43 protein-coding genes, 2 tRNA genes and 1 pseudogene (1 of these 46 only partly in view) are annotated in these 55253 nt (G+C 42.8%); 17 read left to right on the top strand and 29 right to left on the bottom strand.

The annotated features are described in order from the left end of the window. Nucleotides 1-51: 51 nt before the first annotated feature. The gene (locus tag HUX74_RS12210) at nucleotides 52-348 is read right to left on the bottom strand and encodes a helix-turn-helix domain-containing protein (RefSeq protein ID WP_174646726.1); all 297 of its coding nucleotides are present in this window, start codon (nucleotides 346-348) and stop codon (nucleotides 52-54) included. 4 nt (nucleotides 349-352) lie between these two features. Next, nucleotides 353-640 (bottom strand): helix-turn-helix domain-containing protein, encoded by a 288-nt coding sequence (locus tag HUX74_RS12205; protein ID WP_025815054.1) that lies wholly within the window; start codon nucleotides 638-640, stop codon nucleotides 353-355. A 339-nt stretch (nucleotides 641-979) separates the two neighbouring features. Here HUX74_RS12205 and HUX74_RS12200 point away from each other — a divergent pair, with 339 nt between their 5' ends. The 6 genes from HUX74_RS12200 to HUX74_RS12175 all read left to right on the top strand — a co-directional run bounded on the left by HUX74_RS12200 (nucleotide 980) and on the right by HUX74_RS12175 (nucleotide 5971). Next, nucleotides 980-1288 (top strand): helix-turn-helix domain-containing protein, encoded by a 309-nt coding sequence (locus tag HUX74_RS12200; RefSeq protein ID WP_007653821.1) that lies wholly within the window; start codon nucleotides 980-982, stop codon nucleotides 1286-1288. After that, nucleotides 1269-2501 carry a VapE domain-containing protein gene (locus tag HUX74_RS12195; RefSeq protein WP_117952102.1) on the top strand — a complete coding sequence of 411 codons (1233 nt, stop codon included), beginning with the start codon at nucleotides 1269-1271 and terminating at the stop codon, nucleotides 2499-2501. Before HUX74_RS12200 ends, HUX74_RS12195 begins: the two co-directional genes overlap by 20 nt. Before the next feature lie 309 nt (nucleotides 2502-2810). Then, nucleotides 2811-3812, top strand: coding sequence for a toprim domain-containing protein (locus HUX74_RS12190; RefSeq protein ID WP_174646725.1), 1002 nt, complete (start codon nucleotides 2811-2813; stop codon nucleotides 3810-3812). Nucleotides 3813-3968: 156 nt separating this feature from the next. Further along, complete coding sequence (locus HUX74_RS12185) at nucleotides 3969-4352, top strand: MobC family plasmid mobilization relaxosome protein (RefSeq protein WP_174646724.1); 384 nt, start codon at nucleotides 3969-3971, stop codon at nucleotides 4350-4352. Continuing rightward, nucleotides 4318-5241, top strand: coding sequence for a relaxase/mobilization nuclease domain-containing protein (locus HUX74_RS12180; protein WP_174646723.1), 924 nt, complete (start codon nucleotides 4318-4320; stop codon nucleotides 5239-5241). Before HUX74_RS12185 ends, HUX74_RS12180 begins: the two co-directional genes overlap by 35 nt. A gap of 4 nt (nucleotides 5242-5245) precedes the next feature. Beyond that, nucleotides 5246-5971 (top strand): hypothetical protein, encoded by a 726-nt coding sequence (locus tag HUX74_RS12175; protein WP_174646722.1) that lies wholly within the window; start codon nucleotides 5246-5248, stop codon nucleotides 5969-5971. A 41-nt stretch (nucleotides 5972-6012) separates the two neighbouring features. Here HUX74_RS12175 and HUX74_RS12170 read toward each other — a convergent pair whose 3' ends face one another. The 5 genes from HUX74_RS12170 to HUX74_RS12150 form a co-directional block, all read right to left on the bottom strand. Beyond that, nucleotides 6013-6345, bottom strand: coding sequence for a helix-turn-helix domain-containing protein (locus HUX74_RS12170; RefSeq protein WP_005645903.1), 333 nt, complete (start codon nucleotides 6343-6345; stop codon nucleotides 6013-6015). Between the two features lie 130 nt (nucleotides 6346-6475). Then, nucleotides 6476-6895, bottom strand: a complete 420-nt coding sequence (locus tag HUX74_RS12165; protein ID WP_174646721.1) for an RteC domain-containing protein — start codon at nucleotides 6893-6895, stop codon at nucleotides 6476-6478. Next, nucleotides 6849-7088, bottom strand: a complete 240-nt coding sequence (locus tag HUX74_RS12160; protein WP_174646720.1) for a hypothetical protein — start codon at nucleotides 7086-7088, stop codon at nucleotides 6849-6851. Before HUX74_RS12160 ends, HUX74_RS12165 begins: the two co-directional genes overlap by 47 nt. A 30-nt stretch (nucleotides 7089-7118) precedes the next feature. Beyond that, a complete protein-coding gene (locus HUX74_RS12155; protein WP_174646719.1) occupies nucleotides 7119-8258 on the bottom strand; it encodes a GyrI-like domain-containing protein in 1140 nt (379 codons plus the stop codon). A gap of 7 nt (nucleotides 8259-8265) precedes the next feature. Beyond that, nucleotides 8266-8859, bottom strand: a complete 594-nt coding sequence (locus HUX74_RS12150) for a type 1 glutamine amidotransferase family protein (protein WP_174646718.1) — start codon at nucleotides 8857-8859, stop codon at nucleotides 8266-8268. A 459-nt stretch (nucleotides 8860-9318) separates the two neighbouring features. Between HUX74_RS12150 and HUX74_RS12145 the strand changes: the two genes are divergently transcribed. Continuing rightward, nucleotides 9319-9391 (top strand) — tRNA-Pro (locus HUX74_RS12145). Between the two features lie 72 nt (nucleotides 9392-9463). On the opposite strand, the gene HUX74_RS12140 is transcribed toward HUX74_RS12145, so the two are convergent. The 20 genes and pseudogenes from HUX74_RS12140 to HUX74_RS12045 all read right to left on the bottom strand — a co-directional run bounded on the left by HUX74_RS12140 (nucleotide 9464) and on the right by HUX74_RS12045 (nucleotide 44090). Further along, nucleotides 9464-11125, bottom strand: a complete 1662-nt coding sequence (locus HUX74_RS12140; protein WP_174646717.1) for an IS1182 family transposase — start codon at nucleotides 11123-11125, stop codon at nucleotides 9464-9466. A 185-nt stretch (nucleotides 11126-11310) separates the two neighbouring features. Beyond that, nucleotides 11311-12229 (bottom strand): annotated as a pseudogene (locus tag HUX74_RS12135) (transposase). Nucleotides 12230-12287: 58 nt separating this feature from the next. Further along, nucleotides 12288-12629: a hypothetical protein gene (locus tag HUX74_RS12130; protein WP_174646716.1), complete on the bottom strand. Its 342-nt coding sequence runs from the start codon at nucleotides 12627-12629 to the stop codon at nucleotides 12288-12290. A gap of 54 nt (nucleotides 12630-12683) precedes the next feature. After that, the gene (locus HUX74_RS12125) at nucleotides 12684-13595 is read right to left on the bottom strand and encodes an AraC family transcriptional regulator (RefSeq protein WP_174646715.1); all 912 of its coding nucleotides are present in this window, start codon (nucleotides 13593-13595) and stop codon (nucleotides 12684-12686) included. A gap of 122 nt (nucleotides 13596-13717) precedes the next feature. Beyond that, on the bottom strand, nucleotides 13718-14872 hold the full coding sequence (gene fucO, locus HUX74_RS12120) for a lactaldehyde reductase (RefSeq protein WP_174646714.1): 1155 nt from the start codon (nucleotides 14870-14872) through the stop codon (nucleotides 13718-13720). Between the two features lie 25 nt (nucleotides 14873-14897). Continuing rightward, nucleotides 14898-15707 carry a rhamnulose-1-phosphate aldolase gene (rhaD, locus tag HUX74_RS12115; protein ID WP_005825102.1) on the bottom strand — a complete coding sequence of 270 codons (810 nt, stop codon included), beginning with the start codon at nucleotides 15705-15707 and terminating at the stop codon, nucleotides 14898-14900. Between the two features lie 47 nt (nucleotides 15708-15754). Then, a complete protein-coding gene (rhaT, locus tag HUX74_RS12110; protein ID WP_087332225.1) occupies nucleotides 15755-16765 on the bottom strand; it encodes an L-rhamnose/proton symporter RhaT in 1011 nt (336 codons plus the stop codon). A 22-nt stretch (nucleotides 16766-16787) separates the two neighbouring features. After that, nucleotides 16788-18041, bottom strand: a complete 1254-nt coding sequence (locus tag HUX74_RS12105) for an L-rhamnose isomerase (protein ID WP_005834780.1) — start codon at nucleotides 18039-18041, stop codon at nucleotides 16788-16790. 41 nt (nucleotides 18042-18082) lie between these two features. Beyond that, nucleotides 18083-19555, bottom strand: coding sequence for a rhamnulokinase family protein (locus HUX74_RS12100; protein ID WP_174646713.1), 1473 nt, complete (start codon nucleotides 19553-19555; stop codon nucleotides 18083-18085). Nucleotides 19556-19672: 117 nt separating this feature from the next. Then, nucleotides 19673-22846 carry a glycosyl hydrolase gene (locus HUX74_RS12095; RefSeq protein ID WP_174646712.1) on the bottom strand — a complete coding sequence of 1058 codons (3174 nt, stop codon included), beginning with the start codon at nucleotides 22844-22846 and terminating at the stop codon, nucleotides 19673-19675. A gap of 119 nt (nucleotides 22847-22965) precedes the next feature. Then, nucleotides 22966-25308, bottom strand: a complete 2343-nt coding sequence (locus HUX74_RS12090; RefSeq protein ID WP_174646711.1) for a GH92 family glycosyl hydrolase — start codon at nucleotides 25306-25308, stop codon at nucleotides 22966-22968. Between the two features lie 35 nt (nucleotides 25309-25343). Beyond that, nucleotides 25344-28007, bottom strand: a complete 2664-nt coding sequence (locus tag HUX74_RS12085) for a family 78 glycoside hydrolase catalytic domain (protein WP_174646710.1) — start codon at nucleotides 28005-28007, stop codon at nucleotides 25344-25346. Nucleotides 28008-28057: 50 nt separating this feature from the next. Further along, entirely contained in the window at nucleotides 28058-30214 is a 2157-nt protein-coding gene (locus tag HUX74_RS12080) for a GH92 family glycosyl hydrolase (protein WP_174646709.1), read from the bottom strand. After that, entirely contained in the window at nucleotides 30204-32774 is a 2571-nt protein-coding gene (locus tag HUX74_RS12075) for a glycoside hydrolase family 38 C-terminal domain-containing protein (RefSeq protein WP_174646708.1), read from the bottom strand. Before HUX74_RS12075 ends, HUX74_RS12080 begins: the two co-directional genes overlap by 11 nt. A gap of 14 nt (nucleotides 32775-32788) precedes the next feature. Then, the gene (locus tag HUX74_RS12070) at nucleotides 32789-34165 is read right to left on the bottom strand and encodes an SGNH/GDSL hydrolase family protein (RefSeq protein WP_174646707.1); all 1377 of its coding nucleotides are present in this window, start codon (nucleotides 34163-34165) and stop codon (nucleotides 32789-32791) included. 144 nt (nucleotides 34166-34309) lie between these two features. Beyond that, a complete protein-coding gene (locus HUX74_RS12065) occupies nucleotides 34310-36943 on the bottom strand; it encodes a family 78 glycoside hydrolase catalytic domain (RefSeq protein WP_174646706.1) in 2634 nt (877 codons plus the stop codon). 121 nt (nucleotides 36944-37064) lie between these two features. Further along, entirely contained in the window at nucleotides 37065-38852 is a 1788-nt protein-coding gene (locus HUX74_RS12060) for a RagB/SusD family nutrient uptake outer membrane protein (RefSeq protein ID WP_174646705.1), read from the bottom strand. 20 nt (nucleotides 38853-38872) lie between these two features. Next, the gene (locus HUX74_RS12055; RefSeq protein ID WP_174646704.1) at nucleotides 38873-42181 is read right to left on the bottom strand and encodes a TonB-dependent receptor; all 3309 of its coding nucleotides are present in this window, start codon (nucleotides 42179-42181) and stop codon (nucleotides 38873-38875) included. 240 nt (nucleotides 42182-42421) lie between these two features. Further along, entirely contained in the window at nucleotides 42422-43429 is a 1008-nt protein-coding gene (locus HUX74_RS12050; RefSeq protein ID WP_174646703.1) for a FecR family protein, read from the bottom strand. A gap of 67 nt (nucleotides 43430-43496) precedes the next feature. Further along, a complete protein-coding gene (locus HUX74_RS12045; protein WP_016272534.1) occupies nucleotides 43497-44090 on the bottom strand; it encodes an RNA polymerase sigma-70 factor in 594 nt (197 codons plus the stop codon). Between the two features lie 523 nt (nucleotides 44091-44613). Here HUX74_RS12045 and argR point away from each other — a divergent pair. From argR to HUX74_RS11995, 10 genes are all read left to right on the top strand, one after another. Next, nucleotides 44614-45087 (top strand): arginine repressor, encoded by a 474-nt coding sequence (argR, locus tag HUX74_RS12040; protein ID WP_005825113.1) that lies wholly within the window; start codon nucleotides 44614-44616, stop codon nucleotides 45085-45087. Between the two features lie 35 nt (nucleotides 45088-45122). Beyond that, nucleotides 45123-45680: a GNAT family N-acetyltransferase gene (locus tag HUX74_RS12035; RefSeq protein ID WP_005825115.1), complete on the top strand. Its 558-nt coding sequence runs from the start codon at nucleotides 45123-45125 to the stop codon at nucleotides 45678-45680. 13 nt (nucleotides 45681-45693) lie between these two features. Next, a complete protein-coding gene (locus HUX74_RS12030; RefSeq protein WP_174646702.1) occupies nucleotides 45694-46896 on the top strand; it encodes an argininosuccinate synthase in 1203 nt (400 codons plus the stop codon). Beyond that, on the top strand, nucleotides 46897-47115 hold the full coding sequence (locus tag HUX74_RS12025) for a PspC domain-containing protein (protein WP_005825120.1): 219 nt from the start codon (nucleotides 46897-46899) through the stop codon (nucleotides 47113-47115). Continuing rightward, nucleotides 47108-48076: an N-acetyl-gamma-glutamyl-phosphate reductase gene (gene argC / locus HUX74_RS12020; RefSeq protein ID WP_005825122.1), complete on the top strand. Its 969-nt coding sequence runs from the start codon at nucleotides 47108-47110 to the stop codon at nucleotides 48074-48076. The genes HUX74_RS12025 and argC overlap by 8 nt, the downstream gene beginning before the upstream one ends. A gap of 5 nt (nucleotides 48077-48081) precedes the next feature. After that, complete coding sequence (locus HUX74_RS12015) at nucleotides 48082-49203, top strand: aspartate aminotransferase family protein (protein WP_174646701.1); 1122 nt, start codon at nucleotides 48082-48084, stop codon at nucleotides 49201-49203. Nucleotides 49204-49249: 46 nt separating this feature from the next. Continuing rightward, a complete protein-coding gene (gene proC / locus HUX74_RS12010) occupies nucleotides 49250-50023 on the top strand; it encodes a pyrroline-5-carboxylate reductase (RefSeq protein WP_131225535.1) in 774 nt (257 codons plus the stop codon). 72 nt (nucleotides 50024-50095) lie between these two features. Beyond that, the gene (locus tag HUX74_RS12005; protein WP_016272528.1) at nucleotides 50096-50650 is read left to right on the top strand and encodes a helix-turn-helix domain-containing protein; all 555 of its coding nucleotides are present in this window, start codon (nucleotides 50096-50098) and stop codon (nucleotides 50648-50650) included. Nucleotides 50651-50657: 7 nt separating this feature from the next. After that, entirely contained in the window at nucleotides 50658-52313 is a 1656-nt protein-coding gene (locus HUX74_RS12000; protein ID WP_131225536.1) for an AMP-binding protein, read from the top strand. 219 nt (nucleotides 52314-52532) lie between these two features. Beyond that, complete coding sequence (locus tag HUX74_RS11995; RefSeq protein ID WP_174646700.1) at nucleotides 52533-53783, top strand: acyloxyacyl hydrolase; 1251 nt, start codon at nucleotides 52533-52535, stop codon at nucleotides 53781-53783. A 349-nt stretch (nucleotides 53784-54132) separates the two neighbouring features. On the opposite strand, the gene HUX74_RS11990 is transcribed toward HUX74_RS11995, so the two are convergent. Both HUX74_RS11990 and HUX74_RS11985 read right to left on the bottom strand, forming a co-directional pair. Continuing rightward, a tRNA-OTHER gene (locus HUX74_RS11990) sits at nucleotides 54133-54212 on the bottom strand. Between the two features lie 717 nt (nucleotides 54213-54929). Next, nucleotides 54930-55253, bottom strand: partial view of a lipocalin family protein gene (locus HUX74_RS11985; RefSeq protein ID WP_117974339.1) — the 3' portion only. It continues 138 nt past the right edge of the window; only the last 324 of its 462 coding nucleotides appear in the window; its start codon lies beyond the right edge, outside the window; its stop codon occupies nucleotides 54930-54932.

Raw genomic sequence — 55253 nt, 5'->3', positions numbered from 1 at the left:
CTGTTAACTTTGTAAAACTTGCAAAAAAAAATAAGTAACAAATAAAGGCTACTATTTCAGTAGCCTTTTATTTATATAATAATCTTCCAATAAACTTTCAATCTCGCTTTCCCGATAGATGATTTTTCCCGGAAGCTGCACGTACCCCAGCAGCCCCGTATCCCTGTAATCCTGCAACGTCCGTTTGCTGATGCAAAGCCGCCTGCATACTTCCTCGCCCGTCAGGTAGTGTTCACCGTTCAATACCGGGCGATAGTTCATTACCACGTACTCCACGTTTTCCAGCATCCTGTCGAGGGAGGAAAACAGTACCAGCGTGGTTTCGGAATCTTTCGTTATCAAATCCATACGCCTACTTTTTAGAATTGTCCCTTACTTGGTCGAGCAGAAAGGCTTCCACGTCCGAAGCCTTGTAGTAAATCTTATTGTTAATCTGCGAGTAAGGCAGTTTTCCCGTATCACGGTAAGTCTGCATCGTCCGGGCTGAAACGTTCAGCAAACGGCAAGTCTCGCAGTTATCCAGCCACTTGTCACGCTTCCTGCGTAAAGGCACGCAGAGCGCATCCACACGACCCACAAAATTTTCAAACCTCTGTTTCCATAGTTCAAAGGTTTTCTTTTCAATCGTCACTATTTCCATAACCGATATATTTATTCTTGTCAATACTCCGTTTTTCTTCACTGGTGCAAATATATAAGGCTGAATGACAGGTTGTTTCTTCCTGTCCGCAAATGACCTTGCGTGTCCGAAAATGTCCACCGCCAACCCAACAACAACACGAAAGAAATGAACCGATAACAAAAAACCTGTTTTTTCTCCACTCCCTAAATAAGTAAGGTAATGAACACAAAGCCGTTTTCCATTTGCCGACATTAATTTGGTACAGAGCGAAGCAAAGCGATTCCAAATGGCTGACGCTTTGTTTTTTACCGATTTTTCTTATTTTATTTGTGGTGCTAATTCAAAAAACAAGCACCTATGAACAATCCTTTCGAAGAAATTTTCAAACGGCTGGAGAACATCGAAAAGATGATTGCCCCGGTCATGGGCGCACAGCCCGAAGAACGGCAGGACGGAAAAGAGCCTGTGTTAGTCAAAATATCCGTTGCCAGCGGCATAACCGGGTATTCGGTCAATTACCTGTATCATTTAGCCAGCAAGGGGATGATACCGTGTGTCAAGCGTGGGCGTACCCTGCGTTTCGACATGGAGGAACTCAAAAAGTGGATGCAGCAGCAGTATGTCCCGGCTTCTAACAGACTTCCCGATGAAAAAGAAAAGAAGTGATGAAACACGGCATATCGAGGGCTGGCAGTCAAAGAACGAGCGCATCGAAAGCCTGTTGAACGTCCTGTATGATTTCCGGTTCAACACCGTAAAGAGCCGGACGGAATACCGGGCTGCGGGTTCTTCGGACTTGTACCAGCCCGTTACAAAATTCGCCCTGAACACTTTCAGGCGCAGGCTGGACGCAACGGCTGACATTGCCACCTCGACCGACAACATACGCATGATACTGGAAAGCGACTTCGCAAGAAAGGCTCACCCCATACAGGAGTATTTCAACGCCCTGCCCTTACTGAATCCTGCCGAACACGGGCATATCGGCAGGCTTCTGAACACGGTACAGGTAGCCAACCCCGGCAAATGGGAGGAATATTTCACGAAATGGCTTATCGGTGTGGTAGCCAACGCGATGAACGACACAGGGTGTCAGAACCATACTTGTTTGGTGCTGACCGGGGACAGGCAGGGGCAGTTCAAATCGTGGTGGCTGGACAACCTTTGCCCGACACCACTTAAGAACTACCTGTTCACCGGGAAGATAGACCCGCAGGGCAAAGACATCCTGACACTGATAGCCGAATACCTGTTCATCAACATTGACGACCAGCTAAAGGAACTCAACAAGCAGAACGAGAACGCATTGAAGAACCTTATCACCACCCCGGCGGTGAAGTACCGCAGACCGTATGATATTTACATAGAGGAATACCCCCACCTCGCCAGCTTCATGGCTTCGGTGAACGGCAACGAGTTCCTGACCGACCCGACAGGCAGCAGGCGTTTTTTGCCGTTCGAGGTGCTGCACATAGACAAGCCCACGGCAGAAAGTATTCACATGGATAACGTCTATTCCGAAATTATGTACCTGTACCGTCAGGGCGTGCGCTACTGGTTCAATGATGCGGAGATTGAAGAACTGCACCTGACAAATGCGGAATTTGAGGTACAGACAATCGAGTTTGAGATGCTGACACAATACTTTGAGAAGCCGACAGAGGAGGAAGAAGCCCTGTTCTTCATGACAACGGCACAGGTACTCGCATACCTGCGTAATATATCCCCCGTCCAGCTATCCGAAAAAAGGCTGGGCGAATCATTGCGGAAAATCGGTTTCAAGCGGGTACAGAAGCGCATCAACAACAACCATTATCCGGTATATGGGTACAGGATAAAGCCCGTTCCGGCTTCCCGTACAGGGGATGATTACGGGTAGAACCGGAATGTAGTAGCTTCTACATATTGTTTGATACATACATAACAATTTAATAAACAATAGTTTACCAATTATGTAGTATGAAGTAAGATAGAATCCCAAACTTTTGGAAAATCCGGGAAAAAGAAAAAACGGCAATATAATATATAGAATATATTTATTCCTTTTTTAAAGGATAAATAATTACTATGTTACTACATGTACTACAATCCATTGAAAAAGAAAAAGATAGATGTAGTAGTGTCCCGTGCTTCTTCTTACTCGCTTCTTGCTTCATTATTACTATCGTTAACTAAAAAAATAAAGATTATGACCTACAAGGAAGCCAACAATATCAGTATCAAGGATTACCTGAACTCTTTGGGAATCCAGCCCGTCACGGAAAAAGGAAGTTACGGGATGTACCGCAGCCCCTTACGGGAGGACAACACACCGAGTTTCAAGGTGGATTATAACGCCAATCTATGGTGTGACTACGGAACTGGCGAGGGAGGGACGCTCATCGACCTTGTGATGAAGCAGAACGGGTGCAACGCCTACGGTGCTATCTGCCGACTGGAGCAGGGCGACACTACCTCTTTTTCCTTTCACGGGAAAGACCTGCCCGAAAGGGACACGAAAAGGCAGGCAGGCAGCCCGATAGAGATACGCAGAATACAGCCGTTACAGAATCCGGCACTCATGCGCTACTTGCAGGAAAGGGGGATTTCCCCCGGAACGGCAGCCCCATACGTGCAGGAAATGTATTACCGCATCGGTGGGAAGCCTTATTTTGCGCTGGCGTTCAAAAATGATTCAGGAGGTTACGAGCTTCGCAATCCCCGTTTCAAGGGCAGCACATCGAAAGACATCACCCACATAAGGCAAAAGGGAGAGCCGAGAGATACCTGTTTCGTGTTCGAGGGCTTTATGGATTTCCTCTCATTCCTCACTATCCGGCAACAGAAAAGTCCGGGTATGCCCTGTACCGACTGGCAGGACTACGTTATCCTGAACTCCACCGCCAACGTAGATAAAGCCTTATATCCGCTGGCTGATTACGGGCATATACACTGTATGCTTGACAATGACGAGGCAGGCAGGAAAGCGGTTGAAGCCATAAGGCAGGAATACAAATGGCGTGTACGTGACGCATCACACCTGTACAGCGGTCACAATGACCTGAACGACTATCTGCGTGGGATAAAGGCAAGCCAGCCGGAAAAGCGGGGCTTTGAAAGCAGGATGAAGCAGCCCGGCAACATATCCCAGCCGAAGCCGGGCAACAGACAAAATCCGGGTGAAAAAAGAAAGAGAGGGCTAAGGATGTGACCTGCACGGCTGGCGGCATGAACCGACGGCAGGCTGTGTGATTAGGGAGAGCAAGGTTATGTTTCGGTAAACCGAAACACCTTGCTTTGCTTGACAGCAAAGAAAATTTCTCCCGTTGGTCGCAATTTTTAAGATACCACCTAAAAGCAAAAACGTATGACAGGGATAAGAAACAAACCGGGAGGTCGCCCGGCAAAAAGCCGGATAGACAAGCAGAACCGGGTAGTCAGCACGAAGCTGACCGAGTTACAGTTCTACGCAATCAGGAAGCGAGCCACCGAAGCCGGGCTGCGTGTCAGCGAGTACGTCCGGCAGGCGGTCGTTTCGGCAGAGGTGATGCCCCGGCTGAACAGGCAGGATGCGGACACTATCCGCAAGCTGGCGGGCGAAGCCAACAACATCAACCAGCTGGCGCACCGGGCGAATGCCGGAGGGTTCGCACTGGTAGCGGTGGAACTGGTGAAACTCAAGAACAGGATTGTCGAAATCATAAACCAACTGTCGGATGATTGGAAAAATAAGAAAGGGAAACGGATTTAAAGGCTGCGTGAACTATGTACTCGGCAAGGAACAGGCTGTCTTGCTTTATGCGGAGGGAGTGTTAGCCGAAAGCAACCGGGACATCATACGCAGTTTCATACTGCAAGCCGGTATGAACCCCGACCTGAAAAAGCCTGTCGGACATATTGCGCTAAGCTATTCCCCGGTGGACGCACCCAAGCTGACAGACGGGAAAATGATACAGCTTGCGCAGGAGTACATGCGTGAAATGAAAATCACTGATACGCAGTACATCATCGTGCGCCACCAAGACCGGGAACATCCACACGTGCATATCGTGTTCAACCGCATAGACAACAACGGCAAGACCATTTCGGACAGGAACGATATGTACCGCAACGAGCAGGTATGCAAGAAGCTGAAAGCCAAACACGGGCTTTATTTCGCTAAAGGCAAGGAATATGTAAAGCAGCACCGTTTAAGAGAGCCGGACAAATCCAAATACGAGATTTACAACGCTATAAAGAATGAAATCGGGAAATCAAGGAACTGGCAGCAGTTACAAACCCGGCTGGCAGAAAAAGGTATCGGGATTCATTTCAAGTACAGGGGACAGACTGGCGAAGTGCAGGGCGTATCCTTTTCCAAAGGTGAATACACGTTCAAGGGTTCGGAGATAGACCGCAGTTTCAGTTTCTCCAAGCTGGATAAATGTTTCGGGGATGCGGAGCTGAACACTACCGAAAGCAACCGACAGACGGTTTCCGCACCTGTTCAGGAGCCAGCGCAGACACCGGGCAAAGCCGACAGTCCGCTACTGGCAGGCTTAGGCGGTCTGTTCTCCGCCCCGTCCTCTCCGGCTGATGAAACGTCCGACAATCCCGGTGAAAGAAAAAAGAAGAAAAAGAAACGACACTTAAAATTATAGGAACATGGAAAATAACTTAATTTTGGAGGGGCTTCTCTCCATGGTTACGGAACTGAAAGAACGGCAGGAGAAGCAGGTAACGCCAGCCAGCCGGGAGGAAACGATTAACCGACTGGACGTTATCGAACAGCGCATTTCGGAAATGCAAGGTAAATCCGGCATTACTGAAAACATGGTGCAGGAGATTCTAAACCAAATCGGCAGTATCGGAAAAGGGCAGTCCGAGAACCAAAAACAAGACCTTGAAGATATAAAGGGGCTTATCGTGACCTCGCACCGATATTTCAAGGAGCGGTTAAAAGTGTTGTTCCCGGCTGATGATACACCGACCGGAGAAACAACGCCCGTTTCATGGCATGACAAACTGATATACCGGGTAACTCCCTACCTGAAGCCCAAGTTCTTTCTTCTTTCAGCAGGTTTTATTATCTGTATCGCTTCGCTAATCTTGAATATTCGTTTCACGGAACGGATGCAGCGGTTACAGGACAATGATATAAAATACCGCTATATCCTGATGAAAGGAAAGGCAGACGGCAGCAGCCTTGATTTGCTGGAAACGAAGTTCAGCCGGGAACGGGACAACGCTTTCATCCGAAGCCTGACCGATTCGGTGAAAGGCTTTGAATACCGCAGCAGGAAGCAGGCGGAAGCGTTGGAACGGGCAAAGCTGTTGAACGAACAAGCCGAGCAGCTAAGGGAGGAAGCCGACAAGTTGGGCAAGCCATAAGCCAAAGCAAAGCCGGAGCAGAACCGCCCCGGCTTTCTAATTCACTTCTTTTTCTTCGTGCAGTGTTCTTTCTCGAACTGGCGCAGCGTGGTAACGCTGAACCGTTCCTTAATGAACTCCCGGACATCGGAAGCCTTGTAATATACTTTTCCGCTGATTGTGAAGTACGGCAGCGCACCGATAGCCCGGTAGCGTTGCAGGGTCTTGATACTTACTTTGAACAGCAGGCACAAATCCTGATTATCCAGCAGGTTGTCATCTTCGGGCAACACCCTGTCGGCATTGCGCAGTACCCGTACATCCTTGCAGAGTTCTTCCAGTTTGGCGTACAGCTTCTGCATCCATACGCTGAAATCGTCATTATCTATATACATGATTGCTTCATTTTTCTGATTATACATTATGGTCTGTCAATCGATTGATGAAGCAAAGTTCAGAAAACAGACGCAAAGAAATTACGGGGGAACTAATGGAATCCCCTATAAATAAATCATAAGTCACTGATTATCTATACCCTTTCTTGTCATGTTCCTTTTTGATAAGTTCTACCAATCCATTAAGAAACCCGGTCAGTTTGCCCGGCTTTCGTTTTATCACGTCCTCATGTTTTTGGTAACAGTCGCCTATCCTGATGTTGAACAGCCATTCAAAAGCTTTCGCCAAGTCCACCAAGTAGGCGGGCTTACCGTTCTGATACACGATGTCTTTGGAGAGGAACAGACCGCTTACCATTTCCATGATGTTGATAAGGGTTGTCTTGTCTGCGAGATAGAGAGGGGAAAGGGCTTGTTTGTTGGTACGTTGCTGTAGCTGTTCCGGGTATTTGATGCGCCATTCGATAAGGCGTATTTCGGTGTTTAAAATTCCTATCGCTTCATCAATTAAGTGCAAATAGGGCATTTTTTTCTTGCTCAAACCGCACACGGTACGATTTAAGACGATGCAAGCCAAAGGAGAAATAACGCAGTAATACGCTATAATCCTGCTCGTTGATGTTAAAATTGGCTACGTGGGTAGCCAATTCATTGATAGCTTCTGTTAAATCATCTACAGAAACTTCACGTTGTGAGTATTCCGACAATAAACGGAAAAATCTCTGTTGCAATAAGTTTTTCATTTTTAATAAATAAATTATCATCACATAATTTTATTCAATTGGTATATATATTTCTGTTATTAAATCATTTTCATTATACATATTGGGACTATTTAGATATTTCTCAAAACGTACAATATCTCGCAATTTATAATTAGAATTAGGTAACCAATAACGATAAATATTACAGTATATATAATTCAAATCTATATGTGAGCCTTTATGTGTAAACACTGCATATAAACCACCATCTATTGTTTTTCTTGTGAATATACCGTAAGATTTGAGTTGTTCTATATCATTATTATGAATACAGGCATAAATACGATATTTTTCAGGAAGTGTTAAAGGATATACATCAAAAAAAAGACTGATATATTCATTTTGGTTATCGGGAATACCATTCGCATGTGTAAATCCTACTATTTTATTCCAAGCATATCTAAATGCGTCTTTTCTCTCAAAAGGGTTTTCAACTTGTACACATAGAACATCTTTAGAAGGTATAGATACTATATGTGGAACTAAATTTAGATTTATTATGGGGCGTTTATCTCTGATTTTAAAAGAGATAGGGTGCTTTTTAAAGCATGTGGGAGAAACTCCGAATTTTTGTTTAAATATCTTTGATAAAGAATGCATACTTTGATATCCAACTTTTTCGGCAATTTCAGACAGTGTATAAGATGTCGCTTGTAATAAGAAACCAGCCTTTTCTATTCTTAGCCTTTGAATATATTCTAAAGGTGACTCATTCAAGATAGCTTTAAAAATTCTGTAAAAATGGAATTCGGAAATATGACACAACTTTGCCAACTCTTGAATATTTATTGGCTTTGATAGATGTTTGTCAATATATTCCAATGTTGTATAAATTGCTTTGTGATATTCTAAGTGAATTTTATCTGATTTCCATCTATCAAGTTGTTGTAATCTAACTGCTTCTGACAAAGCTATCTCATCCAATGAAAGTGTGTGAAAATCATTTATCTTTAAATGCTTTCCATGATTTGTTTTTGCCAAATATTCTGCGTACTCTATCAGAGTTATATCTTTTGTATATTTGCCTTTCTGATAACAAAAGCAACAATAATTTTGATTAATACTTAAATCAAAATTTGTTCCAAAATGTTGATGTGCAACCATTGGCATACCACAACTTTGGCATATCACAGATTTGCCTTTTTTCATACAGGATTTAAATTTTATATAATCCTAATTTATTGAAAAGATATTCATTCTCAATATCTTCTTTTGATTTAGCTCCTAATTTCATTTGTATTTCTTTACAAAATTCAAGATAAGCAGTTCCATTTGCCGTTATAATATTATTATCACAAACAGCTTGTTGGGCTACATAATTATTCTTATTTGTATAGTTATTTCCTGCTTTATCCTGCAAATATTCCAGCGTATTACTCGTATGTTTTACATTGTTTAAAAAACCATTTTGCCCCAAAAAGATAGTAGCATTACATATACCCGCAACAAGAATTTTATTATCCAAAGCCTTTTGTACTATTGGAACAAGTAATTTTGCTTGTTCTGAAAACCAACCCAATCCACCAACCAAAATAAGTGCCTCGTATTGATTGGGTATTTCTGTTATATCATAATCCGGCAAAGATTTGAAACCACCCATTGAGATAATAGGCGAATGTATAATTGAAGCTGTTTTTATAACATACTTCTTTTTACCGTTTTCTTCTAATTGATTAAGAGAGGAAGCTACGAAGGCGTATTCCCAATCTGCATATTGAGGCAATATAATGAAAATAATTTCTTTTTCCATGATTATTATTTTTTAATGCAAAATTAATGCTAATCAAAAAAAGACTTGTTGTCCATTCCTGCTATTTTCACTGTGCTGTATGAAAATAGGTCGCAGAAAAGTAAAGCAGATTAGAAAATTTTACTTGTATCTATTATCATTGCTATCATCACACAATATTCCAACAAGTGACTGTTATTCAATAAAATGTATCACTATTATCGTTTCGTATAAGATTAATGTAGCATTTGAAAATATATTAAATGCTAAAAAAATGTCTTGGAGATATTGATAATTACAAATAAATATCTACCTTTGCACGCAGAAATCGAACCTAAGACACGAAATTGTGTTGAAAGGTGCAAAGTTGTGAAAACCTTATTCAAGGGACTAACATCGTAATAAAGATATAACTTATTGAGGAATAGTGCTATACAAACCGATTTTCGGTTGCTGGTGGCACCACTTTTCAAAAACAATCGGAATGTAGCGCAGTTGGTAGCGCACTACGTTCGGGACGTAGGGGTCGGGCGTTCGAGTCGCCTCATTCCGACAGAAAAGAGGTTGTGTCAAAACGTTGGCACAACCTCTTTTATATTTTAAGTTCTGCTATATTTTCTTTTGGCTATGCTACTTTTTCCTCATGCATTTGGCAGCAAGTTGCTATATTCCAATTATATCGGGTTATAAATAGTCCCATAAACAAATATTTGGCAACTGTAATGAGCCCCTTTCCTTCTTTTATCAGTTTAGCACACATTTTTTTGATATTAAAGGCTATAGCAAAGAAAGCAAAGTCCATTGTAACCTTGTCTTCTCCCACATGCCGGAATCTTCTGTATGCCATGTTGTATTTCATTTGTCCAAACACAGCTTCTGGTTCTATACACCTCCTGCCTCTATGCTTGATACCTTCTTCTGAGAGCAACCTTTCCCGTGCCTGCCGTTTGTATTGATTTAATCGGTGGTTGACTTCTATAATACGGTTCCCCCGAGCTTTAAAACAACTGCCACGCAAAGGGCAACCTTCGCATCTTTTTGCTTTATACCGGGCACTTTCGGTGATGTATCCGCTCGCTGTCTTGTCACGTTTGGTTCCTATACGGTTCATGTGCTGTCCCATAGGACAAACGTAATAATCCTCTTGGGCATTGTAATGGAGACTTTCGGCATGGAACGGGTTGGGAGTATAACGGGGACGCTGTTCTTTATGGAAGTAATTGTACTTGATGAAGGCTTCTATCCCATTCTCCTGCATGAACCGGTAATTTTCTTCCGAACCGTAACCGGAGTCTGCCACGCAGATATTCGGTAAACGGTTATAGCGGTACTGGAAAGAGTGGAAAAAAGGTATGAGGGTCAGTGTATCGGTAGGGTTGGGAAACAGACGGAAGTCTGTGATAAATTGGTTTTCAGTACCTATTTGCAGATTATATCCGGGTTTGGTCTGCCCGTTCTTCATGGCATCTTCTTTCATGCGCATGAATGTGGCACCAGGATCGGTCTTGGAATAGGAGTTACGTTCTCCAAGGGTATCAAGGTGATTGTCATATTCTATCAGCTTGTCACGATACCCTTCAAGTTCCCTGACCTGCTTCTTCTTTTTGCGCAGGGCTTTCTTTTCTTCCTTATCCTTTGTTGCAGGCTGGCGTTCCAGGGCTTCTTTAAGTTCATCCACTATGTCAGAGAGCCTGCAGGAAGTAAACTCCACGGATGTGTCTTTTATAGAGTTCTCCTGTGCAATGGTTTCATCCACCTGCTCCAAGAGAATACGGATTTTATCCATTAGTCTCGTACGGTTCCGTTCGACTGTCTTGCGCCAGACAAAAGTATATTTGTTGGCTTTGGATTCAATCTTGGTGCCGTCAATATACTCCACATCAAGGCTGATGAAACCTTTATCGGCAAGGACAAAAATCAACTGGGTAAATACATTATTTATTTCCTCCTTTACACGGTTACGAAAACGGTTGATCGTGATAAAATCCGGATGCTCATTACCGGCAAGCCAAATATAATGAATGTCACGAAGGAGGTGCTTCTCTATTTTACGGCAAGAATAATAATTATTCATGTAGGCGTAGATTATCACCTTAAGCATCATTTTAGGATGATAAGGACAACGGCCCGTTTCCTTATAAAGCTTCTTGAAACTCTCAAGATTGAGGTTGTCAATAACAGCATTCACGATGCGGACCGGGTCGTTCGCAGCTATGTTTTCATCAATTCTTTGTGGAAAAAGAACGGTTTGGTTGGGAATGTAAGGACGAAAATGTAACTTTGCCATAACGAAAAACTTTATGCCTAAAGATACGAAAACTTTGGGTAATAACAAAGCCCGGGCTTGAGAAAGTCTGGGCTTTGCGCATAAAAAAAGGCTGTGTCAGCATTTTGACACAACCTCTTTTTTTATTTTATTCCTCCTCTCCTCCGGTTTCCCGGGTCAACGTAACAATCTGAGGGTTTTTATATTTAAGCATATAATTTACAAGTCTATATAAGAAAAAAGCTCTATCTCTTACTCTTCTGAACTGTTCTCTAAATGCTTTGATTTTAGCATTGAATGACTCTGTTGCGGCATTGGTTGTCCTCCTTTCAAAAAAATTGATTATATTCAGATAATGTGTTTGTATAGAACGTGCGACCCTTCCAAAGGTGAGGAACCCTGATTTATCTACCTCATCATACCACCTTGCCAGCCTTGTCAAAGCAATATCCTTAAACTTACACTGATGATAGATTAAGCCTAACCGCATAGACAGATAATATCCTTTCTTTATATCGGGATATTCCTTGAAAAGAATTTCAGCTCGTATTTTTTGAGACTGAGTCCATAAGGATTCCTTCTTGTAAAGCAGATAAATGCTTCTCGCTAACAACTGCTTTCTTGTATCTCCATTAACGAAAACAGGTGCATGATACATCTTTCCACAGGCCTTTGCATAAGCAATCTGAGTGGACTCTTCATCCAAAGCCTCCCAGCGAGCTTTTACACGCATCTCCTGCACCGCTCATAAGCTAACTTCTGTACGTGAAAGCGATCGGTAACACGTTTGGCCGCAGGAAAGCAGATGCGGGCAATCTGCTCCATGTTAGGAGCCATATCCAAAGTAATCTCGCGCACTTGGTAACGGCGGCGACGGGATAGCTTAAGCAGGACAGAAGTGACCGTATGAACGTCCGTACCTTTAATGATAGCAATCATACTACCTTTACCACCGTGAGCTTCTTTATTGATCAGTACAGTATAGAGTTCTCCACGCGAGAGGGCTACCCCATCAATACAGATATAAGCACCGATATTCTTTTCGGATAGTAGCCAATCCTCTGCATGAACAAGTTGGTCCCAATGGAGATAACCACTTAGATGGTTACGGTATTGACGCTCCAATAAATCTCCGTCAACTCCATATAAAACACCTAAGAGCTTGCAACTGATCGGATAGCTATCAATATAGTTCTTTTAAAAAAGGCGCAAAATCTTGCGTCATACGAGTACCTTCAGCCACCATACGCCAGTTACGAGAGATATACTCATTATGCTTCTTTAAGAGCCAGCGACGACGACGAATATTAAGGAAGACCTTCTTGCCACGAAGAGGGAAATCCTGAACAATAACAGGATCATAAAAGCCTTTACTCTCAGTATCCTGATCTGTATACTTCTCAGGAACGATATTTTTTTCCTCAAGGTAGATCACAACTTCATTTACGCTTTCCTTCACATCAACAAGATCAAAGTACTCTAAAGTGCCTTCAGGAAGAAGAAGGCGATAACCGTTTAACTCCATAAGCTATGAATTTGGAGACAAAGATAATAACTTATAAATTTACCCCTCAGGTTTTTACATTGACCCGGTTTCCCGACCATAAGAGCGATACTCCAATGGAGTGAACCCCGTACGTTTCTTAAACGAGGAGAAGAAATGCTCGGTAGACTTATAGTCGAGCATAAAAGAGATTTCTTTCACCGATAAAGAAGTACCCACCAGCAACTGCTTAGCTTTACGCAACTTCAGCTCTTGGAAATATTTTGCAGGAGCATAGCCGGTATAATCCTTAAATACTTTGCGAAACCAGGAATAACTGATATTCAACTTCATCGCCAGTTCTTCCGGGTCAACATCCTTGAATACATTCTCGTTCATGATGATTTTAGCCTGCTCTATTTTCTGATCGACATCACCCACTTCGAAAATCTTGTTTTTAGAGATGGACAATATCATCCCTATCATATGTAGCACAATACCGGCAAGATATTGCTGGGAAGAAATCTTATCAGCTTCCGCAATTTCCAAAGCGCGAGAGAAAAGTGAAACGAGCTCTTCATTCAACCCCACCTCCAACACTTGATTCTCTTTCGATAGAAAACCACCTTTCACCATATCATCAATCACAGCTCCCTCGAAACCAATATAATATTCATTCCAACCCGTCTGCACATAAGGATAATATGTATGCCACTGACCAGGAAACAGCACCATCAGTCGTCCTTTGCACACTTGCTTCTCTGGCGTGGTCTCCGAGGAGAACACCCCCCTCCCTTTAGTAATATAGACCAACTGGTACTCGCGCAGAATCCGTCCTTTCTGCGCATTGAAAAAATAACCGGTAGGATGATCCTTCAACGGATAAGGAGAATTAGGCTGGATAGACTGAAAGCCCACAGTATTTACCCAAAGACCATATTTCTGGTCCATGTCATTTACAATAAGGTACTTAAACTCTACTCCTAAATCATTATAATTTTTAGTCATAACACGTGCCTTCCATAATAGCTCCGAAACAAAAATAGAGATTATTTATGAAAAATCCCGTCCGCAGCGAATATTATTCATCACGGACGGGAATAGACATGTAACCTAAAATAGCGCTTGCCTTAAAAAGCTTTATGATACAGAGCTTCTATATCTTCCACAGATGTAGGTCTCGGATTGCCACCGGTGCAGACATCATTAAAAGCATCGATAGCCAATTGATGCAAATCCTCTTCCCTAACATTGATTTCACGCAACCGCTGTGGAATGCCAATACTTAAAGACAATTTCCGGACAGCAGCAATAGCAGCACATATACCTTCTTCCACGCTCATACCTTCCGTATTGACTCCCATCGCCTTCGCAATATGGACATATTTAGGAGCAGCCGGGGACGCTGCATTATACTCCATTACGTAAGGAAGAAGCAATGCGTTGGCCACCCCATGCGGAGTGTCATAATGGGCACCCAAAGGATGGGCCATGGAATGAACGATGCCCAGACCGACATTGCTGAACCCCATACCGGCAATGTATTGCGCTTGAGACATGGCCTCGCGGGCAACCGGATCGCTGCCATTGTCTACGGCAGCTTTCAAATGGACAGCAATCATTTCAATGGCTTTCAGTTCGAACATATCCGACATAGCCCATGCACCCGGCGTTATATAGCTTTCTATGGCATGAGTCAGTGCATCCATACCGGTTGCAGCAGTCAATCCTTTCGGCATGGAATACATCAGCTCCGGGTCAACAATAGCTACTGCCGGAATATCATTAGGGTCTACACAAACCATCTTTTTTTTGACCTCTTCGTCAATGATAACATAATTGATGGTCACCTCAGCAGCAGTTCCCGCCGTAGTAGGTAAAGCAAAAGTAGGGACAGCCTTTTGACGAGTATCCGCCACACCTTCCAGAGACTTCACATCTGCAAAATCCGGATTATTCACAACAATACCAATACCTTTTGCCGTATCAATGGAAGAGCCGCCACCCAAAGCCACGATAAAATCGGCACCGGATACCTTGAAAGCAGCCACACCATTCTGTACATTGGTAATGGTAGGATTGGCCTTCACATCACTGAAGAGCTCATAAGGTATACTGTTCTTCTCGAAAACTTCAATCACTTTATCAGCCACCTTGAAACGGATCAAATCTCTGTCCGTTACAAAGAAAGCCTTTTTGAAACCTCTGCGGGCAGCCTCCACGGCAATCGTTTCGCGACAGCCGGCACCGAAATAAGAGGTCTCATTCAATATCATTCTATACATAATTACACACTATCTGTTAAAACAATTATTTGGGCAAATTAAACGCTACGGACATTTCCTTCATTTGAAGCTGGCTCATACCATCCGGTTCAAAACCCATATTTTTGGCAGCGATATAAATAAGGGCGGATTTATTGAGTACATCCACCTGGTCGAAAGCAGCCATCACATCCACATCCACAGCAAACACACCATGTTTCTCCCACATCACTACATCATAGTCATCCAGTTCGCGGATGGTAGCCTCAGCCAATTCTACCGAACTGGGAAGTTGATAAGGGATGATGCCCAAACCGCGGGGACAGAAAGCCTTTGTTTCCGGTATCATACTCCAAAGCAGGTTCGAAGCTACATCTTTTTCCAGAAACTTCTTGTTGTGAGTCATGGCTACCAGCTCAATAGGATGCGTATGCACCGAAGCTTTATAGGGAGACCCTTTCGCTATCAGATTGTTGTGTACACTAAGATGGGAAGGAAGTTCCGATGTAGGCTGTACAGACTGGTCGGCTATAATGACATAGCTGGCACAGTCATCCAGAATGCGGATGACCGAACCGTTCTCCATCGGCCAACGGGCCAAATCGCGCATACGCTTGTTGGTGCCTTTGCAATAAAAATAGCAGTCTTTCAAATAAGGTAAAGTAGCACCGATTGATTTCACCTCACTAATGGCGGGCATAGCCTTGATTTCATCGTCTACAAACTCAGTGATGTTGACCGTAATATTGCCCCCATTACGTTCTGCCCAACCTTTCTGCCAGAGATAACCAGCCACCTCAGCCACCTTATTAACTTCCGCAGCCAGCGCCGGACGATTTTCTAGAATTGATTTCATATATGCAGATATATTTTAGTTTTATATTCAAAGATAGGTATTTAAACTTACCCCAGCAACTGTGGCAGGAAAGAAGAAATTATCAAGACTGCCAAGCCTATGACAAGCACTGTAATTGTCTTGGGTGTACACCCTTTCCATTCCTTCAAAAGGATACCCCAAACATTGGAGAACGTTACGTTCAACGACATCAGGATGCACCACGAGAATGTGAGCAATACCGGAGAGTCAGCAAGGAATCCCTTACCCAAGCTAAGACCAAAGAACTGGCTGTACCACAACACACCGGCCAAAGCACAAAACAAGACATTGTTTACATAAAGGGATTTCTTGCCATAATCGCCCCAACTTTTGTTCCTGGAATTCTGATAGAAACAATAGACGGCATTCGTAATGAAACCACCCAGTGTCACCATCAATGTAGCAGGCAGTGTCTTGAATATATCCGCACTTTCAGCAAAACAGAGTTTCTCTCCAAAACCCAATCCTATACTGAAACACGCACTCATAAATCCAGCAAGAAGGGCTACAATAATACCTTTAGTAAAATTGAAATCCTTTACGGCCTTCTTCTTCTCTTCTTCGCTCAGGCTGGCAGACTTCATGCTACCGGCCAGACCGATAATGCCAATACCTACCAACGTGACCACTACACCAACAATAACCGATGTTGTCAAATCTCCTGCCTTACCAGTAAATACCGGAGTCAATATCGTTCCCAATCCGGCACAAGTACCCAAAGCGATAGACTGCCCAAGAGCTACGCCCAAATAGCGCATAGACAAACCAAACGTCAGTCCCCCCACTCCCCATAAAGCTCCGAAGAACATAGTCCAAAGCGTATCCGCAGGATTGTTTGCATAAATCTCGAACAGCGAATTGCCGGCAGGTACTGCCAGCAACGCGCCCAAGAACGGAAAAACCAGCCAAGCGAAAACACCTTGTACAATCCAATACGACTCCCAGCTCCACTCCTTGATGCGGTTAATGGGTACATAGCAACTGGATTGGCAGAATGCTCCGATGGCAATAATCAATAACCCTAATATTATTTCCATTTCTGTCAGTTACAAGGGTTTCCTATCCTCTTTTAGAGGTTACATTAACTTCATACTTCTCTATTTCAGCGATGAACTCCTCACCTACCGGAACATTGTTTTTCAGACAGAACATGTCCCAAACAGCGTTCCAAGGCAAAGCCTTAGCCTCTTCGAGTAAAGCAAGGCGCTGGAAACCTTGACCGGTGGCCTCATATTCGCGAAGCTTTGCCAATGGTTCTAGTAACGCACGCAACATGCATTTCTGCGCCGCACGGGTACCGATTACATAAGCACCGATACGGTTGATGGAAGCATCAAAATAATCAAGACCAATGTGTACACGGTCCAGTGCATCGCAACGGACAATTTCTTGGAAAAGTTCAAGAGTGGGGTCATCCATGATAGTTACATGGTCAGAATCCCAACGTACCGGACGGCTTACGTGGAGCATCAGCTCAGGGACAAAGAGCAACATGGAAGACACCTTGTCTGCAGCACTTTCCGTAGGATGGAAGTGCCCGGTATCAATGGTAATAAGTTTCTGATGCTGTACACTATAGCCCATACAGAATTCATTGGAGCCTACTGTATAACTCTCTAAACCTATGCCAAACACCTTCGATTCAAGGCAGTCCTTCATATGCTTGTATTCCGTAGCAAAAATACGGTCGAGAGAATCTTTGAAAAGCACACGATACTTCATACGGTTTACAGTGATATCCTTGCTACCATCATGCACCCAAAGATTCATGATGCAGGGATCTCCCTGGCGGCGCCCCATTTCTTCGGCAATGGCACGACAACGTTTAGTATGTTCGACCCAAAAGTCACGGATACCTTGGTCCGGATGAGCCAGAGAAAGATTACCGCTCTTCGGATGAGAGAAAGAAGTGGAATTAAAATCCAATTTTATACCATTCTCGGCTGCCCATTGCATCCAGCTTTCGAAATGTTTCACCTCTACCTGATCGCGATCTACGAAGGTACCGCCAAAGTCACCGTAAATCTCATGCAAATTCAAACGGTGCTTACCGGGGATATAAGAAGCAGCTTTCAAAATATCGGAACGCAGTTCTTCCATATTACGGGCTTTACCGGGATAGTTTCCTGTTGTCTGGATACCACCGGTCAATGAGCCGGCAGATTCGAATCCCTGAACATCATCGGCCTGCCAACAATGCATGGAGATAGACACTTTCTGAAGTTGCTCCATTACTTTTTCTACATCCAATCCGAGAGCTGCGTAACGCTCTTTAGCAATTTCATACGCTTTGTTTATCAATTCTTCTTTCATGATACGTGATTTGATTATGAGTTATAAGTTATTGGTAATCATTATCCATTATAATTAGTCATCGTCAATTGCTTGAAGTGCAGGTAAGCGGTATTCCAATCCTCCATATCCTGCGGATAGAAAGTCTTTAATGGTATGGAACGGTTGATGAGCTGTCTCATGGAAGCAATGTTTCTAGCTGCTCCGGCAGCCAATGCCTGAACCATAACGTTACCGATAGCAGTAGCTTCGGAAGGTCCGGCAATCACGGGAATACCGACAGCATTGGCTGTCCACTGGTTAAGCAGTTCGTTACGGCTACCGCCACCGATAACATGTAAAGCCTCCACCGGACGTGGTGAAAGATTTCGCAGGCTATCCAGCACCTGACGGTATCTCAAAGCAAGACTCTCAAAGATACAGCGTACTATCTGTCCATGTGTCATGGGAATAGGCTGACGATAATCGGAACAATAGGTCTTGATGGCTTGCTCCATATTCGCCGGATTGGTAAACAAAGCATCATCCGGATTAATTAGACTACGGAATGGTTCACAAGTACCAGCCTCAACGATGAGTTCGGAATAAGGGATTTCCCCCCATTCGGTACGGCAACGTTCAAGCAGCCACATACCACAAATATTTTTTAACAAACGAATGGTTCCTTCCACACCGCCTTCATTCGTAAAATTCAAGGATTCTGTTTCAGCAGTAATGACTGGAGCATCCGTCTCCACTCCCATCAGAGACCAAGTACCACTACTTAGATAAGCAAAATTACGGTCCATGGCAGGTACGGCAGCAACAGCAGAAGCCGTATCATGCCCGGCAACAGCTATCACGGGGACAGCGCCAAGTCCGGTTATTCGTTGTACTTCCTCCGTCAAGCCCCCTATTTTTTCACCAGAATAGACAAAACGCCCGAAATGAGCTTGTGTCAGTCCAATCTCCAGCAGCAAGGCATCCTCCAGCCTGCGGGTATTGGCATTTACCAACTGTGCCGTACTGGCAATAGTATACTCCGTTACCATCTGACCGGTCAACATATAGCTCAAAGCATCAGGCATAAACAGCAATTTATCTGCAGCTGCCAATGCACTGTCATGATTACGGCGTAATGTATCAAGTTGGAACAAGGAGTTGAAATTCATCACCTGAATGCCCGTCCATCCATACACATGGCTACGAGGTATACGTGTGAAGAACGCTTCCGGAGCACCCATCGTATGAGGATCACGATAGGAATACGGCTGGCGAAGAAATCCCCCATCCTTACCTACACAGACAAAATCTACTCCCCAAGTGTCGATACCGATGGAAGTTATTTCTACACCTTTACGGGCAGCAATTCTCAGCCCTTCAATAATATGACGGTAAAGTTCATAAATATCCCAGTAAAAATGTCTGCCTGTTTCAATCAGATGATTTGGAAAACGGTTTACTTCCTCCATTTCCAAACCATTTGAAGTAAAAGTTCCCAGAATTGTGCGACCACTGGTAGCCCCCAAGTCGACCGCAAAAAAGCATTGTTTCATGGTAATTAGTTTTAGTTGCTATTCAACGATACAAAAATAGGAGATTATCCCCTTACTTTTTATACAGTTTTTGATTGAAAAGGTGTCAGATTTGGCAATTTATTATAAAAAGAAGAATCAACGATGCACCGGAAAAGTTTCTATTTCCAATGACACCGGTCCCATCAATCCCGACGGTTGCAAAGAATCAGCAATAGTCCAGTTATTAACAGGTATCCAAGTAGTCCGTTCAGATTCAGGCAAACGACTATCACCAATCAAACGATTTTGCCAAGTAGTAACCAGTTCGATCTCTAAATGATTCTTACCGGGTTTCACCAAATCCGTCACTTCAACTCGATAAGGTGGTGTCCAAACTCCTCCAGCATACTGACCGTTTACCTTTACCTTCGCCATTACACCGACACGATTTAAGTTTAGATAGATATAACCTTCAGGCTTGGCAATGAGGGAGAAGTTCGTTTCATATACAATGGTTCCGGAATAATAACGTATAGTATCCTCTGCGCTTTTACTCAAATCCTCCAATACATTATACGTTTGTATCTTTTTGGGACCTCGCAGAGTATCACAGAAAGTCAACTTCCAAGGTTGGTCAATCTGGAAAAGAATTTGTGGATTTGGAAAATTTTGTACCAGCGATTCGCCAGCTGGTTCATCACCAGATTTACGGAACACAATAAATGCACTCTCATAAGGATAGAGTTTTAATGGAACGACTGTTCCGGTTTCTGTCTGCCAATAAGCCGGTAAAGAACGAATTTTTCCATTAATGGCATTCCATAATTCCGGTTGCTTCCGTTGTACACGAAATTCCGGACAGACTGTTACCTCCTTATTTTCTTGATTAGAGATGAAATAAATCTCCGTTTGCTCCATTGTTCTATGCCCGTACAGCAATTGTACATCTTCTGGAAACTTACAATCCGGTACACAATGGATAGCAGCCAAAGCTTCGTTCATATCCATATTCACCATTAAAAGCCCTTTCCCTATACGAGCCATCTTTTTCCGGTTACCATCTAGCCCATTCCAAAGTTCAGCAGCCAAAGCCTTCACTTGTTTATCTGCCTCTCCATAATTTTGTCCACTAGGTGAGCGTTCAGGAGCAGGTCCTAAAACGACAGCCCCATCATATAATAATTCTTTGATCTTTGACAATAACTCCGGTCGCATAGTTTTAAGTTGTGGTAATACCAATATACGGTATTGCGTACCATGAGGCAAGGTCAACAAACCATCTTTCACAAACAAGTCACGCTCAATCACCTCAGCATTAATATAGTCAAATTGAAAACCTTTAGGTAATGCAGGTTCAGTAATTCCTGTCATTTTAGGAGTATCTTCACCGATAAAATAGGCTACATCTGCCACATTTAACCCTTGCTGTAACATATAGTTTACCCGTTTCAGGTAAGAAGTAAACAAATCCAATTGGGAGTACCATGTATTCAAACGGTTAAATTCACTACTGAAAAAAGCATTGATCCCCGGAACCCGTTCATCAGACGGTTGAGAAATATATACATGTAACAACGTATTATTAATACCTTCCGTAAAGAAACGATCCCCCCTCTGTTTCATCGTAGCAGGATAGCATTCAAACGGACGGCCACCACTTGTAAAAGACTCAGCAGATATCTTATTCTTCCCATAAATATGCCCACAAGAGGAAGCAGCCCGGTTCTCAATATTGCCTAACTCACCAAAGCTCCAGAATTCACCACCAATTTCATCAGACTGCCCACCATATTGTAAGAATTCACCAGGGAATCCCCAATGCCCATAATTTTCAAGCCATGTCCGTAACCCGTATTTATGACTGATATCACGCAATCCGCCTACATAATCGTACGCTATACGGTCGGCTACCAAGCGACGCATATCCCATAAGAAGCGGTCCGTACGATCCCTACTTTCCACTACATATCCTTCATAAGCGGGTAAAAATGGTAATGCGTCATAACCATAACGCTGACGGAATGACTCCAGGAAGTCATCGGTAAAATTTTGTCCTCCGGTCTCATAACTATCTTGTACCACAATCTTCCAACTCCTACGGTCAGCCTCTGGAATACGGCGGCAAATTTCCCCCATCAATGCCTCAAAATGTGCTGCTACATGTTTGCGACTCATTTTATCAGTCTCCAAACCGGTAGCTTCCGGATCTGCCGGACTGTTTTTAACCCCAGTAGGACGCATTCCCATACGCATAACAACCCAATCTCCTGCAGGAACATCCCATTCCAGATTATCACCAGTCAAAAATGAAGATATATCTAATACTCGGTTTGGGTCAACAGCCAACGAAGCATCATCCAACGCCGGCTGTTCCCGCCATTGATATTCATGCCAATAAGGAAGAGGTGTCTGATACATTTTAGCCAGTAACTTCTCTGGATAATGTTCCACTAATGGCTGTGACAACAACTCTATATTTTCCAGTTCATAACCTTCCGCTTTCTGATCCAACTCCAATCTGAAGTTTCTGCCCACTGTAGCAGGAACAGAAACCACGACCGGAGCATAAGGTTCGAAACCAACGTTCAAAGCTGTATTAAAACGGGAAATCTGAAACTTCGCCAACTCACGGTACTCGTTTCCGTCCTTCACCGATAAATATGCATTAGTCTGAATAGCCTTAGTGGATGGATATATCCGGATACTTCGTAGTGTAAAATCTTCAGTTGCCAAGAAATCTACAACGGTAGTGTCACCAGATGTCTTGGGGAAAACGACTTTACCGGAAGACAGAACAGTCTTTTCTTTAGTAGCTGGAAATGCTATGACTTTAACATCTTGGAAATCATCGGCAGGCTTTTTCAATGTTAAATAGACTTTCTGTCCACCTGATACCTGGCAACTGACAGAAGTAAGATACCTCATTGCCTGCTCTGGCTTCACCCAAGGACCACCGGATTGACTCCATCCCGGAGAATTGAAAATACCGATTTCAATACCTAACTCCGTAGCTGTTTTTAAAGCTATATGCAACACCTTCCACCATTCCTCACTTCCAAACGTAACCTTAGGATAAGGTGACCTCATGAATTCATCTCCTATACAACCTATGAAAGCACGATTAATTCCGGCTTGTTTCATGGCATATAAATCTTTCACGACTCCTTCTTCTGAAATATTTCCGGCTATCCAATACCAGTAAACAGACGTCTGAATTTGCTCTGGCGGAGTCTTGAAATTTACCTCCAGTATATCCGATGCTTGTTTACATCCCACAAATACAAGGGACAAGAATAAACCGAGTACAATCTTACGATACAATTCTTCCATATTTACCTTTTTTGATATTGCATGATAATTAGTATTAGTCACTGTCTTATTGAATAAAGGTAGGGAATTTACGCCCTACCTTTTGTATGTTTTGTGTGGAAAAGCATTGAACAATATACCTAATTTACACCCCATGAGAAATTCGGAGTATTTCCCATCTCCAACTCTAGAATGCCTCCGGCCATTATGTCCTTGTAATCCAAATAACATTTGGTATAATCCCGTCCATTTAATCGAACTGACTGAATATAAATATTCTTATCCGAGTTTTTATTAGCTTTTATCATAAAAGTCTTTCCTGCTCCCACTTGAATTTCAATTGCTTCAAAAATAGGGCTAGTAATCTCATAACGGGTATCACCCGGACAGATAGGATATAATCCGCAAGCAGACAGAACATACCAAGCAGACATCTGTCCAACATCTTCATTACCGACCAAACCTTCTACTTTATCATGATAAGCATTATCACAAATGAACCGTGACCATTTTTGGGTTTTCCACGGTTGTCCCAAACGGTTATACAAATAAGGAACATGGTGTACAGGTTCATTGGCATGGTTATAATAGGCATTCCATAAGAAACTATCCGGGGTTTTTGCAAACATAGTATCCAAATCCGCAATAACTTGTTCGGTTCCTCCCATCAATTCCACCATGCCTTGTATATCATGAGGAACAAACCAGCCTTGTTGAAGCTCGTTACACTCTATACATCCGTACCATTCATGCAATTTTCCATCTGTGGGCCAAGGTTCAAACGAGCCATCCGTTTCCTTCGGGCGAAAACTATGCTTTTCTTTATCATACAGATTTTTATAGGAACGGGATAATTTTGCATAGTATTCAGCATCCTCTCGTTTTCCCATAGCTTCCGCCAGCTGAGACATACACCACTCCGTATAGGCATATTCTAAAGTTTTGGAAATACCCAACGGATTAGGAGTATATCCCAGTTCCGCATTCCCGAACATTTTAGAGGTCTTGTCTGCACACTCATAAGCTTTGTCCATATCCAATCGGCAAATACCTTTTGCATAAGCATCTGCCAATACAGAAATGGCAGGATTACCTAACATACAGCCGCTATAAGCATTCAAAAATTCCCATCTTTCATAATAACCCTTACCACTTTCCTCTGCTATTGCAGTTAAAGACGACAATAAATCATTCACTAAACAAGGATTGATGATGGTCTGCAGAGGCATTTGACTGCGGAATACATCCCAACCACTAAAAATTGTTCTTTTAGTAAACAGCTTAGATTCATGGACCCTACCGTCAGCTCCCATATACTTACCATCCACATCTGTAAAATCTCTCGGATCAATCATTGTATGATATAAAGAGGTATAAAAAATCTTTTTCTGTTCATCAGTACCTCCCCAGACTTTTATTTTCGACAAAGCCGCATCCCATAAATTCCGTGCTTGTTCTCTCACACCATCAAAATTCCAGTCTGCAATTTCTGCCTTAAGATTCTTTTCTGCACCAACCTCACTGACATACGAAATCCCTGACTTAAACAGAACTTCCTCACCTGCTTCCGTTTCAAATTCTGTAAAGAAGCCGATATGCTCTCCTTCATATTCCTCCACATTGTATATAACAGAAGCATCTGATGTCAGTTTCTGGAATTCCGGACTTTCAATAAATTCCAGTTTCCGATTTTGCCCCTCCGGTATTTTGGCACTCCACACACCGAAAGTCTTCAAAGGTTTTGAGAATTCGGCATAAAAATACACGGTATAATTCGCCTTTCCCTCTCCATTTCCCCAACCTCCTCCATCGGGAGTACACTCCATTCTACCTGAAATCGTATGCTCGTCAATGACTTTCACTGCTTGAAAAGTTGAAGTGCCACCTACACGACGGGCAAGGTCTATCTGTATCCGAGACTGTTCACTTTCCGGATAAACCAGCCTCAATATGCCACAATGAGGAGTGACCGTAGCCTCCACTTTCACCTTATAATCACTCAATAGAACTTTGTAATATCCAGCACTAGCCTCTTCGGAACTTTTATCATAACGAGAACGATATCCACTCATGCCTTTCTCTTTACCCGAATTTGTGCGCATAGTACCCACTGTAGGCATGACCAAAAGATTACCCAAGTCTCCTCCCCATCCGATACCGCTCATCTGCGTAAAAGCAAATCCTTCTATCGTTTCATGCTCATAACTATAACCGGAACCATTGTCTCCTCCAGTTATTGTATTAGGACTTACTTGAACTGCCCCAAAGGGAGTTACGGCCCCTGGAAAAGTTTTACCCAGACCATGATAAGCCCCGGCAGCCTCTGTATTAGTACTGGCACCGATAAAAGGATTCACATAATCAGAAACATGTGCCATTTCATCTTTACCCGAATATATGGAACAAGAAGTACAATTCAAAAGAATGCATGCTGATAAAAAGAAACTCCCCTTTCTTACTTTATAAAAAATAGTGTTTGCCATAACCTATATTTATTTTATTAATCAAAAATAGAATACTACTTCAAAACTTTAAAACTGTATGAACCGGACAAAACCTGGATAGGCTCTCTTGCACATTCTTTCCCCCATTGAGGGAGTACAATAGTAGCTGAGGTATTTACTGGAATTTCCACATTCAATTTAAAATTACCTCTTTCGTCTATATGCCAATCCGAAATTATCTTCCCATATAAAGTGTTATATGACGCCCTACAATAACTCAAATCAGATACCGGTGCAGGAGCAATATAAAAATGTTTCATACCCGGTTTGGATTTATCCGGTCGTATACCCGCAAGCGAATGATAAAACCATGCCACGACGCTTCCAAACATCGGGTGACAATGCCCACATCCTCCCGGATCTCCGCCACCATCCCAAGTTTCCCACAATGTACTGTTTTTTTCATCCAGCAAATAGCTATATCCTGGAAAGTCTCTTTGATTCATTAGCCTATATGCCAGATCGGCCCTTCCATTATCTGTCAAAACCTTCAATAAAAGCGGAGTGCCAAAAATGCCTGTATCAAAATGATAATCAAGTTGTTCTAAATGGCCCAGCATTGCAGAAAACACCTTTTCATATTCATCGTCAGGAACAAGTCCAAACCCCAATGCAAAAACATCGGCTCCTTGCCTTCCTTCCCAATAATGATTGGTAAGAGGATTATAAAAGGCTGAATTAAAATTTTCTTTTATACTCCGAGCCGAAGCCCTAAAAAATTCTGCATCCGCTTTCTGCCCCAATACCTTTGCTATGTCTGCCATTATACAAGTTACATGATAAAAGTATGCTGTATTGACCAACGCTGTCGGAATTTCTATACGGTTATACAAAGTACACCATTCTCCCAAACACCAGCCATTCGGTTCTTCCTTAACTATAAGCCCCCGATCATCAGTCCGTGTACCAAGGTACTCTATCCACTGCTTCATGCCATCATAGTGTTTCTGTAATATTTCGGTATCACCGTAATGACAGAAATAAGCCCAAGGAACAATAATATAAGCCGATCCCCATGCAGGCCCACCTCCTCCACCGCTAAAAGGTGCAGTATGCGGTACATATCCGGTAACTTTATTCCGTGCATCATCCATATCATCTATAAACTTCCGGAGAAAACGCGTCATATCGTACGAATAAAGCAGACTTTCAGTTATAACTTGTCCATCACCCGTATAAGCCAACCGTTCACGATGCGGGTCGCTACTTATAATTCCTTTAAAATTAGCATGCATAGTACGGTTATAAGCCTGACAAATACGATTAAAGAGTTCATTGGAACATTCAAAACTCCCCGTATTCTTCACATCTGTAAATATAGATTTCACAATCAGACTGCACTCCGAAATCTTTGTGCTCCGAGATACGACCTCCACCTTTCTGAAAGTGTGCCATGTAAATTTAGGCTCCCATTCTTCCTGATCGCCACCTTTCAAAATATAAGTATCTGTCTGCCCATAATCCAATCCTTCCTCACTGATAAAACGTAACCGTATCATATCCCCGGAATTACCTTTTACATTCAAGGCACACCAACCGGATACCGTTTCGGGCAACGTAAAGATATAGAGTGAATCATTAAGTTGCTCAAAATGAGTATCCACAATCTGCATGACCTTATTAAAAGGGATTGTCTGGGACATCAACGTACCGGTAGGCGGTCGGACTTGTAATGCTGATTCCCATATATTATCAGCATAGGATTCTCGATTCCAACGTCCCAAATCTTTACGAGCATCATAAATTTCCCCCGTAAATATAGCATCATGCAATAATGGTCCTGTTGTAGTCTTCCATGAATTATCTGAAACTATCATTTCTTTGGCTCCATCTTCATATTCAATCTCCAATTGTAATATCATTTTAGGAACATCATACCACATATGTCCTTCCACTGTGCGATCACGCTGATTGTACCAACCATTCCCCAATATTATACCTATAGCATTATTCTGCATTTTAAGGTTTCCAGTTACATCAAACACATTATAAAATACACGTTGCGTAGACTGGTCATCATAATGATACAACAATTTTTTAAGAGACCGTCTATCATAGTTGGTTACAGCAGGTGCCAATACTTGTTCCCCTACTCTTTCTCCATTGAAATACATTTCATAGAATCCCAATCCACAAACATAAGCCATTGCTTTTTTTACCGGTTTTGCAACTACAAATTCTTTACGGAAATAAGGAGCTGGAAAAGTCTGGGTGGAGTCTGGAAATATATCTTCCCTATTCCCTATCCACTGCGCTTTCCAATCCGAAGGACACAGCAAGCCCATACTCCAGTCAGCAATATTGCTCCATTCAGAAGGGACATCACACTCATCCCAAACCATCACTTTCCAATAAAGTTGCATTCTGGCAGATAACTTCTTGCCTTGATACCGGACGATAGATTCTGAAGACAACACTTTTCCAGAGTCCCAATAATCTCCTTGTCCTCTTTTTATTAAAGACAAATCATCCGATACAATAATACGGTATGCAGACTGAGACTTACCCGTTCCTTCTGAGATCAATTGCCATTGTAATACCGGATTCAGATTATCAATTCCCAATGGACTTTCCATATAATCACAACGCAGATTCACTATGTCAATCCCCCTTTCTGCACATGCAACAAATGATAACATAGCGAACACCAAAGATATTTTTATAAAGAATTTATTCATGATATTCAATTTATTATTCAAAAAGGAACAATATTCACTCGTTTCTCAAATCAAGGAAAAGAAGGAGGCAGTACTTTGGTACCCCATTTCAAATCAGCCTTACCGGAAGTCCGATATTCTAAGGTAGCACCATTGGAGAGTTCATCCCAATTTATCCAAGTACTATTATGTAGTACCCCATTCACCTTTAAAGATTTGATATAGATGTCTTTTTCAGAGCCACCCTTAATAAAGATAGAACCATTTTTCAGATAAATCTTTACAGAAGAAAAGATTGGCGTATTTATAGTGAAACCACCAATTCCCGGGATCTCCGGATATAATCCTATACAAGCAAAAATATACCATGCCCCCATTGTTCCCAGATCATCGTTGCCAGGAAGCCCATCTATCTTGCCAGAATACTGTTCATTCAGTATCCGATTTACGATAGCCTGTGTCTTATACGGACAACCTACCCAGTTATATATCCAAGGAATATGAAAACTAGGTTCATTGCCCGAAGCAAACCAAGCATCATTATAATTAGCATCCAAACGTTGGAAGAACTCATCTAAACGTTGCTCTGCAATTTTTTTACCACCAATCATTTCAACCAAGCCTGCAATATCATAAGGCACCATCCAAAAATAATTTTTATAAGTAGATTCACGAAAGTCCTCACTTAACGGTTTCCAAGAACCATCAGGGTTACGGGATTGTAACCAACCTGTTTCCGGATTGAAAAGGTTCTTCCAGGAACGTGCAAAGTGAAAATAACGCCACGCCGAGAATTCATCTCCTATAGCACGCAAAGCAAATTGTCCGATAGCAAAATCTGAAGAAGTATACTCCAATTGTTCAGAAGCATTATAGTAACCTTTTTCCAGATATTGCTTTAATCCCGGCCTTTCTTCTATATTTTGCGATTTGGCTCCTGGTATTTCTGCATTTGTTCTCATTGTTTTAAAAATCGGTCTAGGATCATAATTCCTGGCTCCAAACGCATAAGCGTTCGAAATCAGAATAGGAGTAGGATCCCCCTGCATGACTCCCGTTTCTACATTTGCCAACACCCAACGTGGAAAAGCGCCACCGGATTGTTCTGCAAAATCCTGGTGAGAAATTACAATATCAGAAGTCACATCTGGCTCCAGCATAGCTAAAAGCTGAATCTGCGTACGATAAGTATCCCAATTACTAAAAGAAGTATATTGTTTGGAACGTGATTTATATACCCGGTTATCAGCCCCCATATATTCACCGTTTACATCACTGCAAACATTCGGATGAATCATTGTTCTATACAAATGTGTATAGAACTGGGTGATACGATCCGAATTGTCGCTTTCAACCTCTATCTTGCTTAAATAGTGGTTCCATCTTTTTTCGGCTTCTCCCCTTATCTCATCAAAGTTCCAGCCCGCATTCTCCATTCTCAAATTTTTCCGCGCATTATCAACGGACACATAAGAAACTCCAATCTTGTATTGTATATCCTTCTTCTTATCTAAATCAAAAGTAAAATAAACACCAGAACATTCTCCTTCGGCAAAAGTTGTATTAGGTTTCAGTTCCTTCTGTTTCCAAGTTCCAAACTCAACTGCGCCTTTATCAAACTCCGCAACAAAGTAGACTTTGTAGGGAGTAGGCAATCCACAAAAATTTCCCCCAACAGCATACCCTTCACACCTATTGGGAGCAGTGATAACAATTGCTGCTTGATTTATAGGGGTGGCTGATATACCACCACCTATAATAACCGTCCCCATGGTCTGATTGGCAGGAAATTCATACTTGGCCATGCCTGTTCGCTCAGTAACCGTCAGATGTGCCCGAATATCCTCTTGTACTGTTGCTTCATAATATCCGGCATGACCTTGTTCTTTAGAAATATTGATTCTGTAATTCAGAATATTCTCTGGAGAGACCTGCAACTTTCCCCTTACGGGAAAAGTGGGGAAATTACCCATATGGTCACAACCGGCTCCACTCAATTGGTTGATTACAAAACCGGCACTTTTTGAAAAATAAGATGGAGTAAACTGTACCATCCCAAAAGGATAGGTGGCCCCTGGATAAAGATAGCCCGACGCAAGGCCAAGCCCTTTCGTACCAATCAACGTATTAACTTCCTCCGCATAATTTTTATCATCAGTCCGATTGTTTCCTAATATGAAGAACGGATTTAATAATAAAAAAAGAGATAATAATATTTTATTTTTCATTCGACTCAATTTTTAATGTACATATTCCGAACTGAGGAATGGTTAAATCCAAATAACTCTTCCCATTTTTCTCATGTACAAGCAATGTTTCTATAGTCCGGCCATCCAATTCTACAAGTTTAACACTCAAATTCGTTCCGGTTATAGCAATCTTTCTCGAAGTATCATCACTCAGAGAATTGAACAAACGAACATACAAACTCTTTCCTTCATAATACATGGATGACAATTCATAGGCATCATTTTCTACGGATAGGAAAGAAGCAGAAGCCAAAGAAATATCACCCGCCAATGTAGCTATCAACGGTTCATTCCGTTCTTCACTACGTGTCCATAAACGGCATTGTTCCCAATTTCCCTGATGAGGTAATATAGAATATGAGAATTCAGTAGGTCTATCTATTCTATAATCCATTCCCCAAAGCCCTTTGCCTGCATACTGCACATTCAATGCCAAAGGAAAATCCTTCCCATGCACATAGCTGGTTGTATGGTCAGAGAACAAAGCCAGCCCACACGAATTATCTCCGGCAACCTTATCGACCCAATGTACAATGACATTATGTTTAATGCTGTCCCAACGATTGAAGAATGTATTTTCCAAACGACTTTTACACACATCGAAAGGAGCATCCTTGTAAATCAAGGGTGATTCTATCTCCGTTGGAAAATAAAGCAACAGTTTATACCGGTCATCATAAAAGGATTTGCGCGGGTCTTCAGTCTTAAATTCAATACCCGGTTCACCAATCTGCACATCGCCTATCCAATCAATCTTTATATGCATGTCGATTCGAGGTTCACCCTGCGCCAATTGAATTGTCTGCACAAAAGGATGCACCCCTATCTTACCTTGTACGCATACCTTCATCAGTAAAGGGCCCTGCTCCATTAACCGAATCGTAGCAGGTTGTTCGGTACTAGACAAAAAAGAATTTTCCTCAATAAAGAATCCCCGCAGCTCATTAAAACTCCGTCCATTACCCAAATCAACCAGTTCTCTGTTTTGAAGGAATCTTACCTTAAGACTTTCCACAGCACCACCTTTAGACGGATTTAAAACCAGAGAATATAAGTCACTCTCCAAACGACACCTACCATCATGCATCCGCTCGAAGCAAAAAGTAGCCTTAGCACGGCTTGTTGATTCCTGGAAAGTATAAGTTGCAACCCCCGTAGATGGAACCTTTGCACGGAACAGTAATTTAGTGACTTCCCCTTCATCAATCCATTGGGTAGGAGATTCTACCCCCCGATTATCAACCGCTATCCAATCCTTGCCTTTCCATGAAGAAGGGACTTCGATAGAAACCAGTTCTTCTCTCTCCACAGCCAATGTATTGAAGACCCGAATCTTGTTTCCTTTCCTTTGACCCGCCATTAGCTTTAAAGATTGGTCTATCACTCGTTGGCTCTTTTGGTTTGTATTTCTAGTCCAATCGGTTACCGTTTCCGCCCAGGTTTTCCCACTATTCAAACGGTTATACGGAACAATCCAACAATCATGATGCTGAGAAAGCATCAATGTACGCCATGCCTCATCTATGGAATCCATGGGCCATTTCTCTCCCCGATACAGCTTTGCATAAGAAGCCATCTTCTCCGCTTGGACAATGGTATTTTCTGCTGTACGAATCTCCCTTGCCAGACGTTGCATAACTTGTGTTCCCCACATTAAAGAACATAACACATCCTCTTGTGAAAAATGCCAATCGTCTCCAGTACTTCCGTTCGAACAATTCTGTATATAGTCACGCCAAGTCTTATAAGCTGTAGGACAATAATATGCAGCAGTATCCTGACCCAACCAAGGTCCCTTATTCCAGCCATGGCTCCATGCCGCATCCTGGATGCACATGCCTACCGGATGCTTAATCCCCGCATCCAGGCATTTCTCAATATAATCCCTACTGTTAAACCAAGCTATGGACTGCCAGGTCGAACCCGACTGTAAATCTTCGCAGCCATAACGGGGTACTGTAACAAGTTTTGTCCCGTCCGGTCCTACCCAATTCACCAATTCCCCCCCATAAGCATTTACATAGCCTCCCCACATGGTATTGGGATTCTTTGTCGAAGCATACGAAAAGCCTAAAGACTTCAAGACCATAGGTAGGCAACTTGTAAAGCAAGGTTCTTCTGCCGAATAAGTGGTGAAAACAGCTTCGGGGAAGTGTTGCCTAAGAAGACGCATCCCATATTGAAATTGACGGATAACACTTTCTCCCGAAGTTCCAAAAAAATAACTTTGGGCATAAGTAGGATTCACATATTCTATGCGTCCGGAACGGACAGACTGGTCTTTGAACATTTGTTTAAAAGCAGAATAACCCTCTGGATCACGTTGTCTGACTACTTCCCAAGATTCCGGTTCTATCTCCAGATTGACTCTCCAATCCGGATACTGTTTCAATTTCTGGACAATGAATGAAGTCTGTCCTATAGGATAGTGTCCATAGACCCCTCCATGGTAGCCATCTATAAAATAGGCTTGCTGGGCTTTTACCAAACTATTAAAGCCCAGCAAACCTATCAAGAAGATTATAAACCTTTCCCCCATACCGTTTCCCTCAATTAAAGCTTAACCAGTTCCACTTTCAAAGCTTGTGGTTTATTCATTTTATAGATACGCTCTACCAATTCCAACTGCTCATTTTCGTTATCTTCACGAACACTCTTATACATGAAACGCAACCAATAATCTTTCAGCATATTAACAAAAGGATTAGTCCTACGATTCTCCAACATAGTGTTGACAGCCTTTTCATTACTTGCCCACAGCAGCCCTTTGTCACGCATCAAGTTATATTCCATCCAGTAATATTCACGCATCTCACGTTCCATAAGCCAACGCTGCTCATTCAATCGGCGTATCTCTTGTGCTTGTTCGTTTTGAGGGGTATTGTCATAAGCGGCCAAATTGATTCCACGTTTTAAGTCACCGGCTGTTAGGCGTGTTATTGTCTTTCCATCAATTTTCAAAACATAATAACCATCGGACAAGCCTTCCACTGCCAAACCCTCATAATTCAGTTCATCCATGAACGGTATGACATTCAATGCATCAGCCTGCGTATGCAGTTCGTTGTTGTAATGGCTTCTGTCTATCGGATAAGGGAGTGAATTAGCTAGATAAGTAAAACTGATATTTTCAGAAGAAACAACCAAATCATCAATCTTGCAGTTACCCGAACGGTTCACAGTCCTGGTTGAAGCATCTATAGCTATATCTGCAACAGGCTCATTAGCTAATCCTTGAGCTTTCAAGAATAAATATGCCATCACCAAATGGCCGTCTGTTGTAGGATGGACACGGTCACCGCCACACAACGTAAATGTAGAGTCAGCTTGTTGCTCACGCATGTTGATCTCTGTCATCGGGCGATTAAAATCCACATATCCCCACCGATTGGCATATGCCCTTTCTTTCAAAAAATCAGAAATATCCTGAATCAACTTATTTTTTCCCGGAAAAGGGACCTTATTGAAACAAGAAGTTTCGTCATAAGGCGAACTACCAATCAGAATTTTCTGAACTTTAGGATATTTTTTATAGGTATCTTCTATGACTTTGTAATCACGGCAGGAGGTCTCTACATTCTTAAGCCCTATATTTGCATTCTCTGTAAGAGTGTAATCCATATAACCAGTATCATTCATGCCGAACGAAAGAGTAACCACGGTGGGGTTATGTTCAAAAACTTTATCCAATCGTTGAGACATCTGCTTTGCCACATCCCCACCGACACCTTCATTAAAGACATCAATGCGCCGATTTGGAAAATGAGTCATATAATACAACCATATATAGGAATGATAATGTCCTCCACAAGTTATACTGTTACCTACAAAAGCAACTCGCTCTCCCTCCTTAAAAACCGGAATGCTTTGAGATTGCATTCCATTAATACCCATTAATAAGCAAATTGCTACAATTATAAATTTCTTCATCTTATTCTTTTTTATCAGTAATTTTTTTTCCAAAGGATGCATAATCAAAGCATCCTTTCTATTACAAAAAAAATGAACACATAGCAGTCACTCCTTATTTTTGAAAATAAGACTTCTATCTTTATCTCCAGAAAATAATTATAACTACCTGACTTCTATATTATATGTGCCTGTGCCTAATTCCAAATACTGCTTATCCAATTTAACTTCTTGACCATTTACAATACTTTTATTAGCATTACTGGGAATAACAACACTAGCCTCCACTCCTACCGGCAACACAACATGCATCATTAAACAGTCATCTTGCAATTTCCAATTAACTATAATAGTTCCATAAGGAGATTCCTTAGTAGTATTTGCCCAAGTCACCCCTTGTGGAATCTGTGGCTCAATAAACACATGCCGGTAACCTGGTTGTTCTTCATCAGCTCGAATACCGCCGACAGCCTGATAGAACCAATTAGCAATACCATTATAACAATTGTGTACACGGCTACGCTCTCCATTCCAATACTCCCATGTAGTAGTAGCATTATTATTAAGCATATGCAGGTATCCCGGATAGTCTGGTTGCTTCAACATGCCATACATGAAATTGGCTTCCTTATTCCGGATAACCCAATCCGTCAGGATAGGGACCCCAACCAGACCAACCGCTATATGTCCTTTGTACTGTCCGGCTGAACGGGCAAGCATCTCCTGCTTTACTTTATCATATAAAGCGTCAGGCACTGCCCCTACAAACATCGGATAAGACATATCCAGTTGTGACCCTGTAGCATAAATATTTTCTTCATCGTTATAGAATGTCTGGTGAATCAGAACGTTCAACTTCTCCTTACGCACGGCAAAATCCTCCGCTTCATCCTTGCGTCCCAATGCCGTCGCTATCTTGCACATAGCATCCAGGCAGTCACTGACAAAACAGTTGTTCACCAAGTCTATCGACATCTGATTCCCGCTATCTACACCTATGGGAGCCAACCAGTCTCCCAGATACCAATCACGGTAAGTTGTGTCGGGCCAACGTTTCAACAATCCGTTTACGGTGTATCTGTCCACATAACCGAACCATTTCTTCATATTGTCGTAATAGCGCTCCAACAACCGACTGTCTCCATAGTTTACATAAGTACGCCAAGGAGCCAGAACTATAAACCCACACCAGTAAGGACCGCCACCCCCACCACCGGCAGGAGCTACATGAGGCAGTCCACCGTCCTCTTGCATCACATCACCCCATGCTTGTAGCCAGTTCATATAAGTCGGAGCGGCATCATACATAGTCTGGAATGCCTGTGTGGACGAATTACCGTCACCGCCGTAACCGGCACGTTCCAAATGCGGACAATCCACCATATAACCACTGAAAGTCAGACAGCGCAATGTATAGTTTACCATATCATGTATAGCATTCAAGTCTGCATCCGAACAAACGAATGTAGATGCTGGACGATAATCACCATGCACCAAGTAAGCTTTTACTTGCGACGGCTGCGGATGATAAGGCAAATTGGAAATCTTAATGTAACGGAAAGCATGATGATGGAACTTATTACAGAACTTGTCACCATTTTTACCGGAAGCAATATAGAGATCACTTTCCCCTTGCTCTTCAATGCTGCCATCAGCCTTCATAAAATCGCTATAAACTGCCGTTATCTCATGCCCTTCAGGCAGTTGAGGAGTTTGTAGTTCAAACCAGCCGGTCAGTACCTTCCCCATATCCACTAACCACGTATTGTTACCAAGGGCAGTGATACTCTTTGCTGTCAACGTTTCTTGGATCTTATTTGCACTACACATCTGCGGAGTCGCTTTCCGGTCATTCACACATACTTCAACAGCAGACTCCCATTGCAGCTTGTCCAACTCCCTTGCCGTAAGATCAGCAGGAAGCATGCGGGCATCTATCCGTTCACCGCCGAAACGTAAAGCATTCCAGGTTCCCATATCAGCATAACCACTCTCACGCCCCATCCACGTAACATCTGTCATGAGCAGTTTTTTCCATTTTCCATCTCTCAAAGTACTTAACTCGGCCCTTACCACCGGACCGTCATGCTCAGCCTTGAAAGTGGTTTTCTTATACCAACCTTTCCCCAACCATAAAAGTATTTCATTTTTACCAAACTTCAAAAGAGACGTAATGTCATAGGTCACAACCAACGAACGCTTATCCAGTTGCGAAACAGCAGGTGACAAAACAGAGGAATCCACCTTCTTTCCATTGATATACACTTCATGATATCCTAAAGAATTAACATATAAAAAGGTGGTAGAAGGCTTGTCCACCGTAAATGATTTCCGTAACAAAGGCGAATCCACATTACCTCCGTCCAGACTAATAAACTTTCCCTGCAAGTTGTCATTTCCCAATATACCTATTGCAAAACGTTGGATAGGACTCCACTCTGAGAGCTCCCCTTTCTCATTGCCTACACGTACACGCCAATAACATAACTGGCGTGATTTCAAGCCTTTACCTTGATAAGGAATCATCACAGAAGCGCAAGATTTTGTCTTGCCGGAATTCCATAAATCAGCTTTTCCCCGAGACAACTCAAGACTATCTGCTCCCACTTGTATTTCATAATATTCCTGATTCATAGGAATGTCACACAAGACCTTCCAACTGAAATGCGGGGTTATGTTATCTATACCGAGAGGATTCTTCAGATTCTCACAGCGAAGGTCTTCCAAGAGAATCGGACTGGCCATGGAATACTGAAAACCTAATAGACAAAACAATAATAAAAAAAGATTTTTTTTCATAACGATTGAATTACTAAAAACAGATACCCGCAGGAAAGAGAGTCTTCAAACAAATACATGTATTCTTTAATTCTCTTTTACTCCTCCGGGTATCTTTTTATCATATCATAATATTGCTCTTTTACCAACCCGGATTCTGTTCTAACTTTATGTCTTTATTAGTGTCAATCACACTTTGAGGAATCGGCCAAAGGTTGAAATTTTTATTAGCAAGTGAAGTACGAGCCACATCCCAGTAAGCATACTTTTTAATGCGGTCAATAGCTACGGTACCTCCCATACGGAGCAAAGTATTCCAACGATGCTCTTCATAAACCAATTCACGGGCACGTTCATCCAAAATCAGATCCAAATTCACATCTGAGGCCGTGACCATATAGCCACATTGTGCTCTTTCCCTCAATTTATTAATATCAGCAGCAGCACCGGCATTATCTCCTAAACGCCACTTCACTTCCGCACGTAACAAGATAGTTTCCGGTAAACGTACCAAATAATCATCTCTATAAAGGAAAGAAAAGTTACCATCAATACCTGCAATATAACCAGAATATCTATCCGTAGCAATCTTACAGGAAATAGGGAACAAAAATGTTTCAGCTTGCCTATCTTTTACCCCATTTGAAACCTTATGCAACACATCCCATGGAACCACCTTGCCATAATAGTTACCATTTTTTTGGTTCCCCACAAATGTCCTTCTGAATACAGCCTCAGAGTTTCTCATATCTTCCGCCCATTTATCTTCATAAATGATGTCACGTGTATAATAAGTAGGCATTACAGCCGTAACCCCCTCACCACCTACATCTTCTAAACTCCCCATCAATTCTCCTTGCACGTCACGGGCTACCGGACTATAGTTACAAGAATGGGCCATACGGTTTGCTGTATATCCTTGCTGGCAGAGTTCCAAGCTCATCTGAGCTACCCAAATAGCTTCCGTATTACCATTCTGATAATCCTGATTGCCTTCTTGGAACAAATCCCAGTAAACATTCCCTTCAATATGTACCCCAGCAGACTCATAAGTATGCTCTGCTGTCTGGTCTTGTATGCTGGTTGCATAATAGTAAATAGGATTCTCATGCTGACGAGTACCGAAACGATTCATCATCAGACGATAAGTACCGCCATCTATCACAGCATCAGCATATTCCTTAGCCTTACGAAAAGATTCAGCACCATCCTGACCTTCTTCTTGCAATGCTACCCCCTTATCAATATAAAGCTGGCACAAATAATGCTGAACAGCTCCTTTTACCAAACGTCCCGCTTCTGCATGGGTTTCTGGAAGATTCAAAGCATAGTTTTCCAGGTCATCTATCGCAAGCTGATAAGTTTCCACACGACTACTGCGTTGAAAATCATAACGTGGTCCAGTAATACGTTCCGTCACCAAAGGCACTCCACCATACAGCTCACCTAAGTTCATATAAGCGTATGCTCTAAAGAAATGCGCTTCTGCCAATGTCTGGGTCTTGTCAGTCTCAGAGCTCCACGTGACCTCTTCGGCAGCAGATATAGCCAAATTAGCCTGGGATACCAAATTGTAAAAATTATTATATACTTGTTTATAAATGTCATAGTCTGCTGCCAACTTACTATAATCATTCATATTCTGTGCATCCCGACCGTTGGGGACATCAAACATGTCAGTTCCATTATTTCCCATATAGAAATGTCTCGGAGAGAACTGCATGGGTGCAGAAGTACAAAATATATCACGCACTTTTTCGTAACAAGACGTAACCACTTGTTTCACTTGATTGGAGCTTTTGAATACATTTTCTATTGCATAGGAAGATTCCGGAGATTCCTTCAAGAAAGCAGAATCATCACAACCACTTGCCATAATAGCAGATAAAGCTATTAATCCAACATTGATTTTATTTTTTAAAATATTCATAATTCATCAAAGTATAAAGTTTAAAAACTAATATTTGCTCCCAGCGAAAGATTTGTTGAAATAGGATACGTAGAAGATAAAATTGTATTACCTAATTCAGGATCTCCATTTTCCCAACCTGTAATCGTGAATAGATTCTTGCCTGTAAAGAAGACACGCAGATTATTGATACCGAAATTCTTTATTTTAGCAGAATTAAAGGTATAAGACAATGTGATGTCCTGCAGACGAACAAAGGCACGGCTTTGCAAACCTTTGAAACGTCCGTCACCACTAAAGTTTGCCGCAGGATATTTATTACTCGGACGTTCTTCTGTCCAATAGGGTATATACATATTGTTAGAATAGGCTCCACCGCCACCACCACCTGCAAGGAAAGCCGGGGCATTTTCACTTACATAATATCCATTTCCTCCGAACGTACCGGTAAGCATAAAATATAATTCAAAATTCTTCCAAGAAAGGGTGTTTGACAAACTCATCTTGAAACGAGGGTCTGATGTACCCAGTATGGTACGGTCTTCCACACCAATGGTTCCATTGCCATCTACATCCACATATTTCGGGTTACCCGGGGTAGCACCATTGGCTTGTATGTATTCTGTATCATCTTTCTGCACAATCCCCGCCACTTTATAACCATAGATAGAATGAATGGAATGCCCGATAAATAGATTATTCCCCAAATCATCATCTTCTCTACCATCACCATCCAAATCTTCACCATATAGATGAACCAATTCATTACGGTTCAACCAAAAAGAAAGATTAGTATCCCATCGCCAATTTTTATTCTCAATGTTTACAGAATGGATACTGAATTCCACACCGCGATTGGCAACTTCACCCATTGTTGATTTCATAGAATCAAAACCTGTCATTGAAGGAATAGTACGATTGAATATCTGGTCAGTAGTTCTTGACAAATACACATCCATGTTAACAAACAAGCGGTTGTTCAACCAAGCCGACTCAAAACCGAAATTCCACGAATTAGTCGTTTCCCATCCAAGACCGCTGTTACCCAATGAATTTTGTTTTATACCAAATGAAGGTACCGTAGAGTTTCCAAAAGGATAAGCAATACCACCACCCGGGCCGATAACAGCCTCGGACAAGGTTCCATAAGGATCAATACCCTGGTTACCATTTCTACCCCAGGATAACTTAAGTTTCAAATCATTCAAAAAACGAACTTTCTCCATGAACTTCTCATGGGTAACACGCCATGCACCACCGAAAGCATAGAAATTACCCCATTTATTATCTGCACCAAATACTGAAGCACCATCTCTACGATAAGAAGCTGTAAGATAATAAGCATCGTCAAAAGAATAGGATGCACGGGCAAAATAACCGGCATTTCTACGGCGCGTAATGCCAGTAGTGGTCTTCTGTGTTGTAGCATATTGCAAGCCATTATAACCCAAATTTGTATTACCATTAGCTACATAATCACGTCCCTCCATTTTATCCCATCTGTCAAATTTACTATCACGAGTAGCAACAGCCGTCAAATCAATGGTATGTTTACCGAATGTATTCTTATAATTCAAAATATTATCCACTACCCAGCTATTCGCTTTTGTATTCTGATAATAACCATTTGTTGATCCTAATTTAGAATAAACGGTTTCTGCTGAATAACGGGAATCATCATCATAAGCACCCAATGGAGCATAATATCCTTCATGGTAGAATTCGGCACCATCGTTCACATTCATGTAAGCTGAATAATTGAAACGGTAGCTCAAACCTTTTACCCAAGGCAGCTTAACCACAGCATGTGCATTGATTCGGAACGTACGTCTGGTATCCAAATTATCATAAGTACCAGATTGGTCTTTCCATAATGGATTTTCAAATTCATTAGAACCTAAAGGGAATCTTTCCAACAAATTAGTGCCTTTACGATACATTACATCGTACGGACCAAGAAGAACCGCTCTGTTATACTCAGCACCTACTCCCGAATAATCTGAATAAGAATAAGAGGCATCTGCACCTACTTCCAACCAATCTGTAATATCTGTGCTGATTTTGGCCATCATTGTAAAACGAGAAAAGTCATCGCCAATGATTATCCCTTGATTATCCGTATAAGAAGTGGACATATAATAATTCATCTTTTCACCTGCACCCGATACGGATACCTGATAGTCCTGCAACCAGCCAGTACGGGAGATCTCATCTAACCAATTAGTCTCATGACCAGCCTCATAGTTAGCTCTCTGCTGTGCACTCAGCGACTCTACAGTAGTTCCATTTTTATCATGAAGCATCTGTAAATAGTCTTTGCCATTCATGAACTCCGGTTGACGATGCCAAGATTGCATTGTACCTGTCATATTCAAATTTATCACAGGCTTACCCGATTTACCACGTTTAGTAGTGATAGCAATAACACCATTTGCCGAACGTGAACCATAGGCTGCCGCAGAAGTGGCATCCTTTAAGACATCAATTGTAGCTATATCATTGGGGTTGATATCATTTAAACTACCTAAGAAAATCACACCATCCACAATCAGTAACGGGTCATTATTACCCGAAATAGAATTTTGTCCTCGGACTAACATAGAAGGTTGACCACCAGCTGTATTAGTAGCACCAATATCCAAACCACCCACGGAACCTTTCAGAGTTTCCAAAGCATTCGTGTTAGCAACCAGCGCTACTGGCGAATTTTCCAACTTCATGGATGACACGGAGCCTGTGAAATCTTTTCGTGTTGTCGTACCATAACCGATAACCACAACCTCATCCAGTAACTGTGTATCTTCTTTCAATGTGACAGCAAGCATTTTGCCACTCTGGGCCTTCAAGACCTGGGTCTGATAACCAATATAAGACACTTCCAAATTGGCATTAGGAGCTACATCCAAGGTAAAATTACCGTCAATGTCGGTAGTTGTACCATTGGATGTACCTTGTTCCCTAACCGTAGCGCCGATTACCGGTTCACCGGTAGCATCAACGATACGTCCTCTAACCTTACCCTCTTGCGCAGAAGAAACAGTTCCTGTCTGCTCTTTTTTTATAATAATCTTTTTACCCTGAATTTCATAACTAAATCCACTTTGTCCCTGCAGAATTTGTTTTATAACTTCTTCTATACCTGCATCTTCTACTGATATAGAGATACGTTTCTTTGTATTGACATCTGCCGATGAAAATACAAATGAATATCCAGACGATTTCTTCAACTGCTCCATCGCCTCCTTTACCGTTACATTATTGGCTTTCAGCGTTATATCTTGCGAAAAGGCCGATAAATTAAAGCAAAGCGCTGCCGAGGCTATTAATATAGCCCTTTTAAAATATCTCATAATACTCCTGATTTTTAATTAAATAACTAAGGTAATTAACAAGATTATTTAAAGATTTCTTATCTTTGCATAATCTTAAATTCAAGGTGATCTCTATCAAGACTACTTGACTTTTAATCTGGGGGGTGTTGCCGCACCCTCCATTTTATTACTCAAGTGCCTTCATTGCATCAGCCGGAAGGATTTATTTTCATGTCTTCAATGTTTTTAAGGTTCAACACATTTACTCATTCTCAAAAATCAATATAAAATATATTTTTCATCTTCATACCTATACTGCATTCTATTGGTAGAAGCTATTGTTTGAAGTACTTCGTCAATGGTGTTTCCTATTATTTTAAAACTACCATAGAATCGTTTGTTCCGCAAAGAATCAGCCACTTGTATTTTCACATCATAGCTACGCATCAATTTCTTCGCAATATCTTCCAACAATTCTTCATCAAAAAACAATTCATTCCTAGACCAGGCATTTGAATATTCTACATGGGTCTTCGATTTCTTTATTATACCAGTTCGTTTATTCAAAACCATTTTTTCTCGAGGAGCCAGATACAAAGCGGGCATCTTTTTCAGTTCATTTTGCAAAGCGACCTTTCCTTCCATCAGATTTACAGTAACCTCCTCGTCTTCTGGATAATTTTTAAAATTAAACTTCGTTCCAAGCACCTTCAAATTAAGTTCCCTTGTTTCAACAACAAAAGGAATCTTCTCATTTTTAGTAACTTCAAAATACCCTTCTCCTTCCAAAGACAAATTTCTATCATCCACACCAAATCCCTGCGAATAAACAATCTTAGAACCTGCATTCAACCATACCAATGTGCCGTCCGGCAAATATAATTTAGTACGTGCTCCTAATGGAGCCTCTACTACCATATCTGCAAAATTATGTTTGACAGCCTCCTTTCCTTGCCAATAAGTAGCCAAAGGCAACAACAAAAGTAAAACTACAGCGGCTACGCGATATACCACTTTCCAAGAAAAACGTCGAAATCTTTTATTCCTTCCAGCCTCAGCAACCCGTTGCTTAAATAAATCAAATGCTTCATTTTTATTAAAGAAGGTCTTATCGCTCAATACGCCTGAAGAGAACCAAATTTCCAACTGATTACGTACATAAATACGATTAGTTTCTGACTCCATACTCCACCGCTTTAACTCAGAAAAGGATTTTTCATCCAATTCATTGGATAAATACGATGCTATCAGCTTATCTATATCGTTATATTTTTCTTCTGTATGCATAATTACAAGTACGTTTATAAGTAAGACAAAATAGAAAAGAAAGAGGGTAGTCTAAAATGTATTTTTTTCAATTTTCCCAAAACATATACAATATCAGCAGTTTCAGATAGTCTCCCATATGTAATTGAATGGATGCTAAAGCATTTTTAATATGATACTTAACTGTATTCACCGATATTTTCAGTTCATCTGCTATTTCTTCATATTTTTTTTGTTCAAAACGGCTTTTCTTAAAAACCGCACGGCATTCTTTTGGAAGTTCCTCAATACATTTCAATAATTTTTCTTCCAACTCTTGCTCAAGTAAAGTACCTAAAGGATGATTATCCTCCACAAAAACACTATCTAAAAATTCCATATTTTCTGGAAGCATAAAAGAAGAGAAATGAAGTTCTTTGCGATGCCTTTGTGAATTCAATTCATTCAGGCAGCGATTACGCACTGCACGCATCAAATAGGCACGTAAGGAAAAGGTTATTTCAATGTCAGTACGATGCTCCCACAAATAGAAGATAGTATCATCCACTATTTCTTCTGCTAAAGCAACGTCATCCAACAGTTGATATGCAAAACGACAAAGAAGAATGTAATGGCAATCGTATATATATCTAAATGCCTGTTCATCTCCTAATCTCAGTTTTTCAATAATATATTTTTCCATAGTAATTAAAGTGACAAAGGGTAAATTCTTAATTATTAATACTTTCTATCAAGAAAACCATATTGTTCGCTCTATATTGGTTGATTATAAGATTAAAGCAAAAGTAATATTTTATAATAACACTGACCATCGATTACAGAAAAAGATTAATCTATTCCAAATAAAGTTTATCAGACTTATAAACAAAAAACTCCATGGATGAAGCCCGAACCCTTATCAAAGCCCCGAATTTACCTTCAGATAAAATCAAATGTATATACAAAAATCATCTGCATTAGTTTTATAAAACAATCATCTATGTATTTTTCCAGTATATGCATAAGACAAAACAAAGAGAATAGAGGGTAGTCCCAAAATGCACTTTTTTATTTCTAAGATTATTGCCTTCCAGAACAAAGAAAGCTCATCTTTCAAAGAAAAATGCACAATACATACATAAAACAAAGAAAAAAGTCCCCTTTTTGCATATTCTTTCCGAAATAATCCCTAATTTTGCACTACTCTTAGAATAATTATACAGAAAATGAAGAAAAAAGCCAATCGGTTAGACGCCATCAAGATGATTATCTCAAGCAAAGACGTCAGTTCTCAGGAAGAACTGTTGCAAGCTTTGAGCAAGGAAGGCTTTGAACTGACACAAGCCACCTTGTCACGCGACTTGAAACAGCTGAAAGTAGCGAAAGCAGCAAACATGAACGGTAAATACGTATATGTGCTGCCCAACAACATTATGTATAAACGTTCGAACGACCAGAGTGCAAGTGAAATGCTGATGACAAGCGGATTCGTTTCACTTCAATTTTCGGGCAATATTGCCGTCATCCGTACCCGGCCCGGATATGCCAGCAGCATGGCCTACGACATCGACAACCGAGAGTGTCCCGCCATTCTCGGTACCATTGCCGGAGATGACACCATCATGCTGGTGGTGCACGAAGCAGCGTCACATGACGAGGTACGCAGCTTCCTATCGCAAATCATCCCGAACATTAAATGATAGATAACAACAAAAAACAAGAAATTAAATAAGAAATGGATTCGAAACAAATTGATGTGATGGTGGCTGACGCCTCACATGAAGTTTACGTAGACAAGATTTTGGATACCATCCGGGAAGCTGCCAAGGTACGCGGAACGGGCATCGCAGAACGCACACACGAATACGTAGCTACTAAAATGAAAGAAGGAAAGGCCATCATAGCCTTGTGTGGAGATGATTTTGCCGGTTTCACCTACATAGAGAGCTGGGGTAACAAGCAATATGTAGCAACCTCCGGTTTGATAGTACACCCCAAATATCGGGGACTAGGGCTGGCAAAACGTATCAAGACCGCTTCTTTCCGCCTGGCACGCCTACGCTGGCCTAATGCTAAAGTTTTCAGTCTCACCAGCGGAGCTGCCGTCATGAAAATGAATACCGAGCTGGGATATGTGCCCGTCACCTTCAACGAACTGACCGATGACGAATCGTTCTGGAAAGGTTGCGAAGGCTGTATAAACCATGATATATTGGTAGCTAAGAACCGTAAATTCTGCATTTGCACAGCAATGCTTTACGACCCGAAGCTGCACGAAGAGGATAAAATATAAAAATACTAAGGATATGGAAAAGAAGAAAGTAGTAGTCGCATTCAGCGGAGGTTTGGATACCTCGTTTACGGTGATGTATCTTACCAAAGAAAAAGGGTACGAAGTATATGCAGCTTGTGCCAATACGGGCGGTTTCAGTGCTGAACAGTTGAAGACAAACGAAGAAAATGCCTACAAGCTGGGCGCCAAAGAATACGTCACCCTCGACGTGACGCAGGAATACTATGAGAAAAGCTTGAAATACATGGTATTCGGCAATGTTTTGCGTAACGGCACCTATCCTATCTCTGTAAGTTCCGAACGTATCTTCCAAGCATTGGCCATTGCACGCTATGCCAACGAAATCGGCGCGGATGCCATCGCCCACGGTTCTACAGGTGCGGGTAACGACCAGATTCGTTTCGACATGACTTTCCTCGTCATGGCTCCGGGCGTGGAAATCATCACGCTGACACGCGACATGGCACTGAGCCGTCAGGAAGAGATTGATTATCTGAACAAACACGGCTTTGCCGCCGACTTCACCAAACTGAAATACTCCTATAACGTAGGTTTGTGGGGCACTTCCATCTGTGGTGGCGAGATTCTGGATTCCGCGCAGGGATTGCCCGAAAGCGCCTATCTGAAACACTGCACCAAAGAGGGCAGCGAGCTGTTGCGCCTCACTTTTGAAAAAGGTGAGCTGAAAGCCGTGAACGACGAGACATTCGACGACCCCATCAAAGCCATCCAGAAGGTAGAAGAGATTGGTGCGGCATACGGTATCGGCCGCGACATGCACGTAGGCGACACGATTATCGGTATCAAAGGCCGCGTAGGTTTCGAAGCTGCCGCACCTATGCTGATTATCGGAGCACACAAGTTCCTCGAGAAGTACACTTTGAGCAAATGGCAACAATACTGGAAGGACCAGGTAGCCAACTGGTATGGCATGTTCCTGCACGAAAGCCAATATCTGGAACCAGTAATGCGCGACATCGAAGCCATGCTGGAATCCTCGCAACGCAACGTAAACGGTACGGCTATCCTCGAACTTCACCCGCTCTGCTTTTCTACCGTAGGTGTAGAAAGCAAAGATGACCTTGTGAAAAACAAGTTTGGTGAATACGGTGAGATGCAGAAAGGATGGACGGCAGAAGATGCCAAGGGCTTCATCAAAGTAACCTCCACAGCACTGCGTGCTTATTATTCAAATCATAAAGACGAGAAAATCTAAATGACCGGCAGGAAGCAAAAACTGACACGTCCCCGGACTGGAAGGATGCTTTCAGGCGTATGTGCAGGACTGGCAAACTTTTTCGGACTCGATGTCTCATTGGTGCGTATCGTCTATACGTTCGCCACGATCTTTACTGCATTTGCAGGCATACCCATATACATTATAATGCTAATTGTTATACCACAAGAACCAAATAGATATTATCGAAATGATTAAAGTAGGAATCATCGGCGGAGCCGGATACACGGCAGGCGAACTGATACGTTTGCTGCTCAACCATCCGGAAGCGGAAATCGTTTTCATAAACAGCTCAAGCAACGCCGGCAACAAAATTACCGACGTACACGAAGGACTGTACGGCGAAACAGACTTGGTATTTACCGACCAGCTCCCGCTGGAAGAAATCGACGTACTCTTTTTCTGTACGGCACATGGCGACACGAAGAAGTTCCTCGAAAGCCACAACGTGCCCGAGGAACTGAGAATCATCGACCTCTCCATGGACTACCGCATAGCCTCTCCCGAACACGACTTCATCTACGGCCTGCCGGAGCTGAACCGCCGTGCCACCTGCAAAGCAAAGCACGTAGCCAATCCGGGCTGCTTTGCCACCTGCATACAGCTGGGGCTGCTACCGCTTGCCAAACATCTGATGCTGAATGATGATATCATGGTGAACGCCATTACCGGAAGTACCGGCGCCGGTGTGAAACCGGGCGCCACGAGCCACTTCAGCTGGCGCAACAACAACATGAGTGTCTACAAAGCTTTCGAGCACCAGCATGTGCCCGAAATCAAGCAATCGCTCAAACAGCTGCAGAACAGCTTTGATGCGGACATTGACTTCATCCCCTACCGCGGCGACTTCCCGCGCGGCATCTTCACCACCATTGTGGTGAAGACCAAAGTGGCCCTGGAAGAAATCGTCCGCATGTACGAAGAATATTACGCCAAAGATTCCTTTACCCACATCGTGGAGAAGAATATCGACCTGAAGCAAGTGGTAAACACCAACAAGTGCCTCATCCATCTGGAGAAGCACGGCGACAAACTGCTTATCATTTCCTGCATCGATAACCTCCTGAAAGGCGCCAGCGGACAAGCTGTCCATAACATGAATTTAATGTTTAACCTGGAAGAGACCGTAGGATTACGGTTGAAACCTTCTGCATTCTAAAAAAAATGAATTTATTCGACGTATACCCTCTCTTTGACATCAACATCGTCAAAGGAAAAGGCTGCCATGTATGGGACGAGAACGGTACCGAATACCTCGACCTCTACGGTGGCCATGCAGTCATCTCAATCGGACATGCACACCCACATTATGTAGAGATGGTGAGCAATCAAGTTGCTACGTTAGGATTCTACTCAAACTCAGTAATCAACAAGCTGCAACAGCAAGTGGCAGAGCGTTTGGGAAAGGTCTGCGGCTATGATGATTACTCACTCTTCCTCATCAACAGCGGTGCCGAGGCCAATGAGAACGCCTTGAAGCTCTCCTCCTTCTACAATGGCCGTACCCGTGTGATATCCTTCTCAAAAGCATTCCACGGACGTACCTCACTGGCGGTGGAAGTAACGAACAATCCTAAAATCATCGCTCCCATCAACAACTGCGGGCACGTCACCTACCTCCCGTTGAACGACATCGAAGCCATGAAGGCCGAATTGTCCAAAGGAGATGTCTGCGCAGTGATTATCGAAGGCATACAAGGTGTAGGCGGCATCCAACTGCCGACAGACGAATTCATGCAGGCTCTCCGCCAGGCTTGTACGGAACACAACACGGTCTTGATTCTCGATGAAATCCAAAGCGGCTACGGACGCAGCGGCAAGTTCTTCGCCCATCAGTACAACGGCATCAAAGCCGACATCATCACCGTGGCAAAAGGCATCGGCAATGGTTTCCCGATGGCAGGCGTACTCATCAGCCCGATGTTTACACCGGTATACGGGCAACTTGGAACCACTTTCGGTGGAAACCACCTGGCTTGCAGTGCCGCCCTTGCTGTGCTGGACGTCATAGAGCAAGAAAACCTGATAGAAAATGCAGCGCAAGTCGGCGACTTCCTGATGACAGAACTGAGAAAGCTCCCGCAAATCAAGGACGTTCGCGGACGAGGACTGATGATAGGACTGGAATTTGAAGCCCCCATCAAGGAACTGCGCCTAAGACTGCTGAAAGAGCAACATGTATTCACCGGCGTAAGCGGTACGAACGTGCTCCGCCTGCTGCCGCCTCTGTGCCTCAGCATGGACGAAGCAAAGGAATTCTTGAAACGCTTCAAGAAAGTTCTTTAATTTACCTACCTTTGCCAACAGACAACTCTTTTAACAACAAGAAAATATGAAAATAGCAATTATCGGTGCCGGAAATATGGGAGGCTCCATCGCCCGCGGGCTGGCAAAAGGAACAATCATCCCTGCCAGTGACATCATTGTCTCCAACCCCACCCAGAACAAATTAGACAAACTGAAAGCAGAATTTCCCGCTTTGCAAGTAACTAATGACAATCAGGAAGCAGTGACCGGTGCGGATATGATAATCTTTGCCGTGAAGCCATGGCTGATGAAACTTGTAGTAAAGGAATTGAAACTGAAAGGCACACAGATTCTTATCTCCGTTGCAGCCGGTATTCCCTTCGAAGAACTGACACACTATGCAGCAGACAAGGAAATGACCATGTTCCGTCTTATTCCCAATACAGCCATCAGCGAAATGGAAAGCATGACACTCATCGCCAGCCGCAATGCCACCAAGGAGCAGGAGCAGCTGATGCTGGACATTTTCAACCAGATGGGACTTGCCATGCTCATTCCCGAGGAAAAGATTGCGGCAACCACCGCCATGACTTCCTGCGGCATCGCCTATGTGCTGAAGTACATCCAGGCAGCTATGCAGGCCGGCATTGAAATGGGCATCTACCCCAAAGACGGCATGCGCATGGTGGCACAGTCCGTGAAGGGAGCAGCCGAGCTGATTCTGAACAGTGACACACACCCCAGTGTTGAGATTGACAAGGTGTGTACTCCCGGAGGAATTACCATCAAGGGAATCAACGAACTGGAACACGAAGGATTCACCTCCACTGTGATTAAAGCCATCAAAGCGAGTATTTAATGTGCCAATATGCCAACGCCCTGCGGTGTAACGGTGTATTTCAATAACAACCCATTTAAAACAAATATAATTATGGACGAACAAATCAGACAAATAGCCGAACGCCTGCGCGGACTGCGTGACGTATTGGAACTGACTGCCGACGATATCGCCCGCGACTGCGACATCTCTGCAGAAGAGTACCGCCTTGCCGAAACCGGAGAATTCGACATCTCGGTCAGCATGCTACAGAAGATAGCACGGCACTACGGCATATCACTGGACGCACTGATGTTTGGGCAAGAGCCCAAAATGAGCTCCTACTTCCTGACACGTGCCGGAAAAGGAACCAGTATAGAACGTACCAAGGCATATAAATACCAATCGCTGGCAGCCGGTTTCATCAACCGCACGGCAGACCCATTCATTGTGACCGTAGAACCGAAACCGGACAGCGAGCCGATACATTACAACAGCCATGCCGGTCAGGAGTTCAACCTCGTACTGGAAGGCCGTATGATGGTCAGCATCGACGGCAAAGACTTAATCTTAAATGAAGGAGACAGTCTGTACTTCAACTCCAAACTGCCGCACGGCATGAAGGCGCTTGACGGAAAGACTGTAAAATTCCTGGCAGTAATTATGTAATAAAGTTATGGTAGAAAGATTTTTATCTCAAACATCCTTCACCTCACAGGAGGACTTCATCAAGAACTTGAAGATAAACGTACCGGAGAATTTCAACTTCGGCTACGACGTAGTGGATGCCTGGGCCGCCGAGCAACCCGACAAACCCGCACTGTTGTGGACCAATGACCAGGGCGAATGCCGGCAATTTACCTTTGCCGACATGAAACGGTACACAGACATGACGGCTTCCTATTTCCAAAGCCTCGGCATCGGCCACGGAGACATGGTGATGCTGATACTGAAGCGCCGTTACGAATTCTGGTTCAGCATTGTGGCACTACACAAACTCGGTGCAGTGGTGATTCCCGCCACCCACCTGCTGACGAAGAAAGACATCGTATACCGTTGCAACGCCGCAGACATCAAGATGATAGTCTGCGCCGGCGAAAGCGTCATCACCGACCATATCACGGCAGCCATGCCGGAGTCTCCTTCTGTGAAACGCCTCGTAAGCGTCGGGCCGGAAGTTCCCGAAGGATTCGAAGACTTTCACAAAGGTATCGAGGCTGCCGCTCCTTTCGTGAAACCTGAACATCCGAATACGAACGATGACATCTCCCTGATGTACTTCACCAGCGGCACTACCGGAGAGCCCAAAATGGTGGCCCACGACTTCACCTATCCGTTGGGACACATCGTCACCGGCAGCTTCTGGCACAACCTGAAAGAGAGCAGCCTACACCTCACCATTGCCGACACCGGTTGGGGAAAAGCCGTGTGGGGCAAGCTCTACGGACAATGGATTGCCGGCGCCAACGTATTTGTATACGACCACGAGAAATTCACTCCCGCAGCCATACTGGAGAAGATACAAGATTATCACGTCACGTCGCTTTGTGCGCCGCCCACCATCTTCCGATTCCTCATTCACGAAGACCTCACGAAGTACGACCTATCCAGTCTGGAATACTGCACCATCGCCGGAGAAGCATTGAACCCCGCCGTATTCGAGACCTTCAAGAAGTTGACGGGCATCAAGCTGATGGAGGGATTCGGACAGACCGAAACGACCCTTACCGTTGCCACCATGCCATGGATGGAACCGAAACCCGGCAGCATGGGATTGCCCAATCCGCAATACGAGGTAGACCTGATAGACCACGAAGGACGTTCCGTGGAAGCCGGTGAGCAGGGACAGATTGTAATCCGTACCGACAAAGGCAAACCGCTGGGATTGTTCAAGGAATACTACCGCGATGCCAACCGCACCCACGAGGCATGGAACAACGGCATTTACTACACGGGAGACGTAGCCTGGAAGGACGAAGACGGCTACCTCTGGTTCGTAGGCCGCGCCGACGACGTCATCAAAAGTAGCGGCTACCGCATCGGTCCGTTCGAAGTGGAAAGTGCATTGATGACCCACCCAGCCGTAGTGGAATGTGCCATTACCGGTGTGCCCGATGAAATCCGCGGCCAAGTGGTAAAAGCTACGATTGTGTTGGCAAAAGAGTACAAGGCACGCGCTGGAGAAGGGCTTGTCAAGGAGTTGCAGAACCATGTGAAGAAAGTGACGGCTCCCTACAAATACCCACGTGTCATCGAATTTGTTGATGAGCTCCCCAAAACCATCAGCGGGAAAATCCGCCGGGTGGAAATCCGGGAGAACGACCGGAAATAATGCTCGCCACCCAGCATCCGAATCATAAGACAGCATCCGGGTGAATGAATAAGGAGGGGGTAAAACCGAAGTCGGCCATTCTATTGGCGATTTCAGTTTTACCCCCTCTTTTTACAAATAGTTGTCTCATTGTGAATGTCAAAAGGATAAAAAAACTATATTTGCACGAAATTAAACTTCACTCGGAACATTTATAAACAAGAAAGACCGACACGGCATATGAAAAATAGCATGCAGATATGGAAAATACTGGCTTTCTTAGGAGCGGTACTTTTCTTGTCTGATACAATATACGCCCAACAATGGACATCCGATAGCCATTCGGAATACAAACGGGACACACTCCCTTTCTCACAGCGCTTCATCCACAGATTAGGCGTAGAAGGGCGTGCTGGCTATATTTTTCAGACCAACCCTTTTCTGGAGTACTCCAACCACCAATACAAGCCCATGAAAAATGCCTATGCCGGCCATCTGAAATACTCCTTCCAGCTCCGTCCCCACACCGTTGCCGACCAGGCTTATATAGGAGCCTATCAAGGGATTGGAGTCGGCTATTTCAACTTCGGCAATCCGGAAGAGCTGGGCAACCCGCTGGCGGTCTATCTGTTTCAAGGGGGACGTATCGCCCAATTCAGCCCCCGCATATCCTTGAACTATGAATGGAACTTCGGCGCATCGTTCGGCTGGAAACCCTACGATGAATACGACAACCCGGAGAACCAGATTATCGGCTCGAAAGTGAATGCTTATCTCAATGTGAACCTCTACTTAAAGTGGGCACTCTCCCCCAAGTTCGACCTGATGATAGGAGCTACCGGAAGCCACTTTTCCAACGGAAACACCCAATATCCCAACTCCGGTCTGAACACGGTGGACTGTAAAGTGGGGCTGGTATATAACTTTAACCGCAGAGCGGATGAGCTTGCCCAGTCATGGCAACGCCCTATCGTTCCTCCATTCCCCCGCCACGTCAGCTACGACCTGACTTTGTTCGGCTCCTGGCGAAAGAAAGCAGTGGCCCATGAAGGCAGTAGTGGCCAGGTACCCGCACCCGGCACTTACAACGTGGTCGGTTTCAGCTTTGCACCCATGTACAACTTCGGCTATAAATTCCGCGCCGGTGTGGCGTTGGACGGCGTATACGACCACAGTGCGAACATGAAAGAATCGTACGAAGAAGAGAACGGCTTCTATACCCCGCCTGCCAAAAAGCAGATGGCGCTGGGCTTATCTGCCCGCGGAGAGTTTGTCATGCCTTACTTCACGGTAGGTATCGGTCTGGGAGCCAACGTTCTGCACGGCGGCGGTGACATGAAGTCTTTCTATCAGATTCTTGCCCTGAAAATAGACGTAACACGCAATTCGTATCTCCATATAGGATATAACCTCCGGGAATTTCATGAGCCCAATTATCTGATGTTGGGTATCGGCTATCGGTTCAATAACAAACGCCCCAAGCTGTTCTGAACAATAAAGAGGAGGCTATTTATATAGATTCTTTTATTTCATCTGCAAGCACATATTAGCAAGTGCCACGCGCATATCATCTACTATAGTATTATAGTTAGTTTGTTAGTTCACAGCGATGAACACTTTGTTCAAGTATAGAGAAACAGTTTGTTCCAATAAGGAAAAACAGTTTGTTTTCATATGATGAAACGAAATGTTTTGTTAAGGGAAACAAAGTGTTCGCCATAATGAAACAACTTGTTCTATTAAGGGAAACACTTTGTTCGCTATAGGGAAACGGTCTTTCATATCAAGAGCTTATAAAGAAAAAGCTCTGCAAATCAATGATTCACAGAGCTTAATCGAGTACTCGAAGCGGGACTTGAACCCGCACAGCCGCAATGGCCAAAGGATTTTAAGTCCTTCTCGCCGGGCCACCATTCGAGCTTATATTAATCTATAAATCAATAATTTATCTAATGCTACTTACTAATACTTAATATTTGGTTTAACTATTGGTTTAACTAAAGTATTAAATCAAGATTAGTTAATAAATAAGTTTACAATCTCATTATGTATTTAATAATATTATCACTTCACTTCTCAACTTTGGTAAATGATTAATAACCATGCTCCCAAATATATCAGCAGACAAGCTGTCATTATAACGGAAATAACAGTAAAGTTTAATTCAACATTTCTGTAATAGGGGGCTTTATCCTCTCTAAAAGGTTGTATTAGTCCATACATGGAGTTAAATGGGGCTCTCCATTAATCTCTTTATCTTTTATAATGGCTAAGTAGTGTATAGTTGAAATACAGCCATCTCTCCATTCCAGTATTTAATAATGAGATATTAACATTAGTTTCCCCTCTGTAATATGGTTAACTTCGTATCAGATTAATTCAATTATCAATTATCAAATTAATACAATTATGAGACTTACCAAGAATAACTCTTCTAAGAGTTGCACTATCTACTACCTACCACAAGAGATTAAAGAAACTATGGTTACAGAGGTCAGTTACCTGCCTATTACCAGAGAGAGACTGGAGCAGTTCTTTAAAGATGCGGCAAGTAAACGAAAGCCTAAGTTAGTCAAGAAGCGGAAACAGTCAAGGCAGCAAGGGAGTTAATTCCATGCTGCCTTTATACTTCAATACTTATTTCCTTTTATAAGTCATTTTAGCATATTCTACCCCTCCATCATCCTCTTTCTCCATATATTCAAGAACTAACTTGCTGTTGGATATCTCAAGAACATTCAAATCAAGAGCATAAGTGGCATCAATAGGTCTAAGTGTCAGCAGCTTATTACTCAATGCCCATTTCCCTTCATCTAATTCCGAATTATCCAAATCATATTCAGTATATGTACCGTCAGCTCTGAATGTAAGATTACCAAAATATTCGCATTCATCTTTAGGTGCATGACTCCATTCTCTGTTTTCTTCAGGATATTCTGGCTCTATTTCATACCCTTCTTC

Source organism: Bacteroides sp. Marseille-P8574, from assembly GCF_902825465.1.
Taxonomy (GTDB): domain Bacteria; phylum Bacteroidota; class Bacteroidia; order Bacteroidales; family Bacteroidaceae; genus Bacteroides; species Bacteroides uniformis.
The sequence above is the reverse complement of the archived record's forward strand: the minus strand, read 5'-3'. Positions and strand labels throughout refer to the sequence as shown.

What these genes read in the sequence shown, in the direction of transcription:
- HUX74_RS12005 (WP_016272528.1), top strand. Translation starts at nt 50,096, where the DNA reads ATGGACGAACAAATCAGACAAATAGCCGAACGCCTGCGCGGACTGCGT.
- argR (WP_005825113.1), top strand. Translation starts at nt 44,614, where the DNA reads ATGAAGAAAAAAGCCAATCGGTTAGACGCCATCAAGATGATTATCTCA.
- HUX74_RS12055 (WP_174646704.1), bottom strand. Translation starts at nt 42,181, where the DNA reads ATGAGATATTTTAAAAGGGCTATATTAATAGCCTCGGCAGCGCTTTGC.
- HUX74_RS12060 (WP_174646705.1), bottom strand. Translation starts at nt 38,852, where the DNA reads ATGAATATTTTAAAAAATAAAATCAATGTTGGATTAATAGCTTTATCT.
- HUX74_RS12000 (WP_131225536.1), top strand. Translation starts at nt 50,658, where the DNA reads ATGGTAGAAAGATTTTTATCTCAAACATCCTTCACCTCACAGGAGGAC.
- HUX74_RS12095 (WP_174646712.1), bottom strand. Translation starts at nt 22,846, where the DNA reads ATGGAAGAATTGTATCGTAAGATTGTACTCGGTTTATTCTTGTCCCTT.
- HUX74_RS12035 (WP_005825115.1), top strand. Translation starts at nt 45,123, where the DNA reads ATGGATTCGAAACAAATTGATGTGATGGTGGCTGACGCCTCACATGAA.
- rhaT (WP_087332225.1), bottom strand. Translation starts at nt 16,765, where the DNA reads ATGGAAATAATATTAGGGTTATTGATTATTGCCATCGGAGCATTCTGC.
- HUX74_RS12210 (WP_174646726.1), bottom strand. Translation starts at nt 348, where the DNA reads ATGGATTTGATAACGAAAGATTCCGAAACCACGCTGGTACTGTTTTCC.
- HUX74_RS12180 (WP_174646723.1), top strand. Translation starts at nt 4,318, where the DNA reads ATGATTGGAAAAATAAGAAAGGGAAACGGATTTAAAGGCTGCGTGAAC.
- HUX74_RS12195 (WP_117952102.1), top strand. Translation starts at nt 1,269, where the DNA reads ATGAAAAAGAAAAGAAGTGATGAAACACGGCATATCGAGGGCTGGCAG.
- HUX74_RS12125 (WP_174646715.1), bottom strand. Translation starts at nt 13,595, where the DNA reads ATGACTAAAAATTATAATGATTTAGGAGTAGAGTTTAAGTACCTTATT.
- HUX74_RS12080 (WP_174646709.1), bottom strand. Translation starts at nt 30,214, where the DNA reads ATGAAAAATAAAATATTATTATCTCTTTTTTTATTATTAAATCCGTTC.
- HUX74_RS12075 (WP_174646708.1), bottom strand. Translation starts at nt 32,774, where the DNA reads ATGGGGGAAAGGTTTATAATCTTCTTGATAGGTTTGCTGGGCTTTAAT.
- HUX74_RS12030 (WP_174646702.1), top strand. Translation starts at nt 45,694, where the DNA reads ATGGAAAAGAAGAAAGTAGTAGTCGCATTCAGCGGAGGTTTGGATACC.
- HUX74_RS12070 (WP_174646707.1), bottom strand. Translation starts at nt 34,165, where the DNA reads ATGAAGAAATTTATAATTGTAGCAATTTGCTTATTAATGGGTATTAAT.
- HUX74_RS12050 (WP_174646703.1), bottom strand. Translation starts at nt 43,429, where the DNA reads ATGCATACAGAAGAAAAATATAACGATATAGATAAGCTGATAGCATCG.
- HUX74_RS12185 (WP_174646724.1), top strand. Translation starts at nt 3,969, where the DNA reads ATGACAGGGATAAGAAACAAACCGGGAGGTCGCCCGGCAAAAAGCCGG.
- HUX74_RS12150 (WP_174646718.1), bottom strand. Translation starts at nt 8,859, where the DNA reads ATGGAAAAAGAAATTATTTTCATTATATTGCCTCAATATGCAGATTGG.
- HUX74_RS12085 (WP_174646710.1), bottom strand. Translation starts at nt 28,007, where the DNA reads ATGAATAAATTCTTTATAAAAATATCTTTGGTGTTCGCTATGTTATCA.
- HUX74_RS12175 (WP_174646722.1), top strand. Translation starts at nt 5,246, where the DNA reads ATGGAAAATAACTTAATTTTGGAGGGGCTTCTCTCCATGGTTACGGAA.
- fucO (WP_174646714.1), bottom strand. Translation starts at nt 14,872, where the DNA reads ATGTATAGAATGATATTGAATGAGACCTCTTATTTCGGTGCCGGCTGT.
- rhaD (WP_005825102.1), bottom strand. Translation starts at nt 15,707, where the DNA reads ATGAAATCAATTCTAGAAAATCGTCCGGCGCTGGCTGCGGAAGTTAAT.
- HUX74_RS12100 (WP_174646713.1), bottom strand. Translation starts at nt 19,555, where the DNA reads ATGAAACAATGCTTTTTTGCGGTCGACTTGGGGGCTACCAGTGGTCGC.
- HUX74_RS12045 (WP_016272534.1), bottom strand. Translation starts at nt 44,090, where the DNA reads ATGGAAAAATATATTATTGAAAAACTGAGATTAGGAGATGAACAGGCA.
- HUX74_RS12190 (WP_174646725.1), top strand. Translation starts at nt 2,811, where the DNA reads ATGACCTACAAGGAAGCCAACAATATCAGTATCAAGGATTACCTGAAC.
- HUX74_RS12025 (WP_005825120.1), top strand. Translation starts at nt 46,897, where the DNA reads ATGACCGGCAGGAAGCAAAAACTGACACGTCCCCGGACTGGAAGGATG.
- HUX74_RS12065 (WP_174646706.1), bottom strand. Translation starts at nt 36,943, where the DNA reads ATGAAAAAAAATCTTTTTTTATTATTGTTTTGTCTATTAGGTTTTCAG.
- HUX74_RS12200 (WP_007653821.1), top strand. Translation starts at nt 980, where the DNA reads ATGAACAATCCTTTCGAAGAAATTTTCAAACGGCTGGAGAACATCGAA.
- HUX74_RS12155 (WP_174646719.1), bottom strand. Translation starts at nt 8,258, where the DNA reads ATGAAAAAAGGCAAATCTGTGATATGCCAAAGTTGTGGTATGCCAATG.
- HUX74_RS12140 (WP_174646717.1), bottom strand. Translation starts at nt 11,125, where the DNA reads ATGGCAAAGTTACATTTTCGTCCTTACATTCCCAACCAAACCGTTCTT.
- HUX74_RS12205 (WP_025815054.1), bottom strand. Translation starts at nt 640, where the DNA reads ATGGAAATAGTGACGATTGAAAAGAAAACCTTTGAACTATGGAAACAG.
- proC (WP_131225535.1), top strand. Translation starts at nt 49,250, where the DNA reads ATGAAAATAGCAATTATCGGTGCCGGAAATATGGGAGGCTCCATCGCC.
- HUX74_RS12130 (WP_174646716.1), bottom strand. Translation starts at nt 12,629, where the DNA reads ATGGAGTTAAACGGTTATCGCCTTCTTCTTCCTGAAGGCACTTTAGAG.
- HUX74_RS12090 (WP_174646711.1), bottom strand. Translation starts at nt 25,308, where the DNA reads ATGGCAAACACTATTTTTTATAAAGTAAGAAAGGGGAGTTTCTTTTTA.
- HUX74_RS12105 (WP_005834780.1), bottom strand. Translation starts at nt 18,041, where the DNA reads ATGAAAGAAGAATTGATAAACAAAGCGTATGAAATTGCTAAAGAGCGT.
- HUX74_RS12170 (WP_005645903.1), bottom strand. Translation starts at nt 6,345, where the DNA reads ATGTATATAGATAATGACGATTTCAGCGTATGGATGCAGAAGCTGTAC.
- argC (WP_005825122.1), top strand. Translation starts at nt 47,108, where the DNA reads ATGATTAAAGTAGGAATCATCGGCGGAGCCGGATACACGGCAGGCGAA.
- HUX74_RS11995 (WP_174646700.1), top strand. Translation starts at nt 52,533, where the DNA reads ATGAAAAATAGCATGCAGATATGGAAAATACTGGCTTTCTTAGGAGCG.
- HUX74_RS12015 (WP_174646701.1), top strand. Translation starts at nt 48,082, where the DNA reads ATGAATTTATTCGACGTATACCCTCTCTTTGACATCAACATCGTCAAA.
- HUX74_RS12160 (WP_174646720.1), bottom strand. Translation starts at nt 7,088, where the DNA reads ATGAAAAACTTATTGCAACAGAGATTTTTCCGTTTATTGTCGGAATAC.